Annotated in this window: 50 protein-coding genes (2 of these 50 running past the window's edge); 16 read left to right on the top strand and 34 right to left on the bottom strand. The window is 66.7% G+C overall.

What is annotated here, in order from left to right; all coding sequences use genetic code 11:
- From IB258_RS18855 to IB258_RS18845, 3 genes are all read right to left on the bottom strand, one after another.
- A protein-coding gene (locus tag IB258_RS18855; protein ID WP_370539840.1) for a phytanoyl-CoA dioxygenase family protein crosses the window boundary here: on the bottom strand, positions 1-286 show its start. It extends 485 nt beyond the left edge of the window; 286 of the gene's 771 nt are visible here — the first part of the coding sequence; its start codon is at positions 284-286; its stop codon lies beyond the left edge, outside the window.
- A gap of 5 nt (positions 287-291) precedes the next feature.
- On the bottom strand, positions 292-1392 hold the full coding sequence (locus tag IB258_RS18850) for an AI-2E family transporter (protein ID WP_054458797.1): 1101 nt from the start codon (positions 1390-1392) through the stop codon (positions 292-294).
- Positions 1393-1542: 150 nt separating this feature from the next.
- Positions 1543-2610 carry a LysR family transcriptional regulator gene (locus IB258_RS18845; protein WP_054458795.1) on the bottom strand — a complete coding sequence of 356 codons (1068 nt, stop codon included), beginning with the start codon at positions 2608-2610 and terminating at the stop codon, positions 1543-1545.
- A gap of 384 nt (positions 2611-2994) precedes the next feature.
- Between IB258_RS18845 and IB258_RS18840 the strand changes: the two genes are divergently transcribed.
- The 3 genes from IB258_RS18840 to IB258_RS18830 all read left to right on the top strand — a co-directional run bounded on the left by IB258_RS18840 (position 2995) and on the right by IB258_RS18830 (position 8984).
- Complete coding sequence (locus tag IB258_RS18840; protein ID WP_054458793.1) at positions 2995-4191, top strand: efflux RND transporter periplasmic adaptor subunit; 1197 nt, start codon at positions 2995-2997, stop codon at positions 4189-4191.
- Between the two features lie 25 nt (positions 4192-4216).
- Entirely contained in the window at positions 4217-7432 is a 3216-nt protein-coding gene (locus IB258_RS18835) for an efflux RND transporter permease subunit (RefSeq protein WP_054458791.1), read from the top strand.
- 73 nt (positions 7433-7505) lie between these two features.
- Positions 7506-8984, top strand: a complete 1479-nt coding sequence (locus IB258_RS18830; RefSeq protein ID WP_054458788.1) for an efflux transporter outer membrane subunit — start codon at positions 7506-7508, stop codon at positions 8982-8984.
- Between the two features lie 500 nt (positions 8985-9484).
- Here the strand turns inward: IB258_RS18830 and IB258_RS18825 are convergent, their stop codons facing one another.
- The 10 genes from IB258_RS18825 to IB258_RS18780 all read right to left on the bottom strand — a co-directional run bounded on the left by IB258_RS18825 (position 9485) and on the right by IB258_RS18780 (position 20889).
- Positions 9485-12061 (bottom strand): EAL domain-containing protein, encoded by a 2577-nt coding sequence (locus IB258_RS18825; protein ID WP_054459221.1) that lies wholly within the window; start codon positions 12059-12061, stop codon positions 9485-9487.
- Between the two features lie 35 nt (positions 12062-12096).
- Complete coding sequence (siaD, locus tag IB258_RS18820) at positions 12097-12897, bottom strand: biofilm regulation diguanylate cyclase SiaD (RefSeq protein ID WP_054459223.1); 801 nt, start codon at positions 12895-12897, stop codon at positions 12097-12099.
- Positions 12894-13271, bottom strand: coding sequence for a biofilm regulation phosphoprotein SiaC (gene siaC, locus IB258_RS18815; RefSeq protein ID WP_054459225.1), 378 nt, complete (start codon positions 13269-13271; stop codon positions 12894-12896). Before siaC ends, siaD begins: the two co-directional genes overlap by 4 nt.
- A gap of 36 nt (positions 13272-13307) precedes the next feature.
- Positions 13308-13847 carry a biofilm regulation protein kinase SiaB gene (gene siaB / locus IB258_RS18810; RefSeq protein ID WP_054459227.1) on the bottom strand — a complete coding sequence of 180 codons (540 nt, stop codon included), beginning with the start codon at positions 13845-13847 and terminating at the stop codon, positions 13308-13310.
- A 23-nt stretch (positions 13848-13870) separates the two neighbouring features.
- Positions 13871-15853 carry a biofilm regulation protein phosphatase SiaA gene (gene siaA / locus IB258_RS18805; protein WP_199728345.1) on the bottom strand — a complete coding sequence of 661 codons (1983 nt, stop codon included), beginning with the start codon at positions 15851-15853 and terminating at the stop codon, positions 13871-13873.
- Between the two features lie 308 nt (positions 15854-16161).
- On the bottom strand, positions 16162-16866 hold the full coding sequence (locus tag IB258_RS18800) for an ABC transporter ATP-binding protein (RefSeq protein WP_175159935.1): 705 nt from the start codon (positions 16864-16866) through the stop codon (positions 16162-16164).
- Positions 16866-17633: an ABC transporter ATP-binding protein gene (locus tag IB258_RS18795; RefSeq protein ID WP_054459230.1), complete on the bottom strand. Its 768-nt coding sequence runs from the start codon at positions 17631-17633 to the stop codon at positions 16866-16868. The genes IB258_RS18800 and IB258_RS18795 overlap by 1 nt, the downstream gene beginning before the upstream one ends.
- Complete coding sequence (locus tag IB258_RS18790) at positions 17630-18595, bottom strand: branched-chain amino acid ABC transporter permease (protein WP_192353002.1); 966 nt, start codon at positions 18593-18595, stop codon at positions 17630-17632. Before IB258_RS18790 ends, IB258_RS18795 begins: the two co-directional genes overlap by 4 nt.
- A 2-nt stretch (positions 18596-18597) precedes the next feature.
- Positions 18598-19518: a branched-chain amino acid ABC transporter permease gene (locus tag IB258_RS18785; RefSeq protein ID WP_013391329.1), complete on the bottom strand. Its 921-nt coding sequence runs from the start codon at positions 19516-19518 to the stop codon at positions 18598-18600.
- Positions 19519-19725: 207 nt separating this feature from the next.
- The gene (locus IB258_RS18780; protein WP_054459234.1) at positions 19726-20889 is read right to left on the bottom strand and encodes an ABC transporter substrate-binding protein; all 1164 of its coding nucleotides are present in this window, start codon (positions 20887-20889) and stop codon (positions 19726-19728) included.
- A 359-nt stretch (positions 20890-21248) separates the two neighbouring features.
- Between IB258_RS18780 and IB258_RS18775 the strand changes: the two genes are divergently transcribed.
- The 5 genes from IB258_RS18775 (at position 21249) to IB258_RS18755 (ending at position 25988) form a co-directional block, all read left to right on the top strand.
- Positions 21249-21743 (top strand): MarR family winged helix-turn-helix transcriptional regulator, encoded by a 495-nt coding sequence (locus IB258_RS18775; RefSeq protein WP_054459239.1) that lies wholly within the window; start codon positions 21249-21251, stop codon positions 21741-21743.
- Positions 21744-21793: 50 nt separating this feature from the next.
- Positions 21794-22816 carry a hypothetical protein gene (locus tag IB258_RS18770; protein ID WP_054459241.1) on the top strand — a complete coding sequence of 341 codons (1023 nt, stop codon included), beginning with the start codon at positions 21794-21796 and terminating at the stop codon, positions 22814-22816.
- Between the two features lie 99 nt (positions 22817-22915).
- Entirely contained in the window at positions 22916-24142 is a 1227-nt protein-coding gene (gene argJ, locus IB258_RS18765) for a bifunctional glutamate N-acetyltransferase/amino-acid acetyltransferase ArgJ (RefSeq protein WP_175180460.1), read from the top strand.
- Between the two features lie 24 nt (positions 24143-24166).
- Positions 24167-25033, top strand: coding sequence for an ATP-binding protein (locus IB258_RS18760; RefSeq protein ID WP_054459246.1), 867 nt, complete (start codon positions 24167-24169; stop codon positions 25031-25033).
- Positions 25026-25988 (top strand): Nudix family hydrolase, encoded by a 963-nt coding sequence (locus tag IB258_RS18755; RefSeq protein ID WP_175159722.1) that lies wholly within the window; start codon positions 25026-25028, stop codon positions 25986-25988. The genes IB258_RS18760 and IB258_RS18755 overlap by 8 nt, the downstream gene beginning before the upstream one ends.
- Before the next feature lie 98 nt (positions 25989-26086).
- On the opposite strand, the gene IB258_RS18750 is transcribed toward IB258_RS18755, so the two are convergent.
- Positions 26087-27280, bottom strand: coding sequence for a low temperature requirement protein A (locus IB258_RS18750; protein WP_054459250.1), 1194 nt, complete (start codon positions 27278-27280; stop codon positions 26087-26089).
- A 502-nt stretch (positions 27281-27782) separates the two neighbouring features.
- On the opposite strand from IB258_RS18750, the gene vapC reads away from it, so the two are divergent.
- A complete protein-coding gene (gene vapC / locus IB258_RS18745) occupies positions 27783-28193 on the top strand; it encodes a tRNA(fMet)-specific endonuclease VapC (protein ID WP_192353001.1) in 411 nt (136 codons plus the stop codon).
- 135 nt (positions 28194-28328) lie between these two features.
- On the opposite strand, the gene IB258_RS18740 is transcribed toward vapC, so the two are convergent.
- The 5 genes from IB258_RS18740 to IB258_RS18720 all read right to left on the bottom strand — a co-directional run bounded on the left by IB258_RS18740 (position 28329) and on the right by IB258_RS18720 (position 32650).
- Positions 28329-29069 carry an ABC transporter ATP-binding protein gene (locus IB258_RS18740; RefSeq protein ID WP_054459254.1) on the bottom strand — a complete coding sequence of 247 codons (741 nt, stop codon included), beginning with the start codon at positions 29067-29069 and terminating at the stop codon, positions 28329-28331.
- A 1-nt stretch (position 29070) separates the two neighbouring features.
- On the bottom strand, positions 29071-29778 hold the full coding sequence (locus tag IB258_RS18735; protein ID WP_054459256.1) for an ABC transporter ATP-binding protein: 708 nt from the start codon (positions 29776-29778) through the stop codon (positions 29071-29073).
- A gap of 14 nt (positions 29779-29792) precedes the next feature.
- Positions 29793-30674, bottom strand: coding sequence for a branched-chain amino acid ABC transporter permease (locus IB258_RS18730; protein WP_054459258.1), 882 nt, complete (start codon positions 30672-30674; stop codon positions 29793-29795).
- A 9-nt stretch (positions 30675-30683) separates the two neighbouring features.
- Complete coding sequence (locus tag IB258_RS18725; RefSeq protein WP_175180458.1) at positions 30684-31676, bottom strand: branched-chain amino acid ABC transporter permease; 993 nt, start codon at positions 31674-31676, stop codon at positions 30684-30686.
- 89 nt (positions 31677-31765) lie between these two features.
- A complete protein-coding gene (locus IB258_RS18720) occupies positions 31766-32650 on the bottom strand; it encodes a LysR family transcriptional regulator (protein WP_192353055.1) in 885 nt (294 codons plus the stop codon).
- Between the two features lie 161 nt (positions 32651-32811).
- On the opposite strand from IB258_RS18720, the gene IB258_RS18715 reads away from it, so the two are divergent.
- Positions 32812-34044: an amino acid ABC transporter substrate-binding protein gene (locus IB258_RS18715; protein ID WP_054459264.1), complete on the top strand. Its 1233-nt coding sequence runs from the start codon at positions 32812-32814 to the stop codon at positions 34042-34044.
- A 64-nt stretch (positions 34045-34108) separates the two neighbouring features.
- Complete coding sequence (locus IB258_RS18710; RefSeq protein ID WP_054459266.1) at positions 34109-35527, top strand: amidase; 1419 nt, start codon at positions 34109-34111, stop codon at positions 35525-35527.
- A 69-nt stretch (positions 35528-35596) separates the two neighbouring features.
- Here the strand turns inward: IB258_RS18710 and IB258_RS18705 are convergent, their stop codons facing one another.
- Positions 35597-36505: a LysR family transcriptional regulator gene (locus IB258_RS18705; RefSeq protein ID WP_192329601.1), complete on the bottom strand. Its 909-nt coding sequence runs from the start codon at positions 36503-36505 to the stop codon at positions 35597-35599.
- Positions 36506-36652: 147 nt separating this feature from the next.
- Between IB258_RS18705 and IB258_RS18700 the strand changes: the two genes are divergently transcribed.
- Both IB258_RS18700 and IB258_RS18695 read left to right on the top strand, forming a co-directional pair.
- Entirely contained in the window at positions 36653-37426 is a 774-nt protein-coding gene (locus IB258_RS18700) for an SDR family oxidoreductase (RefSeq protein ID WP_054459269.1), read from the top strand.
- Positions 37427-37436: 10 nt separating this feature from the next.
- Complete coding sequence (locus IB258_RS18695) at positions 37437-37706, top strand: hypothetical protein (protein ID WP_054459270.1); 270 nt, start codon at positions 37437-37439, stop codon at positions 37704-37706.
- A gap of 53 nt (positions 37707-37759) precedes the next feature.
- Here the strand turns inward: IB258_RS18695 and IB258_RS18690 are convergent, their stop codons facing one another.
- The 7 genes from IB258_RS18690 to IB258_RS18660 all read right to left on the bottom strand — a co-directional run bounded on the left by IB258_RS18690 (position 37760) and on the right by IB258_RS18660 (position 49330).
- Entirely contained in the window at positions 37760-39280 is a 1521-nt protein-coding gene (locus IB258_RS18690; RefSeq protein WP_175180457.1) for an efflux transporter outer membrane subunit, read from the bottom strand.
- The gene (locus IB258_RS18685) at positions 39277-42390 is read right to left on the bottom strand and encodes a multidrug efflux RND transporter permease subunit (protein WP_054459275.1); all 3114 of its coding nucleotides are present in this window, start codon (positions 42388-42390) and stop codon (positions 39277-39279) included. Before IB258_RS18685 ends, IB258_RS18690 begins: the two co-directional genes overlap by 4 nt.
- Positions 42387-45485: an MdtB/MuxB family multidrug efflux RND transporter permease subunit gene (locus IB258_RS18680; RefSeq protein ID WP_119451854.1), complete on the bottom strand. Its 3099-nt coding sequence runs from the start codon at positions 45483-45485 to the stop codon at positions 42387-42389. Before IB258_RS18680 ends, IB258_RS18685 begins: the two co-directional genes overlap by 4 nt.
- Positions 45486-45498: 13 nt before the next feature.
- The gene (locus IB258_RS18675; protein ID WP_192353000.1) at positions 45499-46773 is read right to left on the bottom strand and encodes an MdtA/MuxA family multidrug efflux RND transporter periplasmic adaptor subunit; all 1275 of its coding nucleotides are present in this window, start codon (positions 46771-46773) and stop codon (positions 45499-45501) included.
- A gap of 233 nt (positions 46774-47006) precedes the next feature.
- Positions 47007-47759, bottom strand: coding sequence for a cell division protein ZapD (zapD, locus tag IB258_RS18670; RefSeq protein WP_054459281.1), 753 nt, complete (start codon positions 47757-47759; stop codon positions 47007-47009).
- 61 nt (positions 47760-47820) lie between these two features.
- Complete coding sequence (gene coaE / locus IB258_RS18665) at positions 47821-48450, bottom strand: dephospho-CoA kinase (RefSeq protein WP_119451856.1); 630 nt, start codon at positions 48448-48450, stop codon at positions 47821-47823.
- 31 nt (positions 48451-48481) lie between these two features.
- Complete coding sequence (locus IB258_RS18660) at positions 48482-49330, bottom strand: A24 family peptidase (RefSeq protein WP_192352999.1); 849 nt, start codon at positions 49328-49330, stop codon at positions 48482-48484.
- Positions 49331-49533: 203 nt separating this feature from the next.
- Here IB258_RS18660 and IB258_RS18655 point away from each other — a divergent pair, with 203 nt between their 5' ends.
- Positions 49534-50322: a copper resistance protein NlpE N-terminal domain-containing protein gene (locus IB258_RS18655; protein WP_119451858.1), complete on the top strand. Its 789-nt coding sequence runs from the start codon at positions 49534-49536 to the stop codon at positions 50320-50322.
- Between the two features lie 91 nt (positions 50323-50413).
- Here IB258_RS18655 and IB258_RS30510 read toward each other — a convergent pair whose 3' ends face one another.
- The 4 genes from IB258_RS30510 to IB258_RS18635 all read right to left on the bottom strand — a co-directional run bounded on the left by IB258_RS30510 (position 50414) and on the right by IB258_RS18635 (position 52933).
- On the bottom strand, positions 50414-50830 hold the full coding sequence (locus IB258_RS30510; RefSeq protein WP_192352998.1) for a response regulator transcription factor: 417 nt from the start codon (positions 50828-50830) through the stop codon (positions 50414-50416).
- Between the two features lie 116 nt (positions 50831-50946).
- The gene (gene panC / locus IB258_RS18645; RefSeq protein WP_192352997.1) at positions 50947-51801 is read right to left on the bottom strand and encodes a pantoate--beta-alanine ligase; all 855 of its coding nucleotides are present in this window, start codon (positions 51799-51801) and stop codon (positions 50947-50949) included.
- Positions 51802-51837: 36 nt separating this feature from the next.
- Positions 51838-52728, bottom strand: a complete 891-nt coding sequence (locus tag IB258_RS18640) for a ScpA family protein (protein WP_054459290.1) — start codon at positions 52726-52728, stop codon at positions 51838-51840.
- A gap of 16 nt (positions 52729-52744) precedes the next feature.
- On the bottom strand, positions 52745-52933 hold the full coding sequence (locus IB258_RS18635; RefSeq protein WP_042796240.1) for a DUF3460 family protein: 189 nt from the start codon (positions 52931-52933) through the stop codon (positions 52745-52747).
- A 98-nt stretch (positions 52934-53031) separates the two neighbouring features.
- On the opposite strand from IB258_RS18635, the gene IB258_RS18630 reads away from it, so the two are divergent.
- On the top strand, positions 53032-54486 hold the full coding sequence (locus IB258_RS18630; protein WP_192352996.1) for a DHA2 family efflux MFS transporter permease subunit: 1455 nt from the start codon (positions 53032-53034) through the stop codon (positions 54484-54486).
- Complete coding sequence (glpK, locus tag IB258_RS18625; protein ID WP_054459293.1) at positions 54473-55999, top strand: glycerol kinase GlpK; 1527 nt, start codon at positions 54473-54475, stop codon at positions 55997-55999. The genes IB258_RS18630 and glpK overlap by 14 nt, the downstream gene beginning before the upstream one ends.
- 327 nt (positions 56000-56326) lie before the next feature.
- On the opposite strand, the gene IB258_RS18620 is transcribed toward glpK, so the two are convergent.
- The 3 genes from IB258_RS18620 to IB258_RS18610 form a co-directional block, all read right to left on the bottom strand.
- The gene (locus IB258_RS18620; RefSeq protein WP_125472753.1) at positions 56327-56557 is read right to left on the bottom strand and encodes a hypothetical protein; all 231 of its coding nucleotides are present in this window, start codon (positions 56555-56557) and stop codon (positions 56327-56329) included.
- 71 nt (positions 56558-56628) lie between these two features.
- Positions 56629-57369 (bottom strand): 1-acyl-sn-glycerol-3-phosphate acyltransferase, encoded by a 741-nt coding sequence (locus IB258_RS18615; RefSeq protein ID WP_054459385.1) that lies wholly within the window; start codon positions 57367-57369, stop codon positions 56629-56631.
- Positions 57366-57671: the end of a dihydroorotase gene (locus IB258_RS18610; protein WP_192352995.1), read on the bottom strand. The gene runs 984 nt beyond the window's last position; 306 of the gene's 1290 nt are visible here — the last part of the coding sequence; its start codon lies beyond the right edge, outside the window — the gene reads right to left on this strand; it ends in the stop codon at positions 57366-57368. Before IB258_RS18610 ends, IB258_RS18615 begins: the two co-directional genes overlap by 4 nt.

Here is a 57671-nt window from a genome sequence, read left to right as displayed (position 1 = left end):
CCAGCCACTGGCCGATGCGGGAATCGGCGGCCCATTGCGCGAACAAGGGGTCGCGGCCATAGGCGCCGAGCAGGCGCCGCACGGTCAGCCCGCCTTCGGCCGCGCGCGACTCGGGCGCGCCGGGATAGCGCAGGTCGGCTTCGTATTCGATGGGCGCGACGTGGTCGCGCAAATGGCGTTCGGCAACGGCGCGCAGCGCCGCCACCTGTTCCGGGCTGGCGAACTGGCGCGCCACCACGAAGCCCTGCTCGCGCAGGACGGCTATCTGGTCATCAGGCAACAACATGGCATTCAAGCAGCAGGGGGTTGGGCGGGAGGATTGATGCGGGCGGCATCGCGTTCCTGCACCTCATGGTGCACCCATTCGCGCCACACCGCCACCAGCAGGGCCATCAGCACGGGGCCGACGAACAGCCCGACGATGCCCATCGTCTTCACGCCCCCCACCAACCCGAAGAAGGTCGGCAGGAAAGGCAGCTTGACCGGCCCGCCCACCAGCCGCGGACGCAGGGTCTTGTCGACGATGAAGAGTTCCACGCTGCCCCACACCATCAGCGCGATGCCCGCCACCAGATGGCCCGAGCCGACCAGATAGAGCGACACCAGCGTGAACGACAGCGGCGCGCCGCCGGGTATCAGCGCCATGAAGCCGGTGACCACGCCCAGCAGCACGGGCGACGGCACGCCCGCCACCCAGTAGGCGATGCCCAGCACCACGCCCTCGCCCAGGGCGATCAGGCCCATGCCGGTGACGGTGGAGTTGATGGTGGCCGGCACCACGCGCGAAAAGCGCTGCCAGCGGGCAGGCAGGATGCGTTCGCCCAGCACGTCCAGCTGGGCCACCATGCGGATGCCGTCCTTGTAGACGAAGAACAGCGTGATCAGCATGAACAGCACGGTCAGCAGCAACTGGAACACATTGCCCGTGGCCGCCAGGACCATGCGGTAGATATTGCCCAGATGCTCGCCGCTGACGGCCTCGACCAGGGCGCCCAGCGCATGGGGCTGGCCGATATAGGATTCCCAGTACTGGCTCAGGCGCTCGCCCACCACGGGCATGGAGGTGATCCAGTTGGGCACGGCCACGCCATGGCGGTTGGCGGCGATGGCCCAGGCGAAGAAGGTACTGGCTTCCTTGATGGCGTAGGACAGCGCGAACGACATCGGCACGATCAGCACGACGATCACCACCAGCAGCGCCAGCGAGGCTGCCAGCGCGTTGCGGCCGCCGCAGCGCGCGACCAGCCGCTGGTACAAGGGCCAGCTGGCCAGGCCGATGATGAGTGCGGCGAGCGCGGGGACCAGGAAACCGCTGAGGAAGTACACCCCCGCCAACAGCACGAGCAACAAAAGCCAACGGGCGATCAGGTAAGCGGGTAGTACAGGCTGCATGGAGCGGATCGACAGTAAGGACGTTGTAGGCTTTGACTGTCGGACTATACAGACGTTTCATGCAATTCGAGGGACGCAAGGTCTGTATTTACTACGGGGTTTCCCGTGATTCCCCAGGTGGAGGGCGGATCCGCCCCCCACGCCATGCGCTTACAACGCGTACTCCGCGGCCTCTTCGCGCGCGGTACGGCGGCGCGGCGGCAGGTATTCCTCCAGTGCAGGCCTGGGCGCGGCGGACGGCGCGGCGTTCGCCTGGCCAGCCCCGCGGGCGTAGACGCTGCAGCTGGCCGCGGCCGGATCGGTCTCGTCGCGGCCGCTCAGTAGCGGGCAACTGGCGAACAATTCAGCGGCCCAGTCGGTGAAGGCGCGCACCTTGGGCGACAGCTGGCGGCTTTGCGGATACAGCACCGAAATCGCGGTGGGGCTGGGCTTCCATTGCGGCAGCACTTCGATGAGTTCGCCCGATTGCAGGTGCGGCAGCGCCATGTAACGCGGTGTCTGGATCAAGCCGAAGCCCTTGAGCCCGCAATCCAGGTAGGCGCCGGATTCGTTCACCGACACCACGCCCTTCATTTCGACTTCCTGGTGCTTGCCGTCGACCCGGAAATCCCAGGCGCAATTGCGGCCGGTACGGCTGGAGAAATAGTGCACGGCGTGATGGTCGCGCAGTTCGTCGATGCTCTGCGGCAAGCCATGGCGCGCCACATAGGTGGGCGAGGCGCAGGTCACGCTCTGCAGCGTGCCGATGCGGCGCGCGACCAGGCTGGAATCCTCCAGGTCGCCGGCGCGGATCACGCAATCCACGGCCTCCTGCACCATGTCGACCGGGCGGTCGCCCAGGCCCAGCACCAGCTCCACGTCGGGGTATTTGTCGTGGAAATCACACAATGAGGGGATCAGGATCAGCCGCCCGATGCAGGTTGGGGCATCGATGCGCAGCCTGCCCTTCAGGCGCAGGGCCGCTTCCTGGAAGCAGGCCTCGGTTTCCTCGACGTCGGCCAGAATGCGCACGCAGTGCTGGTAATAGCCCGCGCCGTCGGGCGTCAGGCCGATACGGCGCGTGGTGCGGTTGAGCAGGCGCACGCCCAAGAGGCGTTCGAGGTTCTGGATGATGGTGGTGACGGTGGTGCGCGGAAGCGAGAGGCTGTCGGCCGCCCGGGTGAAGCTATTGGCGTCCACGACGCGCACAAACACCTGCATAGCCTGAAAACGGTCCATGGCGACGGTGTCCTTTAGGGGAAATAGTCGGTGTGGACGGAGCATAACCCGATTTCGGCGTTGATTAGTCGATCCTTACGACTAGTGTTGCCGAAACATCAGGGTTTATCCGACCCCCTAAACCGCTCAGAATGCAAACCATCTTGAAGTGCCCTTGCCGCCAGGCGCCATCAAAGGGCAAGCCTATCCTCAGATTCCGGCACCCGCAAAGACCCGCCCCGATCAGGCGCCTTTGCCTGGGATGCGCAGCAGCATTGCATGTTGCATTGCAGCATTTCCGCCGGATCCCGAGGACAGGCCTGCCCCAGGCCGCCGCAGCCGCCTCCGCCCCCAGGCTCATCCAGGCAAGCGCGCTTTCGCCCCATCATCTCTCAAGGAAACACCATGGTTTCGCGCAATCGTATTGCTGTGCTCGCCGTCTTTGCCGCCATCGTCGCCGCTGGCGGTGGTTATGCCCTCTTCCGCGCTCCCGCTGGCGCCAATGCGGCGCAGGCGCAGACTGCCCCCACGGCGCCGCCAGTCGAAGTGGCCGAGGTCCTGAACAAGACCATCGTGGACTGGCAGCGCTACTCCGGCCGCCTGGAAGCCATCGACCGCGTCGACATCCGTCCCCTGGTGTCGGGCACCCTGACCGCCGTGCACTTCCAGGACGGCAGCATCGTCAAGAAGGGCGACGTGCTCTTCACCATCGACCCGCGTCCCTACGCGGCCGAGGTGGACCGCGCCGCCGCCGCCCTGACCGCCGCGAAGGCCCGCGCCTCGTATACCGCCAGCGAACTGGCCCGCGGCCAGCGCCTGCTGACAGACAACGCCATCGCCCGCCGCGATTTCGAGGAAAAGCAGAACGCCGCACGCGAAGCCGCCGCCAACCTGCAAGGCGCCCAGGCGGCGCTGGACTATGCCAAGCTGAACCTCGGCTACACCCGCATCGAAGCCCCGGTGGACGGCCGCGTGTCGCGCGCCGAGGTCACCGTGGGCAACGTGGTGGCGGCTGGCGCCGGCTCCGTGCCGCTGACCCGCCTGGTGTCGGTGTCCAAGATGTACGCATCGTTCGACGTGGATGAACAAACCTTCCTGCGCTATGTGAACCCTGCGCGCGGCGGCCGCGCCGGCGCCGTGCCGGTGGAGCTGGGCCTGGCCAACGAGGAAGGCTATTCGCGCACCGGCGTCGTGCAGTCCGTGGACAACCGCCTGGACACCACCTCCGGCACGATCCGCGTGCGCGCCGAGTTCGACAACGCCGACGGCCAGCTGCTGCCCGGCCTGTACGCCCGCGTCCGCCTGGGCGGCAGCGAACCGCGCCAGGCCGTGCTGATCGACGAAAAGGCCATCGGCACCGACCAGGACAAGCGCTACGTGCTGGTGCTGGACGACAAGAACCATGCCGTCTACCGCCAGGTCAAGCTGGGCGCCAACCAGGAAGGCCTGCGCGTGGTCGATTCGGGCCTGGCCGCCGGCGAACGCATCGTCGTCAACGGCCTGCAACGCATCCGTCCCGGCGATGCCGTGACTCCCACCGTCGTCCCCATGGTTGCGGCCCAACGCAACCCGGTCAAGACCGCCTCGGCCACCCTGAACTGAGCCGGCGCGTCTAACGAGAACGTCCATGAATATCTCGAAATTCTTCATCGACCGGCCGATCTTCGCCGGCGTGCTGTCGGTCCTGGTGCTGCTGGCGGGCCTGCTGGCCATGTTCCAGCTGCCCATCTCCGAGTATCCGGAAGTGGTGCCGCCGTCCGTGGTCGTGCGCGCGCAGTATCCAGGCGCCAACCCCAAGGTCATCGCCGAAACCGTGGCCTCGCCGCTGGAGGAATCCATCAACGGCGTCGAGGACATGCTGTACATGCAGTCGCAGGCCAACAGCGACGGCAACCTGACCCTGACGGTCAACTTCAAGCTGGGCGTGGACCCGGACAAGGCGCAGCAGCTGGTGCAGAACCGCGTGTCGCAAGCGCTGCCGCGCCTGCCGCCGGACGTGCAGCGCCTGGGCGTGACCACGGCCAAGAGCTCGCCCACGCTGACGCTGGTGGTGCACCTGATCTCGCCCAATGACCGCTACGACATCACCTACCTGCGCAACTACGCGATCCTGAACGTCAAGGACCGCCTCGCCCGCATCACCGGCGTGGGCGAAGTGACGGTGTGGGGCTCGGGCAACTATTCCATGCGCGTCTGGCTGGACCCGCAGAAAGTCGCCCAGCGCGGCATGACCGCGAGCGAAGTTGTCGCCGCCATCCGCGAACAGAACGTGCAGGTCGCCGCCGGCGTCATCGGCGCGTCCCCCACGCTGGGCGACGTGCCGCTGCAACTGAACGTGAATGCCCGCGGCCGCCTGCAGACCGAAGAGGAATTCCGCGACATCATCCTGAAGACCTCGCCCGATGGCGCGGTGACCTACCTGTCGGACGTGGCCCGCGTGGAACTGGACGCGCAGGAATACGGCTTGCGGTCGCTGCTGGACAACAAGCAGGCGGTGGGCATGGGCATCATGCAGTCGCCCGGCGCCAACGCGCTGGACGTGTCCAGCCAGGTGCGCGCCGCCATGGCCGAGCTGTCGCAAGACTTCCCGCCGGGCGTGGAATACCGCATCGAATACGACCCCACCCAATTCGTGCGCGCCAGCATCAAAGCCGTGGTGACCACGCTGCTGGAAGCGATCGCCCTGGTGGTGCTGGTGGTGATCCTGTTCCTGCAGACCTGGCGCGCGTCCATCATCCCGCTGCTGGCGGTGCCCGTGTCCATCGTGGGGACCTTCGCCCTGCTGCTGATGTTCGGCTATTCCATCAACGCGCTGTCGCTGTTCGGCATGGTGCTGGCCATCGGCATCGTGGTGGACGACGCCATCGTGGTGGTGGAAAACGTGGAGCGCAACATCGCCGCAGGCCTGAGTCCGCGCGATGCGACCTATCGCGCCATGCGTGAGGTCAGCGGCCCCATCATCGCCATTGCGCTGACGCTGTGCGCGGTGTTCGTGCCACTGGCCTTCATGACGGGCCTGACCGGCCAGTTCTACAAGCAGTTCGCCATGACCATCGCCATCTCGACGGTGATCTCGGCCTTCAACTCGCTGACCCTGTCGCCCGCGCTGTCGGCCATCCTGCTCAAGAGCCACCACGACAAGCCCGACTGGCTGACCCGTGGCATGAACCGCGTCTTCGGCCGCTTCTTCAACTGGTTCAACAATATGTTCGGCCGCGCGTCCGAGTCGTACGGCACGGGCGTCACCAAAGTGATCCGCCGCAAGGCCAGCGCCATGGGCGTGTACGCCGTGCTGGTGGCCGCCACCGTCGGCGTCTCCTATCTGGTGCCCGGCGGCTTCGTGCCCGCGCAGGACAAGCAGTACCTGATCGCCTTCACGCAGCTGCCCAACGGCGCCTCGCTGGACCGCACGGACGCGGTGATCCGCCGCATGAGCGACATCGCCCTGAAGGAACCCGGCGTACAGAGCACCATCGCCTTCCCCGGCCTGTCGATCAACGGCTTCACCAATAGTTCGAGCGCCGGCATCGTGTTCGTCATGCTCAAGCCCTTCGAAGAGCGCAAGAACGCCGCGCTGTCGGGCGACGCCATCGCGGGCTCGCTCAACCAGAAGTTCGCGGCCATCCAGGACTCGTTCATCGCCGTGTTCCCGCCCCCGCCCGTGATGGGCCTGGGCACGCTGGGCGGTTTCAAGTTCCAGATCGAAGACCGCAGCGCCGCCGGCTACGCCGCACTGGACAAGGCCAAGCAAGCCTTCCTGGAAAAGGCGCGCCAGACGCCGGAACTGGGCCCCGCCTTCTCCAGTTACGAGATCAACGTGCCGCAGCTGGACGTGGACCTGGACCGCGTCAAGGCCAAGCAACTGGGCGTGCCGGTGACGGAAGTCTTCGACACCATGCAGATCTACCTGGGCTCGATGTATGTCAACGACTTCAACCGTTTCGGCCGCGTCTTCCAGGTGCGGGCGCAAGCCGACGCGCAATTCCGCGCGCACGCCGACGACATCCTGCAACTGAAGACCCGCAACGTCGCCGGCGAAATGGTGCCGCTGTCCTCGCTCGTCACCGTCAACCAGACCTTCGGCCCGGAAATGGTGGTGCGCTACAACGGCTACACCGCCGCCGACATCAACGGCGGTCCGGCGCCCGGCTACTCGTCCGACCAGGCCCAGGCCGCGGCCGAGCGCATCGCCGCCGAGACCCTGCCGCGCGGCATGAAGATGGAGTGGACCGACCTGACCTACCAGCAGATCCTGGCGGGCAACGCGGGCCTGTGGGTGTTCCCGATCAGCGTGCTGCTGGTGTTCCTGGTGCTGGCCGCGTTGTACGAAAGCCTGACCCTGCCGCTGGCCGTGATCCTGATCGTGCCGATGAGCATCCTGGCCGCGCTGACGGGCGTCTACCTGACCGGCAACGACAACAACATCTTCACGCAGATCGGCCTGATGGTGCTGGTGGGCCTGTCGGCGAAGAACGCGATCCTGATCGTGGAGTTCGCCCGCGAACTGGAAATGAACGGCCGCAGTCCGCTGGACGCCGCCATCGAGGCCAGCCGCCTGCGCCTGCGCCCCATCCTGATGACGTCCATCGCGTTCATCATGGGCGTGGTGCCGCTGGTGCTGTCCTCGGGCGCGGGTTCTGAAATGCGCCAGGCCATGGGCATCGCGGTGTTCTTCGGCATGCTGGGCGTGACCCTGTTCGGCCTGTTCCTGACCCCCGTGTTCTACGTGCTGCTGCGCACGCTGGGCGGCAAGACGCTGCACTCCGCCGCGCCGCACGAGGCTCCCGTGTGCGTCCCGCACGTGGCCCCGAACGCGCAACCCGCCCAGCAACATCACGCCTGAGCCGGCTCACCACAGTAGCTAGACAGCGCCTTCCGCCCCCTAGGCGGAAGGCGCCCACAAGAGAATAGTCATCATGATCAAAAGACTGACCCGCGGTTCCGCCCTGCTTGCCGTCCTGCTCGTGCTGGCCGGCTGCGCGGTGGGCCCCACCTACGAACGCCCCTCGGCCGCGGTGCCCGCGGCCTTCAAGGAAGCCGCCCTGCCCGCATCCGAGGCCGGCACCTGGAAGACCGCCGAACCGTCGGAAGACGCGCTGCGCGGCGCCTGGTGGAAAGTGTTCGGCGACGAAGGGCTGAACCAGCTGCAGGAAGAAGCCCAAAAGGCCAACCAGAACCTGCAGGCCGCCGCCGCCCGCCTGACCCAATCGCGCGCGCTGCAACGCGAAGCCCGCGCCGGCTTCTTCCCCAACCTGGACGCCGCCTTCGGCCCCAACCGCCAGCGCCCCTCGGCCGTGTCGCAGGGCCTGCCCGACGGCACCTCGACCAGCCCGGTCACGACTTGGCGCGCCCAAGGCGCCGTTTCCTACGAAGCCGACCTGTTCGGCCGCGTCGCCTCCACCTACGACGCCGCCAGCGCCGACGCCCAGCAAAGCGAGGCCCTGTACCGTTCCGTGCTCCTGGCCCTGCAGGCCGACGTCGCCACCACCTACTTCCTGGTGCGCGAACAGGACGCCGAATCGCAGCTCTACCGCCAGACGGTCAAGCTGCGCACCGACACCCTGCAACTGATCCAGCGCCGCTACGACGCCGGCGACATCAGCGAACTGGACCTGGCCCGCGCCAAGGCCGAACTTGCCAGCGCGCAATCCGAAGCCCTGGGCATCGACCGCCGCCGCGCCGCCTCCGAGCACGCGCTGGCCGTGCTGCTGGGGCGCGCCCCGTCAGACTTCGCCATGCCCGAGCAGCCCATCCAGAAGGTCGCGCTGTCGATCCCCGCCGGCCTGCCATCCACGCTGCTGGAACGCCGCCCCGACATCGCCGCCGCCGAACGCGCCATGGCCGCCGCCAACGCCCGCATCGGCGCGGCCAAGTCCGCGTTCTTCCCGCGCCTGGACATCACCGGCGCCTTCGGCTACGAGTCCTCGGACCTGGGCAACCTGTTCCAGTGGTCCAGCCGCACCTTCCTGCTGGGCCCGCTGGTCGGCGCCGCGCTGTCCATGCCCATCTTCGACGGCGGCCGCCGCCAGGCCGGCCTGGACCGCGCCCGCGCCGTCTACGAGGAAGACGTCGCCGTCTACCGCCAGACCGTACTGAACGCGTTCCGCGAAGTGGAAGACAACCTGGCCAACCTGCGCATCCTGGCCGACCAGACCAAGGCGCAAGACGCAGCCGTCGACGCAGCCGCCCGCGCCGCCAAGCTCTCGCACACGCAGTACCGCGAAGGCTCCATCAGCTACCTGGACGTCATCGAAGCCGATCGCAGCGTCCTGCTGCAGCAACGCGTCGCCGTGCAGCTCAGCGGTGAACAAGCGCGCTCGGCCGTAGGCCTGATCCGCGCAATTGGCGGCGGCTGGGAGAACCCGGTGCCGCCGGAAACGGTGGCATCGAAGTAAGAGGCAGGCGCGCCACGGGCAAGACACGGCGGCCCGTTGGCACCAGTTCGGAGCGCCCACGGCAGCAACCGCAATCGCTGTCGGTGTCACGGGCGCAGTAGCAGTAGCAGTAGCAGTAGCAAGACCAAGCGTAAGCCCCAGATCGGCCGCCCGCGCGGCCGATCTGGGGCGGGCCCCGCAAGATCTTCCGCCAACCGCTACCGGCGCCAAGAACGCCAAGCAAACCACCCGCCCCAGCGCCCGTAAAGATCCAACCAGCCGAGCCAGTCGCGTCGGGGGCCGGCGGGGCGCGGGGCGTCGATAAGCCCGACGGAATCCGAAGGAACCGCCGCAGGCGGTGACGAGGATGAGGATGGGGAAGTCCGGAGCGAACGCTCCGGACCGCAATCGTTGCCCCGCGTCCCGCCGGCCCCCGACGCGACTGGCGTCTTAAGAACCAACAGAAGCCACAGAAGCAGCAGCAGCAGCAGCAGCAGCAGCAGCAAAAGCAACCAGAAAACCTACGGCCGCCCCCGCAGCCACTCCTCAAGATCAGCAGCCGGCAACGGCGGCGAAAACAAAAACCCCTGCCCCGCCGCACACCCCTGCTCAATCAAAAACCGCCGCTGCTCTTCGTTCTCGACGCCTTCAGCCACCACAGGCAGGCTCAGGCTCTCGCCGATACGAATCACAGCGCTGGTCAACGCCCGAGCCGCGTCATCGCTCTCCAGCCCCTGCACGAAACTGCGATCCAGCTTCAGTTCATCCACGATCAGTCGCCGCAAATGCCCCAGGCTGGAATAGCCAGTCCCGAAATCGTCCATCGACAACCGCACCCCCAAGCGATGCAGCTCCGCGATCGTCCGCAACGTACCCGCCGTCGCATCCAGCACCACGCCTTCTGTGATCTCCAGCATCAGATCCGCCGCCGCCAGCCCGAACTCGGCCAGCGTCGCCTCGATCAACCGCGGCAGATTCAGATTGTGGAAATTCGTCGCAGACAGGTTCACCGACACCGACGGCACCCGCAGGCCCTTCGCCCGCCAGACCGCCAACTGCGAACAAGCCTCGTGCACCGCCCAGTCGCCCAGGTCTCCGATCAACCCGCATTCCTCGGCCAGCGGCACAAAGCGCGCCGGCGAGATATCGCCCAGCGTCGGATGACGCCAGCGCGCCAGCGCCTCGACCCCGTACAGCTGACCGTTCTTCAACCCCACCTGCGGTTGATAGTGCAACCGCAAAGCCTTCGCCTCCAGCGCATCGCGCAAGGCGGCCTCCAGCGCCAGGCGCTCCTGCGCCTGCCGGTTCATTTCGGCGCTGAAGAAAGAGATGCGGTTGCGCCCCGCCGTCTTGGCCTGATACATCGCCATGTCGGCATGGCGCAGCAGCGTATCCATGTCGCGTCCGTTCTCGGGGAACACGCTGATGCCGATGCTGACCGAGGGATTGAGCGTGATGCCGCCCACCGAGAACGGCTGAGCCAAGGCGACCAGCACATGCTCCGCCGCCGTCGTCAGTCGACCGTGTTCAAAGTCCGGCATCAGCATCACGAACTCGTCGCCCGACAAGCGGCCCACGATGTCGGTCGCGCGCGCCAGGCGGCGCAAGCGCTGCGCCACGTCGCGCAGCAACGCATCGCCTATGGGATGGCCCAGCGTATCGTTGACCTGTTTGAAGCGATCCAGGTCCAGGAACAGAATGGCGACACGCTTGCGCTCGGGTTCAGCGCGCGCGATGGCCTGCTCGGCCTGCGCCAGCAGCAGGTTGCGGTTGGGCAAGCCGGTCAGTTCGTCATAGAACGCCAACTGGCGGATACGCGCGCGGGCCTCCTCGCGCTCCAGCGCCAGCGCGCACAAGTACACGCACACGTCCACCAGCCGGTGATGGAAATCGTCGGGCAGACGCCGCTCGCGGAAATAAAAACCGAAGGTGCCTATGACCCGGCCATCGCTGGACTTGATCGGCGACGACCAGCAGGCCTTCACGTCGTCCGGCAGCGGCAGGTGGCGATAGTCGTCCCACAGTGGATCGGTGGAGATGTCCGGCACGATCACCGGCCGGCCCAGGAAGGCAGAGGTGCCGCAAGCGCCCGCCTGCGGCCCGATGGCCACGCCGTCCAAGGCGTCGGTGTAGGCTTGCGGCAGGCTGGGCGCGGCCAGCGGCCGCAGCAGCCCGGCATCGTCCACCCGCAGGACGCTGGCCGCGACTTCGGGCGCCAGACGTTCGACCTCGCGGCACACCATGTTCATGACCTCGACCACCGAGGCCTCATTGACCATGGCTTGCAGCACGCGGCGCTGCAAGACTTCGTGCACCTTGGTGGGCGTGATGTCCGTCAGCACGTCCACGATATTGACCAGGGCGCCGCGTTCGTCGAACACGGAGTTGGCCATCACCGACACCCACAGCGGGCGGCCGGCGCGATCGTAGACCAGCACGTCCTTGTGGTAGCCCTCGCGGCAGGCGATGCGGCGGCCCAGCTCTTCGCGCGTGCCGCCGTCCGGCCTGCCTCCGGCCAGCAGTTCGCCCAGCTCCTGGTTGACGGCGTCGCCGCGGGAAAAGCCCAGCATGCGCTGGAAGCCGTCGTTCACGTAGAGGATGCGGCCGTCCTTGCCCGACACCGCAACGGCATTGCCGGTTTCGTTGATGCCCAGCAACAGGAGCCGGATCTCTTCCTGGCGGTCGGCATCCGCGATGGATTTGCGGGAGATGACGGAAATGCGTACGACATCGCCGGCTTCGCCGGCGATGGGCATGTAGGTGGCTTCGATCCAGACGAAGCCGCCGTCCTTCTTGCGATAGCGGCAGGTGCCGGTGAAGTGCTTGCCGCCCAGCAGCCTGGCCCAGACCTGCTCGCCGCCGACGATGCCCTTGCCTTCGTCCATGCTGTCGCAAAGCATGTCATGGCGCAGCTCCAGGGCCTCTTCGCGGGCATGGCCGACCAGGGCGAGAAAATTCGCGTTGGCGTTCAACAAGGAGCCAGCCGGATCAAAATCGAACAGCAGCAGCGCCCGATCCATGGACGCCAGATAGGTGGCGGAGTGCCACGCGGCGCCTTGAGGGCGCTCGTCGGTAACGCCTGGATAAGAATCAAGCATATGGGGCTCCATGCCGGATAACAGCTGATCCGGTTTCATCTGCGCTTCGGAAACCCGAGTTCGACGCGGTCGCGTCCGTCCTGCTTGGCCAGGTACAAGGCCTGGTCCGCACGGCTGAGCGTTTCAGAGAAGGTTTCTCCCAACTGGTGATATGCCATGCCTATGCTGACCGTCAATCTCAACACGCCATCCCCCACCGTGATTGCCAAGGCGCGCACCGCGCCCACCAGCCGGTCCATGACGCGCTGGGCGTCCTCGGGCTGGGTGCTGGGCAGCAGCACCAGGAATTCCTCGCCGCCCCAGCGGCCGCATAGATCGTATTCACGCAAGTTGTCGCCCAACGCGCCGGCCAGCTCGACCAGCGCGCGGTCGCCTGTTTCATGGCCATAGCGGTCGTTGACCGACTTGAAATGATCCACGTCCAGCATCGCCACCACGAAGGTCGATCCGCCGCGAGACACGCGCAAGACCTCCTGCTTGATCATTTCCATCAAGGCGCGCCGGTTCAAGAGGCCGGTCAAGGGGTCGCGGTTGGAGGTTTCCTGCAATGCGGAGTTCAGGTCCCGCATCATGTTCTGGTAGTGGTCCGAGATGCGCGCGATGCGGGTCAGCCGGCGCAGTTGCCGGTCGAAACGGTCGCACAGGCCCAGCTCGCGTTCGTGCGCCATGCTCTGGTAGGCGTCCGACAGTTGGGTCACGCGCTCGATGCGCGCCATCTGTTCGGCCGTATGCCGCCAGAGCGCGTCCAGCGCTTCATGCAACGGATGGCCCTGATAGACCGGATCCGCCAGCAATTCGGCGATGCGCTTGTCCAGCTGGGCGGCGTCGGATTTCATTGGCGGCCGACAACGGAAAAGGGAAACGTGCAGTCTTCCTTGAATTCCTCGGCCAGTTCGCCGACGCGCTCATTGCGCATGTCGTAGAACCAGGTGACGCTGACCTCGCGGCCCTTGTTGTGGGCAGCCTCCAGCAGATCGAAGATGTCCATGACGGACTTGATGCTGCTGGTGTTCAGGTAGAGCAGTTCCAGCTCCAGCTTCAGGGGCGCGGCGCTGCTCAGCAGATAGGCTTCGACCCATTCGATGACGGGACCGAACAGCTCGAAGGAATTCTCGGGATAGGAGTCGCCGCGCATCGCCAGCACGCCGGCAGCGGTGTCGGCGGTGATGGCGGGCGTGGACTGGGTCCCGGGAATGTTCAAATCGTTCATTAGTTGCTCCAAATATATTCTTGGCCCGGCACGCCTTCAGATCACGACGCTCAGGCTGAAGAAGGCCTGCCCGGGCGCTGCGGCGGGCGTCAGGCTGGCCTCCAGCGGCGCGCCAGCGCGGCGGGCGATATCGATCAGCCCCAGGCCGGCGCCCGAGGCGACGCCCTGGGCGCGCGGCTTGTGCAGCTGCGCCTTGTACTCGGCCTTCAGCGCCGCCTTGTCCAGCGCGGCCAGTTCCTGGATGCGGGCGACCAGCGCCTCGCCGTCTTCCGCCTTGACCAGGTTGCCCGCCGACACCACGTAGCGGCTTTCATCGCGGCGGCCGATCACCACGGTGGCCGAGGCGTCCAGGTCGTCATGCAGCGCGGCGTACTGGCGGATGTTCTGGATCATCTCGATGTAGACGGAGAAAACGTCCATGGCCTCGGCCGGCCGCGCGTGCTCCGCGTTCAGATAGTTCTTGAGCGCATTGCCGATTTCCTCGATCAGGCTGCGGGAAGTCGGTCCGTTGAAGCACAACAGAGTGCGATTCTGGTTGAACCGTTCGCCCAATGCGTAAAGATCGGAGGCATTCATGGGGGTAACCGCCCTGATAACGTTTATTCGAAACGGAACGACAGCAAGGTGATGTCATCACGCTGCGGCCGCCCGCCTTGGTACTCTGCCAGCGCCTGGGTAAAGGCGGCCGCCTGTTCGGTTAACGGCCGGCGCGCGTGCGTCTTGAGCATTTCCGCGAACCGGGTATTGCCAAAGCCAAAGCCGTGTTCGCCTCCCGCCTGGTCCAGGAACCCGTCCGTGACCAGGTAGTAGGTCCAGCCGGACTCCATCCGCAGTTCGATGTTTTCGTAGGTCTCGGTGCGCTTGTCGCCCAGCGCCCGCTTGCCGCCGGGCACCTCGCGCAGTTCCTCGCCGTTGCTCGCGTACAGGCTGATCTTGGCGCCCGCATAGCGCAACCGGCCGCCCTGGCGGTCAATATAAACCAGGGCCGCATCCGTGTTCGTGGCCAGCGCACGGGGCAATTGCGCGTCGGCAAGCATGGCGCGGATGGCGTTGTCGGTGCGGGTCAGGATGGCGGCGGGGTCGGCCGGGCCGGCCTCGGTGATCGCCAGATCTATGGCGGCGCGGGCCAGCATGGTCATCAATGCGCCGGGCACGCCGTGGCCGGCGCAATCCATGATGCCCAACAGGCAGTTGGCGCCGTCGGAGCGGAATACGTAGAAGTCGCCGCCCACCACGTCGCGCGGCTTCCACAGCACGAAATGGTGCGCGCCCAGGGACTGGGTAAGCTGGCGATCCGGCAGGATGGCGCGCTGGATCAGGCTGGCGTAATCGATGGAGTCGTCGATTTTCTTGTGCGCGGCGGCCATGGCGCGATTGGCGTCCTCGAGTTCGGAGGTGCGCTCGCGCACCTTGGTTTCGAGTTCAGCCGTGTGCTGGCGCACCTTGTCCGCCATCACGCCGAAGGCGCGGCTGAGGTCGCCGATTTCGTCCTGGCCGCCCGGAGGCAGGCGCACGTCGTAGCTGCCGTCGGCGATGGCGCGCGCCGACTGCTGCAGGCGGCGCAAGGGGCGCAGCATCAGGCGCTCGATGGCGTAGCCGAAGCACAGCAACATGGCCGCGAACAGCACCACCAGGCCGATCGCCGCGGGCCAGAGCCAATCCGTGTCCAGTACCCGGGCCGCGCCCAGGTCCACCACCGTCAGCACGTGCCAATGCAGTTCCGGCATGTAGGCTACGGACACCAGCTGCCGGATGCCGTCCATCTTGACCCAGGCGGATTGCACCGACTGCGGGTCGGTCCGCGCCGCCTTCATGGCCGCGGCCAGCTCGGCGCGGCCCTCGCCGCCGTCCAGCAGGTTGAACACCGTGCCACGGGCAGCGCCGCCCGCGCCCGAGTTGTAGGCAATGAGCGAGGCGTCCATGTGGGCCTGGATCGCGCCTTCTTCGTCGACGATGATCGGCGTGACCCCGGGCTGGCCGCTGTTGACGAATTCACGCAGGAATCCGCCTACGTCCAGACCGGAACCGGTCAGGCCGATGACCCGGTCGCCGTCGCGCACCTGGACGTTGATCCAGACCTTGGTGGTCTTGAGCTTCAGGTCCGGGTTGACGTTGATGTTGTATTTGGCGGGAGACGCCAGCGTCAGGTAGAACCAGGCGTCGTCGGCCGCGCTTTTGCTCAGCGTGTAGCGCGGCGTCTCGGACAGGGGCTGGTCGTCGTTGAAGTAATAATTGCCCGAGGCGGCGCTGGCGATGAAGTAGGCGCGTCCCAGCAGATCGCGGCGGTAGCCGTCGGCTTCGCGAAAGAACAGCTCGCGCGCGGCCGGATCGCTTTCGTGCCGCAGCCAGCGGCGAGTGACCTCGCTATCCGCCAACCGCTGCGACAGGGCCAGTTCACGGGACACGGGCGCCAGGATGCGCTGGCGGTTCAATTGCGTGAAGTTGTCGGAGAAAGCCCGTCCGAAGTGCTCCCTGACCCCGTCCAGCACCTGCCAGCCGATCAGGGCCGCCGGCGCCAGGGCAACCAGGCACGCCAGCAACAGCGCCATCAACGATTTTCTGCGCAAACCCCATTTCGCCATGCAAAGTCTTCCTTACTGCCTGATAAGACGTAACGTGCGTGAAGGGGACGCATGGGCAGACTTTCGTTGTGTAACGATGTTTCGCCGCGCGCTTGCCCCGCTTGTCCAGCCATGAGCCTGTTGCAGGCGTACCCTCGAGGCACGTCCGGCGCGACAAGTGTAGAGAACAGTGGATCCAATTGAAACAGGAGCAAACGCTTGTAAGACGCTCGGGCGTCCTAAGTTGCACTACTGCAATGTAAATGTCGATTTATTGCTTTTTATTTCACGACTGACAGCGTTTGCCTGTTTACATTGCAGCTTTCTTGCTACACGCCCAGATAGCGCTCCCAGAGGCCGCGATCCGCGTCCAGGGCCTGGGAGTCCCCGGTCCAGACGACCTTGCCGCGCTCCAGGATCACGTGGCGGTCCGCCAGACTCAGCAGCCGTTCGACGTATTTGTCGATGACCAGGATGGTTTGCCCGGCCTGGCGCAGGCGCGCCAGGCAATTCCAGATTTCCTCGCGGATCTTGGGCGCCAGACCTTCGGTGGCCTCGTCCAGGATCAGCAGCCGCGGATTGGTGACCAGCGCCCGGCCGATGGCCAGCATCTGCTGCTCGCCGCCCGAGAGCTGGTTGCCCATGTTGCGGGCGCGTTCGTGCAGGCGCGGAAACAATTCAAAGACGCGCTCGGGCGTCCAGGGTTCGCCGATGTCCGGGTTGCGGGAGGCGACGAAGGCTGTCAGGTGTTCGCGCACCGTCAGATTCGGGAAGCACTGCCGCCCTTCCGGCACGATGGCCATGCCGACCCGCGCGATGCGGTCCGGACTCCAGCCGCTGATGTCCTGGCCCGCGAACTGGATCTTGCCGCCGCGCAGGGGCAACTGGCCGAACAAGGTGCGCAGCAGCGTGGTCTTGCCCATGCCATTGCGGCCCAGCAAGGTCACGACCTGGCCCGCGCCGATTTGCAGGTCCACGCCGAACAGCACCTGGCTGGCGCCATAACCGCTCTTGGCGGATTCGATGGTCAGCATCATGCGGTCTCCTCGTCGCCCAGGTAGGCTTGCCGCACTTCCGGGTTGGCGCGGATTTCGTCGGGGGTGCCGGTCGCGATGACGCGGCCGTAGACCAGCACCGACAGGCGGTCGGCCAGGCGGAACACCGCCTGCATGTCGTGTTCGACCAGCAGCATGGCGGCTCGGCCCCGCATCGATTCGATCAATTCGGTCAGGCGCACGGTTTCGTCGGGCCCCATGCCCGCCATGGGTTCGTCCAGCAGCAGGACGGCAGGCCGTGCGGCCAGGGCCAGCGCGAATTCGACCTTGCGCTGTTCGCCGTGCGGCAGGGTGCCGGCCGGGCGTTCCAGCAGGCTGGCGTCGATGGCGCATTCCCGGGCCAGCTCGCGCGCCTGCTCGTACAGGGCCGATTCGGCGGCGCGCGGCTTCCAGAAGCGGAAGCTGCTGCCGGCATGCGCCTGCACCGCCAGCACCAGGTTGTCCAGCACGGAGGATTGCTTGAAGATGTTGGTGATCTGGTACGACCGCGACAGCCCGGCAGCCACTCGCTGATGGGCGTTCATGCTGGTGACGTCGCGTCCGCCTACCGTCAGCTTGCCCGAGTCAGCCGTCAACGTGCCGGACAGCAGATGGATCAGCGTCGACTTGCCCGCGCCATTGGGGCCGATGAGGGCATGGATCTCGCCCGGGTTCAGGGACAGCGACACATTGTCGGTGGCGACCAGCGCGCCGAAGCGGCGCACCAGTCCCGTGGCCTGCAGGGCCGGCGTTACAGCTGCGTTCATGATCCCGCCTTGCCGGATTGGGTGGCAGCGGCGCGGCCGCTGAACAAGGGGCCGAACAGCCCGACCAGACCGCGCGGCGCGCCGAACACCACGCACAGCAGCAGCACGCCCAGGGGCAGGTGCCAATATTCGGTCCACAGGCGCAGCACTTCCTCCAGGGTCAGCATGACCACGGCGCCCGCCACGCCGCCATAGCGCAGGCCGATGCCGCCCACCAGCACCATGATCAGCAGGTTGGCCGACTGGGTCCAGTGCATCAGGCTGGGCGAGATGAAGAGATTATGGTTGGCCAGCAACGCGCCGGCCAGGCCGGCCACCGCGCCGCTCAGCGTGAAGGCCATCAGCTTGATGCGATAGACCGGATAACCCATGGATTCCATGCGCGATTCGTTTTCGCGTATGCCTTGCAGGGCGGTGCCAAAGCGCGAGGTCACCACGCGGCCGAACACCCACATGATCAGCGCGAACACCGCCAGCACCAGGTAATAGAAGCTGACGTCATTGGCCAGGTCGATGCCCGGCAGGCTGGAGTAGCCCGGCAGGTTCAGCCCGTCCTCGCCGCCGTACTGCCGCAGCGAGATGAAGATGTAGAACAGCATCTGCGCGAAGGCCAGCGTGATCATGATGAAGTACACGCCGCGGGTGCGCAGCGAAATCGCCCCCGTGATGCAGGCCAGCACCGCCGCCAGCAGCATGGCCACGGGCCAGACGATCAGGGCGGACGTCACGCCCGACATGGCCAGGATGCCGACCGCGTACGCGCCCGCGCCGAAGAACGCCGCGTGTCCCAGCGCCACCATGCCGCCATAGCCCAGGATCAGGTTCAGGCTGGTCGCGGCCAGCGCATAGATCAGCACGCGCCGCACGAAGGAAATGTAAAAGTCCAGGCCCAACGCCGGCGCGACCAGGGGGAATACGGCCAGCGCGGCCAGCAGGACCACGGTCCAGATCATGGATTTCATGCTCAACCCCGCGCCGGAAACAAGCCGGAGGGCCGGAACACCAGCACTGCCGCCATCAATACATAAATGGCGATGGCGGCCAGCGTCGGTCCGACGCTGGAGGCCACGGCCGGGGAAAAGACCTGGCGCAGCAGCATGGGCAGGAAGGCCCGCCCCGCCGTATCCACCATGCCCACCAACAGCGCGCCGACAAAGGCGCCGCGAATCGATCCGATGCCGCCGATCACGATGCATACCAGCACCAGGATCAGGATTTCCTCGCCCATGCCCACCTGTACCGACGTGATCGGGCCGAGCAAGGCGCCGGCCACGGCGGCCAGCATGGCGCCCAGCACGAACACGCCCAGGAACAGCAGCGGCACGCGCACGCCCATCAGGGTGGCCATCTGGCGGTTGGACGCCCCTGCCCGCACCAGCACGCCCGCACGGGTGCGCGTCACGAACCAGTACAGGCCCGCGGCGGCGGCCACACCGAACACGATGATCATCAGGCGGTAGGCGGGATAGAGCAGATCGGGCAGCAGCCGGACCGGGCCGGACAGCGCGGCCGGCATGTTCAGCATGACGGGGGCCGGCCCCCAGATCATCTTGACCAGATCGTTGGCGATGAGGATGACGGCATAGGTGCCCAGCACCTGGGCCAGGTGGTCGCGCAGCGCCAGGCGGCGGATCAGCGTGAGTTCCAGCACCACGCCGACGATGCCGGTGGCGACTGCCGCCACCAGGACGGCAGCGGTGAATGAACCTGTGCGCTGCATGGTTTCGGCGGCGACATAGGCGCCGGCCATGTAGAGCGAGCCGTGAGCCAGATTCATGATGTCCATGATGCCGAACACCAGGGTCAGCCCGGCCGCGATCAGAAACAACATCAACCCAAACTGCAGACCGTTCAGCAATTGCTCGACGATCAGCGTAAACGTCATGAAGACTTCCCCCTGCCGCGAAGTGCCGATGGCCTGGTTCGCGGCCTAATCAATAGAGCCATCTGATTGCGCATCGCGTCCGCGCACCAGGCACGGCGCATGCAGCGGTGTCACCCGACCCGGATGCCGCGGAGCCGGCTTCGCCGGTCCGCAGGCATGCCCCCTTGAGGGGGAAGCGCGCAGCGCTTCGGGGGTGGGTCTTTCCCTCTACAGCTTACATTCGCCGACGTAGACGTCCTGGTACTTGTCGAACACCTTGCCCACCAGCTTGTTGGTAATGCGGCCGCTGCCGTCCTTGTCGACGACACGCAGGTAATAAGACTGGATGGGATAGTGGTTCTTGCCGTAAGTGAAGCTGCCGCGCACCGAGGGGTAGTCGGCTTTTTCAAGCGCGCGCACGATGGCTTCGCGGTCGGAGGCCTTGCCGCCGGCCTGCTTGACGGCAGCGTCCATGGCCATGATCACGTCGTAGGCCTGGGCAGCGTACACCGAGGGGTAGCGGCCGTTGTATTCCTTGCGGAAGGCTTCGACGAAGGCCTTGTTCTGCGGCACGTCCAGGTCATGCGCCCACTGCGCCGTGTTGTACATGCCCAGCATGGGTTCGCCCACGGCCTGGATCACGTCCTCGTCGGCCGAGAAGCCCGGGCCGATCAGCTTGACGCTTTGCGACAGGCCGGTCGAGACGAACTGCTTGACGAAGTTGATGCCCATGCCGCCCGGCAGGAAGATATAGACGGCGTCCGGCTTGGCGGCGCGGATCTGCGCCAACTCTGCGGCGTAGTCGATCTGGCCGAGCTTGGTGTAGACCTCGTCGCCCGGGGCGGTCTTGTAGCCGCGCTTGAAGCCGTTGAGCGCATCCTTGCCGGCCGGATAGTCCGGGGCCATGATGAACATCTTCTTGAAGCCGCGATCCGCCGCAACCTTGCCGGCCGCTTCGTGGAAGGCGTCGTTCTGGTAGGACGTGCCGAACCAGTACGCATTGCACTGCGCGCCGGCGAACTGGCTGGGGCCGGGGTTGTTCGACAGGTACGGCACCTTGGCCGCGAACAGCGCGGGGCCCACGGCCAGCGCCACGTTCGAGCCGATGGGGCCGGTGAAGAAATCGACCTTGTCGCGCTGGATGTAGCGCGTCACCAGTTGGCGGGCCTGGTCGGGGTTGCCGCCCATGTCGGTCTGCACGAATTCGGCGGGCTGCCCGCCCAGCTTGCTGCCCAGTTGCTTGATGGCCAGGTTGAAGCCGTCGCGGGCTTCGGCGCCCAGGGCGGAGAACGGACCGGAGATGTCGTTGGCGATGCCGACCTTGATGGTGTCGGCGCCGGCCAGTGCCGGCACCAGGGCGGCGGCGGCCAGAAGGGAAGTGATCAAACGCATGGTGGTGTGCTCCGTGCGCGAGCCCGCGCAGAGGGTGTTCTTTTTTGAAATCGCGATTCGAAAAACTTCGTGCAGCACAGCCAAGGCTGGCGTGCTTCATAGTTTAGGTTTAAAGTATTCGGCAAAACAAGTCTAGGGTTTTTACCAAAGGGTTTTTACTAATAAGCTACCGCCATGGTTACCCTCCACCCAAACTATGAACGCGCCGTGCCGGATACCCGGCGCGACGTTCGCGCGACAGTACCCGACATCCCGCCGATACTCAAGAAGCGCGCCGCCGGCAACGCCGCGGCCCGCCTGACGATCCTCGATCGACAGCATCTGGCGCCCGCCCCTCATTCCCGGTAATTTCCATAGCCATGACCGACACCCCCGACCTGGAATCCCGCGCAGCGCCCGACGATCACCATGCGCTGCGCCTGTGGCTGCGCATGCTGACCTGCGCCAATCTCGTCGAGAGCGAGATCCGCAGCCGCCTGCGCAATGAGTTCGACACGACCTTGCCGCGCTTTGACCTGATGGCGCAATTGCAGCGCGCGCCCAAGGGCATGAAGATGGGCGAACTGTCGCGCCACATGATGGTCACCAACGGCAATATCACCGGCATCACCGACCAGCTCGAAAAAGAAGGCCTGGTGGTGCGCACCAAGGTCGAATCCGACCGCCGCAGCTCGCTCATCAAACTTACGCCGCTGGGCAAGAAGAGCTTCTCCCGCATGGCCCGCGCCCACGAATCCTGGGTCAAGTCCATGTTCGGCGACCTGCCCGAAAGCACCCGCAACGCGCTGTTCCAGGCCCTGGGCGAACTCAAGCTGCAAGTGGTGGCGACCCGCTCCGAATCCGCCAAGAACTGAACGCCCGCAGGCGCCCATGTCCGCCTGCGGATTGGCGCATAATTGCCGCCATGATTCCGGTTTCTCTTCCTGGCGGTAATTTCTACGTGCTGATGGCAGCTTCGCTGGCCTGCCTGGCCACGCTGCTGACCTGGCTGGCCGTGCTGGCCACCACCTCCAGCGCCCGGGAATGGCTTGGCGGCCACCGGCGTGGCGGCGCCGTCCTGATGGCCCTGCTTGCCATCGTCGGCGCCATCTTTCCCTATCAGCAGTTCAGCCTGTGGTTTTCGGCCCGGCAAAGCGCCCAGGCCGACGCCGACCGCAAGACCGTGCTGGCCCAGTCCACCCAGTTGGCGGGCGTGGAGATGCCGGCCGGCACCGTGCTCAGCCTGGCCAAGCCAGGCGATCTGGCATCGTTCGATCTCGCCGTCTTCCCCGAAAGCCACCCCGCCTCCATCCAGGGCGTCGCGGCCACGCGCATGTTCCGCTACCCGGCCAGCAGCAAGCAGGCTGAGACCCTGTCGGTGGAGATCGCGCGCGACCAGGCGCAGGACGGCTGGCTGTGCGCGCATGGGCACCGCCTTGAATTCGTGCTGCACGATGGCCGTCCGCGCTTTGCCAGTTGCCATCTGGCCATCGGCAATACCCTGAACCAGCAGCCCGTGCCGCCCGGCGCCTGGCTGAAGGTCATCAATGGCGGCAGCGCCGCCGACGCGCCGCGCTGGCTGCTGCGCACCGAAGGCAGCGAGGCGCTGGAGGTGGGGCGCATGCCCATGCTGAAGGTGGACATGCAGCTGGACAGCCAGCGCCGCATGCTGGATTTCGAAGGCCTGCTGGCGCGCGAGACCGTACTGGGCGACATGACCTACCAGCCCGGCACCCGGGTGCTGGCCGCCAACCCCCGCCTGCCCGGCGCCCAGCCCGGCGACCTGCTGTTCTCGCCGTCGCGCGGACGTTCGGCGCGGCGCGCGGGCGGCGAGGACGTGCCGGCGGGCAAGTCGGTGCTGCAGTCCCCGGACGGCGCCGTGCGCAGCGTGCTGGGCAACCGCGAGGCCGGCGTGCTGGACGTCGCGGCCATGCGGATCGGCCCCTGACCGGACGCTGTCCCAATCCGGTGGGATAATACGAAGCTTTCCCCCGCGCGCCGCCTCGCCTGGCGGCGATTCCGTCCTGCTCATACATGAGACGAAGTCATGGCCGTTAATCTGCAGATCCCCTCCGAGTCCGAAATTTTTCCTGTTGCCGGCGTTGAAATCGGCGTTACCGAGGCCGGCATCCGCAAAGCCAACCGACGCGATCTGACCGTGTTCCGCTTCGCGCAGGGCACCAGCGTGGCCGGCGTGTTCACGCGCAACCGCTTCTGCGCCGCGCCGGTGCAGGTCTGCCAGGCCCACCTGGCCGCCGGCGGCCCGATCAGCGCGCTGGTCATCAACACCGGCAACGCCAACGCCGGCACCGGCGAAGAAGGCCTGCAAAAAGCCAAGGACACCTGCGCCGCGCTCGGCCAGCTGCTGGGCGTGCCCGCCGCCGAAGTCCTGCCCTTCTCCACCGGCGTCATCCTGGAGCCGCTGCCGCTGGACCGCCTGGTGGCCGGCCTGCCCGCCGCCATCGCCGACCTGGGCGCCGACCACTGGTTCAGCGCCGCCCACGGCATCATGACGACCGACACCCTGCCGAAGATCTCGTCCGCCAAGGTGCAGATCGACGGCAAGACCGTCACCTTCACCGGTATCAGCAAGGGCGCCGGCATGATCCGGCCCAACATGGCCACCATGCTGAGCTTCCTGGCGACCGACGCCGGCATCGCCCAGCCGCTGCTGTCCAAGCTGGCCGGCGAAATCGCCGACGCCTCGTTCAACCGCATCACGGTCGACGGCGACACATCCACCAACGACTCCTTCATCATCGCCGCCACCGGCAAGTCGGGCGTCGAAGTGAACGCCGAATCCGATCCGGCCTACGCCGCCGTGCGCGCAGCCCTGACGGCCGCCGCGCTGGAACTGGCGACCAAGATCGTGCGCGACGCCGAAGGCGCCACCAAGTTCATGACCATCCGCGTCGAAGAGGCCGGCACCACCGAGGAAGCGCTGAAGGTGGCGTACGCCGTCGCCCACTCGCCGCTGGTCAAGACCGCCTTCTTCGCCTCGGACCCCAACCTGGGCCGCATCCTGGCCGCAGTGGGCTACGCCGGGATCGACGACCTGGACGTGTCCAACATCCGCCTGTGGCTGGACGATGTGCTGGTGGCCAAGGACGGCGGCCGTAACCCCGCCTACCAGGAAGCCGACGGCCAGCGCGTGATGAAGCAGGCCGAGATCCAGGTGCGCATCGCCCTGGGCCGCGGCCAGGTCAGCGACACGGTCTACACCTGCGACTTCTCGCACGAATACGTGTCGATCAACGCCGACTACCGCTCCTGATCCGAAACTTCCGGGACTTCAGACGTGACCGCAACCGAGTTCTCCACCCTTATCCAGCGCGCCGAGCGCGTGCTGGCGCAGCTGGAAGCCTGGCTTCCGCCCGCAACGCCCGAAATCGACTGGACCGCCCACGCCTACCGCTGGCGCAAGCGCGGCGCGCGCGGTTGGCTGGACGCCGTACGCCACGTCGCGCGCATCGACATGGCGGACCTGCAGCACATCGAGCGCCAGAAGGGCATCATCGATCGCAACACCCTGCAGTTCCTGGAAAAGAAGCCGGCCAACAACGTGCTCATGACCGGCGCCCGCGGCACTGGCAAGAGTTCGCTGGTCAAGGCCATGCTGGCCGCCTATGGCGACCGCGGACTGCGCCTGATCGAAGTGGACAAGTCCGACCTCGGCGACCTGGCCGACATCGTCGAGCTGGTCGCCTCCCGTCCCGAGCGCTTTATTGTGTTCTGCGACGACCTGTCGTTCGAGGAAGGCGAGGCCGGCTACAAGGCGCTGAAGTCGGTGCTGGACGGGTCGGTGTCGGCCTCGGGCGACAACGTGCTGATCTATGCAACGTCCAACCGGCGCCACCTGATGCCGGAATACATGAGCGAGAACCTGGCGGCCAAGCATCAGCCCGACGGCGAGATCCACCCCGGCGAAACCGTCGAGGAAAAGATCTCGCTGTCCGAACGCTTCGGCCTGTGGCTGTCGTTCTACCCCTTCAAGCAGGACGACTACCTGGACATCGTCTACCACTGGCTGCGCGAGCTGGGCTGCCCGGAAGCGCAGATCGAACCCTCGCGCACCGAGGCGCTGCAATGGACGATCGAGCGCGGCTCGCGTTCTGGCCGCGTGGCGTACCAGTTCGCGCGCGACTGGGCAGCCCGTCATGTCTGAAAAGATCGTCGACGTCGCCGCCGGCCTGATCCTGCGTCCGGACGGCATGCTGCTACTGGGACAGCGCCCCGAAGGCAAGCCCTGGGCGGGCTGGTGGGAGCTGCCCGGCGGCAAGCTCGAACCCGGCGAAACCGTGCTGGAAGCCCTGGCGCGCGAACTGCAGGAAGAAATCGGCATCCGCGTCACGCAGTCGCGCCCCTGGGTCACCTACGTGCATGCCTACCCCCACACCACGGTGCGCCTGGCGTTCTGCCACGTCACCGGCTGGGAGGGCGAACCGCGCAGCCTGGAAAACCAGCGCCTGGAATGGGTCGCCCCTGCGCAGGCCGCATCGGTGGGAGATCTGTTGCCCGCCACCCTGCCCCCGCTGCGCTGGCTGCAGTTGCCCACGTCCTACGGCATCAGCTCCGTGGGTTCGCGTGCCGGCGTGGCCGCTTTCCTGGGCCGTCTGGAAGCGGCTCTGGCGCGCGGCGTCAAGCTGGTGCAGTTGCGCGAACCGCAATGGCCGGACGGAGTGGCCTCGCCTTCGCTGCATGAAGTGCTGCAACAGGTGCAGAAGCGCTGCCGCGCCGCGGGCGCCCGGCTGCTGGTCAACAGCGTCCATCCCGCCGCCTGGTGGCGCGAGGCCGATGGCGTGCATCTGCGCGCGGCCGATGCCGCCAAGCTCACGGCGCGCCCTGAACTCCCCGCGGGCGCGCTGGTCGGCGTGTCGGCCCACGACAATGCCCAGGTCGTCCACGCACGCGAACTCGGCGCCGACTTCGCGGTACTGGGTCCCGTGCTGGACACGCCCAGCCACCCCGGCGCGGCGACGCTGGGTTGGGAAGGCTTCGTCGCGGGCAATCGCGACGCCGGCATCCCGGTGTTCGCGCTGGGCGGCCAGTCCACCCAGACCGTATCGCAGGCGCTGCGCCACGGCGCACACGGCATTGCAGGGATACGCGGCCTGATCTGAGCCGCGCGGCGGCTTTGCTGAAAGCCGCCGCCTGCCAGCTCCACGGGGGCATCCAACGGATCCCTCTGGGGCAGCCTCCGGCCCTCACGGGATTGACGCTACTCCGCGATTCCTTGCGGAACGCCGGCATGCGCCCTGCGCCGCGACACGCTCTCCCACGCCGCCACCAGAATCATGATCAAGGTGGTCAAACCGCCCACCATGAGGTTGTCGGTCACAAAGGCCACGGGCGCCAGCACGGCCAGCAGCACCAGCCCCACTACGTGCGACAGCGGGAAGCGGCCGTAGACCACTGTCTTGTAAATGCCGTTGCCCGCCAGGTATAGCGCCGGGCCACCGATCAGCGCGGCGGCCGCCGGCATGGCGATGCGCCCGTCCGGATGCAATATGACGAGTTCGTTGGCCACGGCGGACACGATCACGCCGGCGATCAGGATGACGTGCACATAGTGGAACCAGGCGCCGATGCGGCCTGGATCGTCGCTATGCACGATGGCCTCGCTGCCGTCACGGCTGCTGGTGTCGAAGTACACCCACCACATGGCGGCCGTGCCCAGAAAAGCCGCCAGCAACGCGATCAGCGCGGGCGCGTTCCAGCGCTCCAGGCCTGCCAGCGTGGCGCCGGTGATGAGCAGGGTTTCGCCCAGCGCCACGATGACGAACAGCTGGCAGCGCTCGGCCAGGTGGCCGCCCTCGATCGTCCATTCGCTGGTCGCGGAACGCCCCAGGCCGGGAAACCGAAAGCCGATCATGGGCGACAGATACTCGCAGGCCACCGCCAGCGCCCACAGCGCCAGCCGCGTGCCGTCCTGGGACAGTCCGCCCGCAATCCACAAGACCGCCGACACGCACAGCCACGCCAGCATGCGGCGGAAGTTGGGCGCCAGCGGATGCGCAGGCCCCAGGTGCAGCACGATGAATAGCGTGCGTCCCACCTGGATCAGTGCGTAGCTGACGGCGAACACCAGCCCCGTGGCGCCGAACGCGCCCGGCAGGGCGGCGCCAAAGACCAGGCCGGCCAGCATCACGGCGAACAGCATGATGCGCATGGGCACGGCGTCGGGATCGAACCAATTCGTGACCCAGCAGGTGTATTGCCAACCCAGCCAGACGGCGAACCACAGCACCAGGGAGTGGAGCGCGCCCAACAAGGTCAGATCATGCAGCAGACCGTGGGAGATCTGGGTGACCGCGAAGACGTACACCAGATCGAAGAACAGCTCGACGAAAGTGACGCGGGCTTCGTGCCCGTCGCGGCGGCGCAGCAGGTTGGCGCTTGCGAGAAAGGTCATGGCGTGGGCCTCGCCTTGGGGATGATGGCGCCGCCAGATTAGCGCAAGGCGGGTCGTGCCGGATCGTCAAAAAATGCAAAGCCCGGCGGGCGTGGCGGCGATGCCACGGGCCGGATCTGCGCGGCCTTGCCGCCACCCGCAACAGCACGGAACCCAGCCGAAGCCGCACTAGGCTCGCAGCGACCTGCGGTAAGCCGTCATAGGCGGGAGACATGCGGCGCGCTATAAAAGGCGGGCGCCATACATCAGTCGAGGAGAGCGCCATGAAATCAGAATCCATCTATAAAACTTCCCATGGCCGCCCAGCAGGCCGGCGCAAAACCGCCGCCCGGCCAGCCAGTCCGGCACTGGGGTACATCGTCGCCATCAACCAACGGCAAACGCCGGCGCCGGCGCCCGCACCCGCCGACAGGTCCTGGGACTCCTGGTTCGCAGGCGAGTCCGTCACTGCCGACTTTCTCAACGACCGCGATCAACCCGTGGACAGGGCAGGAGGCCGCTCATGCCGCTGAAGCTCGTGCTGGACACGAATACCTGCATCTTTGCCATCAAGAACAAGCCCGACGCAGTGCAGCAGGCGTTCAACCGACGGCAGGGCCAGTTATGTATCAGCGCGATCACCGCCATGGAGCTCGCTTATGGCGCGGAAAAGTCCGCCGCCCCCACCCGCAATCACGCCGTGGTCGACGGCTTCCTGAAGCGCCTGGAAGTGCTCGACTATGACCATGACGCGGCAGCAGACTCCGGTCAGCTTCGCGCGGAACTGGCGCGCGCCGGAACGCCCATCGGCCCCTACGACGCCATGATCGCCGGCCACACCCGCTCGCGCGGCCTGGTACTTGTTACGAACAACACGCGTGAATTTTCCCGCGTGCCCGGGTTGCGGCTGGACGATTGGACGCTGAAACACTGAGCCTGGGTGTCCGTCGCCCCGCTGTCGTGCCCCTGTCGTATCGCTGCGCCGTCCTATCGGCTACCTTGGTGACTCCGAACCAATGGAAAAAGCGCCAGGTCGAAAAGCGGCTGGGGCGACCGCTCTGACCCGCAGTCAATCAATCTTGTAATCCATCCAGGACGCAACCATCTCGCGCAACCCGCCGCCGTCGTCGAAGGCTTCGCGCCCGCCCTCGGCCTTGTTGCGGCCCAGTTCCAGGATGTACATATAGTCGGACACCTCGGCGCAGCGGCGCACGTTCTGGTCCACCAGCACCACCGTCATGCCCTCGTCGGCAAAGCCGCGGATCAGCGTGTAGATCTCCTTGGAGATCTTGGGCGCCAGCATGGCGGTGGGCTCGTCCAGCAGGATGACGGACGGCTCGATCAACAAGGCCCGCCCGAACTCCACGAAACGCTGCTGTCCGCCGCTCATGCTGGAGACGGGGTCGTCGCGCTTCTGCGCCAGGATCGGGAAGCGGTCATAGACGGAGTCGATGCGCTGGCGCACGCGAGCCTTGTCCTTGCGGAACGGCCAGCAGCCCAGCAGCAGGTTGTCGTGCACCGACAATTCGCCAAACAGGCTGCGGTGCTGCGGCACGAAGGCCACGCCGTTGCTGGCGCGCTCGTGCGAGGGCTGGGCGCTGATGTCCGCGCCGCGCAGCGTGATGCGGCCGGTGCGCGGCGGCAGGAAGCCGAACATGGTCTTCAACACCGTGGACTTGCCGGCGCCATTGGGGCCGATGACGCCCGTCACCTTGCCCGCGCGCGCCTGGATGTTGACGTGGTTCAGGATGGTGATGTCGCCGTGGTAGGCCACGGTCACGTCTTCCAGCGCGAGTATCGACGTGCTCATGTCAGGCTCCCAGATAGGCTTCGACCACGCGGGGGTCGGCGCGCACTTGCTCGGCGTTGCCCTGGCTCAGGATGGCGCCTTCGTTCATGACGATGATGTGGTGGGACAGCTGGTAGATCGAGGTCAGGTCGTGCGACACCAGCACCACCGAGCAGTCGTGCTCGCCCGGCAGTTCGCGGATGACCGAGATCAGCAGTTGCGCCAGCGCCGGATTGACGCCCGCGAAAGGCTCGTCCAGCAACACCACCTTGGGTCGCGCCACCATGATGCGCGCCAGTTCCACCAGCTTCTGCTGTCCGCCGGACAGCTCCTCGGCGTAGTTGTGGCGCAGCCGGTGCAGCTCTACCTTGTGCAGCCAGTATTCGGATTGGGCGTAACGCTCGTCGGCGCTGCGGCCGGTCTGCTGCTGCGCGACCTCCAGATTGTCCAGCAGGGTCAGCTGCCGGAAGATGCGCGGCACCTGGAAGGTGCGGCCCACGCCCAGCCGCGCGACTTCGTGGATCTGCTTGCCGGCGATGTTCTGGCCGTCGAGCTCGATACGGCCCTCGTCCGGCGTGTAGATGCCGTTGATGCAGTTGAGCATGGTGGTCTTGCCTGACCCGTTCATGCCGATGACGCCCAGGATGGAGCCGCGCGGCACGTCCAGGTCCACGCCCTGCAAGGCGACCAGCCCGCCGAAGCGCTTCTTGAGATTGCTGACTTTCAACATGTGTCCGGCTCCTGTTAGCGCAGCGCCTGGCGGCCGAAGAGTCCGCTGGGCCGGATGAAGATGGTGGCGACCATGAGCGCAAAGCCGCAGATGGTGGCAATGGAAGGATTGAAGAACACCACCGAGACCTGCTCCGTGACGCCGAACAGCAGCGCGCCGACCAGGGCGCCCACCGGATGGCCCAGCCCGCCCAGCACGATGACGATGAAGCCGATCAGCGTGTAGTCGTTGCCCATGAACGGCGAGAACGCTGGAAACACCATCGCCACCAGCACGCCGCTGGCGGCGGCCAGGCCGATGCCCAGGCCGAAGGCCACGGCCGACAGGCGTTCGGCGTTGATGCCCACGATGCGCACCGCGTCGCGGTTCATGATGATGGCGCGCAGCGCCTTGCCCAGCTGGCTGCGGTACAGGAACACCGTCAGCGCGCCGATGATGGCCAGGGCGATCACCAGCGCCAGGAGGCGCACGGTCGGGATCAGCACCGGCCCGAATTTCAGGAACACGGGCTCGATCTCATAGGGCAACGAACGCGCGTCGGCGTCGAACACCAGCAGCATGATGGCGCCCAGCATGATGGACACGCCGAACATCAGCAGCAGCGAGCTGATCTCGGGATCGTCCGCCTTGGACAAGCGCGGAATCAGCACGAAGTACAGCAAGTAGCCCGCCAGGAAGAATGCGGCGAAGGCCAGCGGCAGCGCCACCAGCGGATTGATGCCGGCGTACTCCATCAGATAGAAGGCGAAGTACGCGCCCAGCACCAGGAATTCGCCGTGCGCGAAGTTGACCACGCGCAGCACGCCGAAGATCACGTTCAGCCCCACGCCGATCAGGCCGTAGATGGCGCCCAGGATCAGGCCGTTGATCAGCCCTTGGATAATCAGTCCGGTCATGGCGGTTCCTCAGGCGATGTAGCGGCGCAATTGCGGCTTGCGTTTGATCAGGCTGCCGACGATGCCGCGCGGCAGGAACAGCATCAGCAGCACGATGATCAGGCCCAGCAGCAGCAGGTTCACCACCGGGAATTTCTGCCAGATCATGTGGTCGATGCCCAGTAGCGCCAGCGTGCCGACGACTGGTCCGAGGATGGTGCCGAAGCCGCCCGCCATCGCGTAGATGATGCTCTTGGCGGTGATCAGCACGTGGAAGGCGTACTCCGGATCCACCACGTTCGTGTACCAGGCCTCGATGCCGCCAGCCAGCGCCGGGAACAGCGCGGCCAGCAGCCAGGCCTTGAGGCGGGTGTTGGGCACGTGGATGCCGACGCAGGCGGCCGCGCCGTCGTCGTCGCGAATGGCCTTGAGCGCGCGGCCCAGGCTGGACACCGACAGCCAGGTGACGGTGGCAAGGGTGGCGCCCATCACCGCCAGCATGGCGTAGTAGCTATGCGTGGGGTTGTTGGCATTGGACAGGATGATGCCCATGCTGCCGCCGGTGAAGGACTGCGGCAGGTTGGAGATGATCAGCTTGACGATGGTGGCCAGCGCCAGGCTCACGATGCCGAAGTACACCCCGCGCAAGCGCAGCGTGGGCGCCAGCAGCAGCGCGATCGCCACGCCCACGCCGCCCGCCGCCAGCAGCGACGGCAGGATGGGCCAGCCCAGGATCTTGTAGCAAATGCCGGTGGCGTACGAACCCACGCCATAGAACACCACGTAGCCGAACGGCAGATAGCCGGTGAAGCCGACGCAGATGTTCATGGCGCTGGCCATGGTGATCCACAACATCAGGTAGAACGCGAACGAGATGTTCGACGTGGCCATCGGAATCAGAGCCAGGCCCGCGGCCAGGCCGGCAAAGACGATGATGGCGATGCGGGTGCGCAACCGCACTGCGCGCTGATCCTGCGCGCGATGCGAGGCGGCGCCCGCCGCCAGGACGGGACTGCTGCTCATATGTCTTCCTCCGGGCCGTTTCCGGGTTGGACGGCCGCTTTATTTGGAGGCGATTATGAACAGTTCAAACCATAACTGCAAGTTAAGGACTAACCCTTATTTTCGGCAGGAAAGGCCTCGACAAGCACCCCGCGCAGCTCCTTGATGAACTCCAGGGCGATGGCCGAGGGCTCGCGGTTGCTGGCATAGACGGCCGAGATATTCAGGGGAATGCGCTCGGCCAGCGGCACGATGACCACGTCCGGCATGGTGTTCTGCATGACCGTGAACTCATCCACGATGGCAATGCCCACCCCGGCATTCACCAGGGCGCAGGCCAGCTGGCTCCATGGCACGTCGGCGCACATGCGGCACGGCAGGCCCGCCTGCTCGAAGGCGCCCAGCACCAGCATGCCGAAGGGCATGCGCGTCCCCACCACGATGTGCGGATGCGGCGACAGATCGGCCAGGCTCACCTCGGCACGAGCTGCCAGCGGATGCGCCCTGGGTATGGCGGCCACCATCTTCCCCACATGCAACGGCTGGGACGTCAGGAAAGGGTGGTCTGCCTGCATCACCACCAAGCCCAGCTCGGCCTCGCCCTGCAACACGTCGGTGATCAGCGTGGGCAGCGCCGTCGTGTTCAGGCGCAACAGCAGCTCGGGATGGCGCTGCTGGAAACGCGCCACGGCGCGCGGCACCAGGAACTGAGCCAGGCTGGGAATGGAGGCCAACCGCAGCACCCCCGTGCCGTGCTCCGCCAGCGCGTCGGCCAGATCGTTGACGCGCTGCATCATGCGCTGCGTTTTCTCGATTTCCTCAAACAGGCTCTGCACTTGCGAGGTCGGCCTGAGCTTGCCGCGAACCCGCTCGAAGAGCGTCACCCCCATGGCTTTTTCCGTATGCGCCAGCATCCGGCTGACCGCCGGCTGGGAAATATTCAGCAGCCGCGCGGCGCCGCTGATGGACCCGGCCATGACGATGGCCCACAACATTTCGGTCTGTCGGTAATTCAATTTATTCAAGGCGTGCGCTCCATGCCTATTTGTTATACGCTATCTCGCATGTTGAGCAAACATTGCTCAACATATGGCCTGTGTCCGATGGTCCGCCACGGAACGCGGGGCCGCATACCAAAAACGATAGGAGACCTCCCATGCACGCTAGACCCTGGCTGTCCCGCATACCGGCGCTGGCCCTCGCCGTCGCCGCCCTGACCCCTGCCCTGGGCGCCGCCCAGACCTCGGACAAGATCCGCGTCGGCATGACCGTATCGTCGACCGGCAGTTTCGCGCTCGCCTCGCAGTCGGGCGTGCGCGGCGTCGAACTGTGGGTCGACGACGTCAACCGCCGCGGCGGCATCGAAGTCAAAGGCAAGAAATACCCCGTCGAGCTGGTCAAGCTGGACGACCGCAGCGACAAGCAGATGGTGACCCGCGTTTACGAACGCCTGATTGTCGATGAAAAAGTGGATCTGGTGTTCGCGCCCTTCGGCTCCACCCTGACCGCCGCGGCCGCCACGGTGACCGAACGCCTGGGCAAGTACATGATGGTCTGGTCCGCCGCCAGCGACGACCTGTACAAGCAAGGCTTCAAGAACATGGTGTCGGGTACGCAGATGCCGGTGTCGGCGATGCTGCGCGCGAACATGGAACTGGCCGCCAAGCAGGGCGTGAAGAAAGTCGCGCTGCTGTATTCGGACGAACCGTTCCCGGCGGGCCTGGCCGAAGGCGGCAAGGAGCAGGCCGCCAAGAACGGCATGGAAGTGGTGCTGTTCGAGAAGTACCCCAAGGGCCAGAAGGACTTCAGCACGATCCTGCAGAAGGCCCGTGCGGCCGGAGCCGAGGCGCTGGTGCCGACCTCCTACGAGGGCGATCTGATCAGCATGACGCGCCAGATGAAGCAGCTGGATATCAACTTCCCGTATGTCTTCATGGTGTATGCGTCGACGCCGCAATTCCAGGCCATCGGCGCGGACTCCAACTACATCTACAGCCACACCAACTACCACCCCGCGATCAACTGGAAGGTCAACGCCGGCCTGACGCGCGAGCAGTTCGCCGCCGCCTATGACCAGCGCTTCCCCAAGGCCGAGTTCCCGCCCGATTTCCAGACTGCTCTGGCCTATGGCGCGGGCGCGCTGACCGAGGAGATCGTCAAGCAAGCCGGCAGCACCGACGCCGCCGCGCTGAAGAAGGCATCGCTGGACCTGTCGGGCAAGCTCACCGTCATGGCCGGCCCCTACGCCATCGACGAGACGGGCAAGCAGCTCTTGATGCCCTTCCCCGTGGTGCAGCTGCTGCCGGGCAAGGGCATGGTCCCGGTCTGGCCGGCCGACGTGGCCACGCAAAAACCCGTCTACCCCGCCCCCGACTGGAACAAGCGCTGATCGCGCAAGCAGGAAGGCGGCGCGCGGCAGCCCGCGCGCCGCGCTGACATCACCCGAGGAAAACATGTCTGACATTGCATTTGCCACGCTCGGCGAACTTGCGCAGGGCCTGGCCGAAGGCCGCTACAGTTCGGTGGAGCTGGCGCGGCATTACCTGGACCGCATCGACCGCGCCAACCCGGCGCTGGGCGCCTACGTCAGCGTCGACCGCGAGGGCGCGCTGCGCCTGGCCGAAGCCGCCGACGCGCGCCGCCGCGCCGGCTATGGCCTGCTCGGTCCGCTGGACGGCCTGCCCGTCGCGGTCAAGGATCTGTGCGACATCGAAGGCCAGGTCACCACCGCCGGCTCGCAAGCCTGGCGCGAGCGCCGCAGCGCCACCACCGCCACCGCCGTGACCCGCCTGATCGACGCCGGCATGGTGGTGCTGGGCAAGACCCACATGGTCGAATTCGCCTTCGGCGGCTGGGGCACCAACCCCGTCATGGGCACGCCGCGCAACCCCTGGGACCTGGTGCGCGCCCGCATTCCCGGCGGTTCGTCCAGCGGCTCGGGCGTGGCGGTGGCCGCGGGCCTGGCGCCCGCCGCGCTGGGTTCGGACACAGGCGGCTCGGTACGCATTCCCGCCGCGCTCAACGGCATCACCGGCCTGAAAACCACGCGCGGCCTCATCAGCCTGTACGGCGCGGTGGCGCTGTCCCACACACTGGATTCCATCGGCCCGCTGACCCGCGACACCCGCGACTCGCTACTGCTGACCGCAGCCATGTCCGGACCCGACCCGCGCGATCCCGTGACGCGAGGCATACCCGCCTACCGCTACCGCGATCTGCGCGCGGGCGCGAAGCCGCTGGCCGGCACGCGCATCGCCGTCATGCCGCAGGCGCAGTACCCGATTGCCATCGACGCGGCGGTGCAAGGCGCGCTGGACGACACGCGGCGCGCGCTGACCGACCTGGGCGCGGAATGCGTGGAAGCCCCCTTCCCCTTCGATTTCCACGACATGATGCTGCGCAACGGCCTGATCATCGCCGCTGAAGCCTACGCCCAGCACCGCGACTACATCGAGGACGACAGCCTGCCGCTGGGCCGCTACGTGCGCGCCCGCGTGCTGGGCGGCAAGCAGACCAGCGCCGCCGACTACGTGCTGGCGCTGCAAGCCCACGCCCGCGCCTGCCAGGCCTGGCTGGACTGGATGCGCGACTACGACGCGGTCCTCGCGCCCTGCCTGCCGTTTGCCGCCTGCCCGCTGGAAGACGTGGACGAGGCCGCCACGCCGCTGGCCGCCTTCACCCGTCCCGGCAATTACGTCAATGCCTCGGGCCTGGCGCTGCCCGCCGGCTTTGCCGCGGACGGCATGCCCATCGGCGTGCAGCTGCTGGGCAAGCCCAATGGCGAAGACGCGCTGGGCCGCATCGGCATGGCATTCCAGGCGGCCACCGACTGGCACCTGCGGCGTCCGGATCTGTCTGCGATCCAGTTGTAGACCGACGGTTGTAGACCCCAGGCCACCAAGGCCGGCCCCTCAGCAAGACGGGCCGGCCTTTTTTTGCGTTCAACCCAGTCCGCAAGCCGGCCGCAGCAGCGCCTCCAGCCAGTCCGCAAACACCTGCACCCGCCGCGATGGAGATCGCCGCTGCGGATAAAGCAGCGTCATCGGCATAGGCGCGGGGCGGTGGTCGGGCATGACTTCGACCAGCTCGCCCGCGGCGATCTGCGGCTGCACGTCGTAGGCCGGAATCTGGATCAGACCCAGACCCGCGACGCAGCTGGCGATATAGGCTTCGGCGCTATTGACCGTGACCCGCCCACGCAGAGGCGCGGTCCGGGACACGCCGCCATCCAGCCATTCCCAGGGCGCAAGCCGGCCGCTGGACGGCGAAGCGTAGTTCACGCAAGCATGCCCCGCCGCCAGATCGTCCGGCGTCAACGGCACGCCATGGCGCGCCAGGTAGGCCGGGCTGGCGACGTTGATCAAGCCCAGCATGCCTATCGGCCGCGCCACCAGGCCCGAATCCGGCAACACGCCGACTCGCAACACGCAATCCACGCCCTCTTCGATCAGGTTCACGGCACGGTCCGTCACGCCCAGCGTGACGTCGATCTGCGGATAGGCCTCCAGAAAAGACGGCAACGCTGGCGCCACGATGAGGCGGCCCACGCGTCCGGGCACGTCCACGCGCAGCATGCCGCTGGGACCCACCGAACTGTGGCGAAAGAGGTTCTCGGCCTCTTCCATGTCGGCCACCAGGCGCAGACAGCGCTCATAGAAGGCCGCGCCTTCCTGCGTGGGCGCCACCTGCCGCGTGGTGCGGTTCAGCAGCCGCGCGCCCAGCCGGCCCTCCAATTCCTGCACGGCGGCAGACACCGTGGAGCGCGGCAGGCCCAGCGTGTCCGCCGCGCGCGAGAAGTTCGCGCATTCGACGACGCGGGCGTAAACCCGGAACAGATCTATGCGGTCCATGGGGCGGATGGCTCCTGCGAGGCCTGGCCTCACTGTTCGTGATTTCTGGATAGAGATACCAGAAATATCAGTTTTGTGCGGATTTTTTGGAATATATCATCGTCGGCACAAGGGCTCGCATTCGGCAGCCCGATAGCGGAGAGGACCATGGCAGACCACGGAATCAAAGGCAAAACCGTCATCATCGCGGGCGGCGCGAAGAACCTGGGCGGCTTGATCGCGCGGGACCTGGCGCAGCAAGGCGCGCGCGCGGTGGCGGTGCATTACAACAGCGCGGCCACCAAGGCCGACGCCGACGCGACGGTCGCCGCCGTCAAGGCCGCCGGCGCGCAGGCCGTCGCCTTGCAGGCCGACCTGAGTTCGGCCGGCGCAATGGAAAAGTTGTTCGCCGACGCGGTGGCCGCGGTAGGCCGGCCGGACATTGCGATCAATACCGTCGGCAAAGTGCTGAAGAAGCCCTTCACCGAAATCACGGAAGCGGAATACGACGAGATGGCTGCGGTGAACTCGAAGTCCGCCTTCTTCTTCCTGAAGGAAGCCGGCCGCCACGTCAATGACAACGGCAAGATCTGCACGCTGGTGACCTCGCTGTTGGGCGCCTACACGCCCTTTTACGCGGCCTACGCCGGCACCAAGGCGCCGGTGGAGCACTACACCCGCGCCGCGTCCAAGGAGTACGGCGCACGCGGCATTTCCGTGACGGCGGTAGGCCCCGGTCCCATGGACACGCCGTTCTTCTATCCGGCCGAAGGCGCCGACGCGGTGGCGTACCATAAGACCGCGGCCGCCTTGTCGCCGTTCTCGAAAACCGGGCTGACCGATATCGAGGACGTGGTGCCCTTCATCCGCTTCCTGGTGTCGGACGGCTGGTGGATCACCGGCCAGACGGTGCTGATCAACGGCGGCTACACCACCAAATAGGAGCGGCGCCATGCACGTACTGTTGACCATCGTCGGAGGCCTGCTGCTGCTGGCCGTGTTCGCGCTGTTCGGCAAGCAATGGGGCGGCGACGCCGCAGGCTCGATCGCCGCGGCCAAACTGTTCCTGCCCGCGTGGCTGCTGATGGCTATCGTCAACATGTGGGTCGGCGTCACGCGCGCCGGCTACACGGTGCGCGAAGAACTGCCCATCCTGCTGCTGGTGTTCGCGGTACCCGCCGCGGCGGCCTGGCTGGTCATCGCCTTCCTGCCGCGCGGGTGAAACGCTGGCATTGACCGCGCCAGCGCTCCATTCCGCATCCGCGCGGCCCGACCTCAGGGCTGCGCGGGAGCCGCCGCAGGCGCGACGGGATTGTCCGCGCGCGCTTGCGCCCCCGCGGCAGGCAGTCCTTCCCATCCGCCGCCCAGCGCCACGATCAGATTGACGCTGGCCGCGAAGCGATTACCCAGCAGGCTCAGCGCATTGCGTTCGCTGTTGAGCGCGGTGGCGTCCACCACCGCCACGCTCAGGTAATCGACCAGACCCGCCTTGTACTGGTTCTGCGTCAGGCGCAGCGATTCACGCGCCGCTTCGAGCGCGCGGCGCTGCACCACCTGTTCGTTCTCCATGACGCGCAACTGGATCAGGTAGTCCTCGACCTCGCGCAATCCGGTCAGCGCCGTCTGACGGTAGGCGGCCGCTTGCGCGTCATAGGACGCGCGCGCCTGTTCCACCTGCGCCTCGCGCGCGCCGCCATCGAATATCGTCAGCGCCAGCGCCGGTCCCAGCGACCAGAAACGCGCCGGCGCCGTCAACAGTTCCGCGAACTGGCCGTTGCGAAAACCGCCATCGGCCGACAGCGTCAGGCTGGGGAACCACGCGGCCTGCGCCACGCCGATCTGCGCATTGGCGGCGGCGGCGCGGCGTTCGGCCGCCGCCACGTCAGGACGGCGTTCCAGCAGCTCGGAAGGCAGGCCCACCGGGATCTGCGGCAGTTGCAGCGCGAACACCGTGGGCGGCAGGCTGAATTGCGACGGCGCCTGGCCCATCAGTACGGCGATGGCGTGTTCGAGCTGGCCGCGCTGCCAATCCAGGTCGATGGATTGCGCGCGCGTGCTTTCCACCTGCGTGCGCGCCACGGCCACGTCGGCCTGCCCCGCCACGCCCACGGCGTAGCGGTTCTGCGTCAGCTGCAGGGATTTTTCATAGGCCGCCACGGTGGCGTCCAGCAGGCGTTTCTGTTCATCCAGCACGCGCAATTGCAGATAGGCCTGCACCAGCGCGGCCTGCGCGCTCAGGCGCGTGGCGCCCAGGTCGGCCAGGCTGGCCGCGGCGCTGGCCTCCGAGGATTCCACGCTGCGCCGCACGCGGCCCCACAGGTCCACTTCCCAGCTGACGCTGCCGGTCAGTGAATACTGGTTCGAAACATTGCTGCCGGACGAAGTCGAAGAACCATTCTGCCCGCCGCCGCTGCCCGAGCGCGTCATGCCCGCGCCCGCGCCCACCGTGGGGAAGAAGCCGGCGCGCGCGCCGCGCACCAGGCCCAGCGCCTGCCGGTAGTTGGCCTCGGCCTGGGCCACGGTCTGGTTGGACGCGTTCAGGCGCTCCACCAGGCCGTTCAAGGTCGCATCGTCGTAGACCTGCCACCATGCGCCGCGCTCGGCCTGGTCCAGCGGCCGGGCGGGCTTCCAGCCTTCGACCTGGTCCTGCCCTTCCTTGTAGGCCGTGCCCACGTCCAGCGCCGGGCGCTGGTAATCGGGGCCGACCGCGCAAGCGCCCAGCAGCGCGCACAGCGCGGCCGCGGCGATGCTGCGGGGAAAGAACAGGTTGGGAACAGACTTGGCGTTGCGCATCATGTGGGTTCTATGGAAGCGGAGGACCCGTTCCTGGAAGCGCGCTTGCGCGCGGCCCAGAGACGGAAGCGGTCCAGGTAAAGATAGACCACGGGCGTGGTGTACAGCGTGAGGATCTGGCTCAGGACCAGGCCGCCGACGATGGTAATGCCCAGCGGCTGGCGCATTTCCACCCCGGCGCCAGTGGCGAGCACCAGCGGCAGCGCGCCGAAGATGGCGGCCATGGTTGTCATCATGATGGGGCGAAAGCGCGTCAGGCACGCCTGGAAAATGGCCTCGCGCGGATTCATCCCCTGGGTGCGCTCGGCGTCCAGGGCGAAGTCCACCATCATGATGGCGTTCTTCTTGACGATGCCGATCAGCAGGAACACCCCGATCAGCGCAATCAGCGTGAAGTCATAGCGCACCAGCAGCAGTGCCAGCAGCGCGCCCAAACCGGCCGACGGCAGGGTCGACAGGATGGTCAGGGGATGCACGAAGCTTTCATACAGGATGCCCAGCACGATGTACATGGTGACCAGCGCCGCCAGGATCAGCCAGGGCTGCTGCGCCAGCGTCTGCTGCAGGGCCGCGGCGGTGCCCTGGAAGCCGGCCTGGATCTGGTCTGACGGCAGCCCGATGCGCGCCACCGCCGCATCGATGGCGCTGGTGGCCTGGCCCAGCGACACGCCGGGCGCCAGGCTGAACGAGATGGTATCGGCCACGAACAGCCCCTGATGCTGCACGCTGAGCGGCGCGTTGGCGTTTTCCAGGCGGGTGAAGGCCGACAGCGGCACCCGCGCGCCGGCCGTGGTGATGACTTCGACCTGCCTGAGCGATTCGATGTCCTGCGCGAACTTCGGGTCCACGCCCAGCACCACGTGGTACTGGTTCAAGGGCCCGTACATCACCGACACCTGGCGCTGGCTGAAGGAGTTGTTCAGCACCGTGGAAATGGTGGACATGCTGACGCCCAGGCGGGTCGCGGCCTCGCGGTCGATCACCAGGTTGATCTGGCGGCCCTTGTCCTCGACGTCGGTGTCCACATCGGTGATTTCGGGAATCTGCGCCATGGCCTGCTGCACCTTGGGCATCCAGGTGCGCAGCAATTGCAGGTCGCCGGCCATCAACGTGTAGTCGTAAGAGCCCTGGCTCTGGCGCCCGCCGATGCGTATGTCCTGCTGCGACACCAGGAACATGCGCGCGCCGGGCATGTTCTGCAGCTTGCCGCGCAGCCGGTTGATGACCACGTCCGCCGAGACCTTGCGCTCTTCCAGGGGCTTTAACTGGATCTGCATGAAGCTGCTGTTGCTGCCGCCGCGTCCGCCCGCGTAACCCGTCATGCTCTGCACCGCCGGATCCGCCAGCACCACCTTGCGCAGCGCTTCCAGCTTGGGCAGCGTGGCCTGGAACGAGGTGCCCTGGTCGACCCGGAAAAAGCCCAGCAGCTGGCCCGTGTCCTGCTGTGGGAAGAAACCCTTGGGCACCACGGTGTACAGATAGACGTTCAGGCCCACGGCCACCGCCAGGATCAGCATCATCAGGCGGCTGTGCGTCAGCGCCCAGCGCAGGCTGCGGCGGTAGCCGTCCAGCATGGCGTCGAAGCCACGCTCCGACCAGCGCGCGAGCCGGCCAGGCGGCTTCTCTTCCGGGGCTTCCTGACGCAACAGGCGCGCGCACATCATCGGCGTCAAGGTCAGCGACACCACCAGCGACACCATGATGGCGGCCGACAGCGTCACCGCGAACTCGCGGAACAGCCGCCCGACCACGCCGCCCATCAGCAGGATGGGGATGAACACCGCCACCAGCGACAGGCTCATCGACAGCACCGTGAAGCCCACTTCGCGCGAACCGCGCAGCGCCGCACGCATGGGCGACATGCCTCGTTCCACGTGGCGCATGATGTTCTCCAGCACCACGATGGCGTCATCCACCACGAAGCCGGTCGCCACGATCAGCGCCATCAGCGAAATGGTGTTCAGCGTGAAGCCGCTGAGGTACATGATGCAGAAGGTGCCGATCAGCGACACCGGCACCGCCACGCTGGGAATGATGGCCGCGCGCCAGCGCCGCAGGAACAGCAGCACCACCAGCACCACCAGGCCCACCGCGATGATCAGGGTCAGCTCGGCCTCGTGCAGCGAGGCGCGGATGCTGGGCGTGCGGTCCTGCGCCACCGTCATGTGCGCGTCCGCCGGCATCAGGGCCTGCAGGATGGGCAACTGGGCGCGCACCGCGTCCACGGTTTCGATGATGTTGGCGTCGGCCTGGCGCCGCACGATCATCAGGATGGCCTTGCGTTCATTGAAGAAGCCGGTCTGGTACAGGTCTTCGACCGAGTCTTCCACGCGGGCCACGTCGGACACGCGCACCGGCGCGCCGTCCTTCCAGGCGACGATCAGCGGCCGGTATTGCTCGGCGCGGCTGAGCTGGTCGCTGGCCATGATCTGCCAGTGGTAGCGGTCATTCTCCAGCACGCCCTTGGGACGGTTGGCGTTGGCATTGGCCAGCGTGGTGCGCAGCTGGTCCAGCGACACGCCGCGGTTGGCCAGCGCGCCCGGCAGCACGGTGACTCGCACCGCCGGCAGCGAACTGCCGCCCACCGTCACCTCGCCCACGCCGTCCACCTGCGACAGCTTCTGCGCCACGATGGTCGAGGCGATGTCGTAGAGCTGGCCCTGGCTGAGCGTGTCGGACGTCAACGCCAGGGTCATGATGGGCGCGTCGGACGGATTGGACTTATGGTACGTGGGATTGCTGCGCAAGCCGGTCGGCAAGAGCGAGCGCGCCGCGTTGATGGCGGCCTGCACGTCGCGGGCCGCGCCATTGATGTCGCGCGACAGATCGAATTGCAGCGTGATGCGGGTCGAGCCCTGCGAGCTGCTGGAAGTCATCTCGGTCACGCCGGCGATGCTGCCCAGCGAGCGCTCCAGCGGCGTGGCCACGCTGGACGCCATGGTCTCCGGGCTGGCGCCCGGCAGGCTGGCCGACACCGAAATGGTAGGGATATCCACCTGCGGCAGCGGCGCCACCGGCAAGAGGAAGAATGACAGCAAGCCCGCCAGCACGACCGCCAGGCTCAGCAGCGTGGTCGCCACCGGCCGGACGATGAAGGGTGCCGACAGGATCATGACGCATCCCCCGCCGGCGCCTGATCCACGCCGCGCCAGCGGCGCGACATGCGGTCGAACATCAGATAGATGACCGGCGTGGTGAACAGCGTCAGCACCTGCGACAGCAGCAGCCCGCCCACCATCACCAGGCCCAGCGGCTGGCGCAGCTCCGCGCCCGTGCCGGTCGACAGCATCAGCGGCAGCGCGCCGAACAGCGCGGCCAGCGTGGTCATCAGGATGGGCCGAAAGCGCAGCAGCGCCGCTTCATGGATGGCCGCGCGCGGACTCAGCCCGCGCTTGCGCTCCGCGTCCAGCGCGAAGTCGATCATCATGATGGCGTTCTTCTTGACGATGCCGATCAGCAGGATGATGCCGATGATGCCTATCATGTCCAGCTCGGTGCCGCTGATCAGGAGCGCCAGCAGCGCCCCCACGCCGGCCGAAGGCAAGGTCGACAGGATGGTGATGGGGTGGATATAGCTTTCGTACAGCACGCCCAGCACGATGTACATCGTCACGATGGCGGCCAGGATCAGCCACAGGGTGCTGGACAGCGAATTCTGGAACGCCAGCGCCGCGCCCTGGAAGCGCGTCTCGACGCCGGTGGGCAGGCCGATATCGGCCTCGGCCGCAATGATGTCCTCCACCGCGCCCGACAAGGAAGCGCCCGGCGCCAGGTTGAAGGACACCGTCACCATGGGGAACTGGTCCAGCCGGTTGACGGCCAGCACCGTCTTGCCCTCGCTGATGTGCGCCACCGATGACAGCGGCACCTGCGCGCCGGTCGAGGTCGGCACGTGGATCTGGCCCAGCGAGGCCGGCGTCACCTGGAACTGCGGTTCGACCTCCAGCACCACGCGGTACTGGTTGGATTGCGTGAAGATGGTGGAAATCAGCCGCTGGCCGAAGGCGTTGTAGAGCGCCTCGTCGATCACCGCCGCCGTGATGCCCAGCCGCGACGCGGCGTCGCGGTCGATCTCGACCCAGGTCTGCAGGCCGTCGTCCTGCAGGTCGTCGGTCACGTCCTTCAGGCCGGGCACCTGCCGCAGGCGGTTCACCAGCTTGGGCGTCCATTCGCTCAACACCTTCAGGTCGGGATTGGACAGCGTCATCTGGTACTGCGTGCGGCTCACGCGGTCCTCGATGGTCAGGTCCTGCACCGGCTGCATGTAGACGGTCAGGCCATCCTGCTTGGCCAGCGCCTGCTCCAGGCGTCCCATCACCGTGCGCAGGTCGCCGTTGCGCTCGGCTTGCGGCTTGAGCGCGATCTGCATGCGTCCGGCGCTGAGCGTGGCGTTGCTGCCGTCCACGCCGATGAAGGACGATACGGCCTGCACGTCGGGATCTTCCAGCACCAGGCGCGCGGCCTCGCGCTGACGCTCCGCCATGGCGGGGAAGGAAATCGATTGCGGCGCCTGGGTGATGGCCTGGATCAGCCCGGTGTCCTGCTGCGGGAAGAAGCCCTTGGGGATCACCAGGTACAGCAGCACGGTCAGCGCGAAGGTTGCCAGCGCCACCAGCAGCGTCAGCGGCTGATGCCGCAGCACGACCTGCAGCCAGCGGTCGTAGCCGGCGATCACGCGGTCGATGAAGGCGCCCGTAACCTGATGGAAGCGGCCGTGCTTCTGCTCGGATTCGGCGCGCAAGAGGCGCGCGCACATCATGGGCGTCAGCGTCAGCGACACCACCAGCGATATCAGGATGGAAACGGCCAGCGTGATGGCGAACTCGCGGAACAGCCGCCCCACCACTTCGGTCATGAAGAGCAGCGGGATCAGCACGGCGATCAGCGAAAAGGTCAGCGAGATCAGCGTGAAGCCGATCTGCGAGGCGCCCTTGAGCGCGGCTTGCAGCGGCGTCTCGCCTTCCTCGATGTGGCGGGCGATGTTCTCGATCATGACGATGGCGTCGTCCACCACGAAGCCGGTGGCTATGGTCAGCGCCATCAAGGTCAGGTTGTTGATGGAGAAGCCGGCCAGGTACATGATGCCGAAGGTACCCACCAGAGACAGCGGCACCACCACGCTGGGGATCAGCGTCGCCGTCAGGCTGCGCAGGAACACGAAGGTCACCATGACCACCAGGGCCACGGCCAGCATCATCTCGAACTGCACGTCGGCCACCGAATCGCGGATGGTCTGGGTGCGGTCGGACACCACGCTCACGTCCAGGGTCGCGGGCAAGGCGGCGCGCAGCTGGGGCAGCAGCGCCTGGATCCGGTTGACCACGTCGATCACGTTGGCGCCCGGCTGGCGCTGGATGTTCAGGAGGATGGCGGGCTTGTCGCCGGCCCAGGCCGCCTGGCGCGTGTCCTCGGCGCCTTCGACGGCGCGCGCCACGTCGGACAGGCGCAGCGGCGCATTGTTCTTGTACGCGATGATCAGGTCGTTGTAGTCGGTGGGCGTCTTGAGCTGATCGTTGGCGTTGATGGTGGTGGACCGCTGCGGTCCGTCCAGATTGCCCTTCGGCTGGTTGACGTTGGCGCCAACGATGGCCGTGCGCAGGTCCGACAGCGACAGGCCGTTGGCCGCCAGCGCCTGCGGATTGACCTGTACCCGCACCGCCGGACGCTGGCCGCCCGCCACGCTGACCAGGCCCACGCCGGGAATCTGCGACAGCTTCTGCGCCACCCGGGTATCCACCAGGTCGCGCACCTGCGGCAAGGGCATGGTGGGGGACGTGATCGCCAGCGTCAGCACCGCCGCATCCGCCGGGTTCACCTTGTTGTAGGTCGGCGGCACCGGCAGGTCGCTGGGCAGCAGGTTCGAAGCGGCGTTGATCGCCGCCTGCACCTGCTGTTCAGCCACGTCCAGCGGCAGGGTCAGGTTGAACTGCAGCGTGATGACCGAGGCGCCGCCCGAACTGGTGGACGACATCTGATTCAGGCCCGGCATCTGGCCGAACTGCCGCTCCAGTGGCGACGTCACCAGCGAAGTCATCACATCGGGACTGGCGCCGGGGTACAGCGTCACCACCTGGATCGTCGGATAGTCCACTTCCGGCAGGGCCGAAACGGGCAGCAGCCGGTAGGCGATGAAACCGGCGATCAGGATCGCCACCATCGACAGCGTGGTGGCTACCGGACGCAGGATGAACAGGCGCGACGGGCTCACGATGTTTCCCGGCTTACTTCGACGGCGGCGTGGTGCCGGCCGGCGCGCCCGCGCCCAGGGTCTTGTCGCGAGCGGCGGGGATCACGTCCGAGCCCCCAGCCACTTCCACCTTGGCGCCGGCGCGCAGGCGGTCGGTGCCTTCGACCACCACCCGGTCGCCCGGCTGCAAGCCTTCGTTGACGGCCACCATGCCGTTGTTGACCGCGCCCAGCTTCAGCTGGCGCACCTGCACCGTGTTGTCCTGCTGCACCAGGAACACGAAGGCGCCGGCCGAACCCTGCTGGATGGCGGCGGTCGGGATCGCGGTCACGTCCTTGCGCGTGAGCACGTGCAGGCGCACGTTGACGAACTGGTTGGGAAAGAGCGCGTCGTCGGCGTTTTCAAAACGCGCCTTCAGCTTCAGGGTGCCGGTGGTGACGTCGATCTGGTTGTCCATCGTTTCCAGCTGGCCCGTGGCGATGCGCCGGGTGTCGGCGCGGTCATAGGCATCCACCGCCAGCGTCTTGCCGGCGGCGATCTCGGCGCGCACTTCGGGCAGCTGGGTCTCGGGCAGCGTGAACACCACGGAAATCGGCTGGGTCTGGGTGATCACCACCAGTCCGTTGGTGTCCGAGCTGGACACCAGATTGCCGCGGTCCACCTGGCGCAAGCCCAAACGGCCGCTGATGGGCGCGGTGATACGCGCGTATTCCAGTTGCAGGCGGGCGTTGTCCACGTTGGCCTGGTCGCTCTTGACGGTGCCTTCGTACTGCCGCACCAGGGCGGCCTGCGTGTCGACCTGCTGCTTGGCGATCGAGTCCTGCTTGTACAGCGCCTGATAACGCTGCAGGTCGCGCCGGGCGTTCTCCAGCTGGGCCAGGTTCTGCATCTGCGTGCCGCGCGCCTGGTCCAGGGCCACCTGGAACGCCCGCGGGTCCACCTGCGCCAACAGGTCGCCGGCCTTCACTTGCTGGCCCTCCTGGAAGGCCACTTCCACCAGTTCGCCGCTGACCCGGCTGCGCACGGTAACGGTGTTGTAGGCGGTGACCGTGCCCAGCGACTTCAGGAAGATATCGATGTCCTGCTTGGCGGCCGTGGCGATGCGCACCGGCACCGCGGGGGTCATCATGGCGCCCGCTGGCGGCCGGCCGCCGGGACGCCCCCCCGGGGCGCCCGCCCCGCCCGGCTTGGCCGCGGGCCGCAGCACCAGCCAGGCTATGCCCGCCACAACGAGCAATACCAGCGCCAGCCCAAGCAGGCGGCGGCGGGTCCAACGGGTGGGCGGAGATACGGGACGGCTATCAGGCATGGAACAGTTCCGGCACGGGCGGAGGAAAGCCGTATTGTGTACCAGACCGTCCCGGTTTCCAGCGCCGCGATCCCTGGTTGAAACTGGGAGCAACAGGAATCTGGGCGGAAGGCAAAGTGGGCCGCCTGGCCCCGCAGGCTTGGTCCGCCTTGCCCCATTCAAGCGCTGCTTGGTGGGTTACGCGCGTCGGACAACGGGCGGAGTTGCGCGAGGATGCTCGCGCTCCACCCATCCTATGAGGTGCAGAGCGTCATCTGGAAGGGGACGTCGCGGGCGACCTGCTGGGGCTTGAATTCGCCGTCCTGGGTGGAAAAACGTATCCAGATCATGTACTTATTGGCACTGATCTCGGGAAACACGCCCTGGGCGGGGTCCAGCCAGACCCGCAGCAGCTGGAACTGCTTGCCGCCCAGCATCTGCTGGTAGGCGCCCTGCTCGCCCACGATGTCCGACTTGCGGCCCGATTCGCGCAGCAGGCGCAGGGCCAGGGTCAGGCCGTCATACAAAGGAATGAAGGGTGCCACCCAGGCCTGCAGGTCGGCGCAGCGGGCGGCCTCGGATTTGTTCTGCCAGGCGAAATACGAGGGCATGTCGACCTGCGTGGCGCTGCCCGGCACCGACAGGCGTCCGCGCAGGCTGGTCAGCCATTCGTTTTCGCGCAGGGACTGGCCGGTCTTGCCAGGCGCGGCCAGCGCCGTGGTCACCTTTTCCATTTCGCGCAGCATGGCTTCAAGCGCATCCTGTGCAACGCCGGGATGATCGCGCAGCCCGACCAGCGCCATGCGCTGGCGTTCCAGGTCTTGCAGGACCGCGCCTTTTACATCGGTGCGTTCGCAGGCGTCGAGCAGGTCGAACAGGGAGGTGACGGCGACCTGATGCAGGCGCGAGTCCCCCTCGCGGGCAAAGAAGAACAGCCTGTCGAACAGGTATTCCAGCCGCAGATAAGCGCGGATGCGCTCATTGAAGGGGTATTCGTAAACGATCACGCTTCTTTACAGGCCCATCTGTGTTTGGCCGGCTGGGCCAATGTTATTCAGGGGTGCCGGCCTAGCGCGGAGCTTGCCGGCCCGTCGTGCTCGCCAGCGCCAGCCAGCGGTCATGCAGGATCTTCGCCTGCGCGCGCAGTTGTTCCGGCGTAGTGCCTGCGTCATTGACGATGACGTCGTCGGCGACTTCCAGACGGCTTGCCCGCGCAGCCTGTGCCGCCATGATACGCCGTATGGCAGGCTCCGTCAGCCCGCTGCGTTGGCGCACCCGCGCCACCTGCGTCTCCGGGTCGCAATCCACCACGCAGATGCGGTCCAGGCGCGAGCGCCAACGCGGCAACGATTCAACCAGCAGCGGCACCACGAAGACCAGATACGCACCGGTCGCAGCCGCGGCCTGGCGCTCGGTCTCCTGCCCGATGGCGGGATGCAGCACGGCCTCCAGCCGCAAGCGCACCTGCGGATCCGAGAACGCCTGATCCCGCATCCACGCGCGATCCAGCGCCCCGTCCGGCGTCAATGCCCGCGGGCCGAACTCGCGTTCTATCGCAGGCATGGCCGCACCGCCCGCGGCGGTCAGCTCACGCGCGATCTCGTCGGTATCGACCAGCGTCGCCCCCCACTCTGCAAGCATGTCCGCCACCCGGGTCTTGCCCGATCCGATGCCGCCCGTCAGACCTATCTTCAACATACCGCCCATCCCATGGAGGACATGAACCGCCCTATTGCAAAAACCGTCCCAAGCCGTGCTCGCCGCCCACCAGCAGCGTCACGACGCCCGCCAGCGCAAGATAGGGACCAAAGGGCAATGGCTGCCCGCGGCTGGCGCGGCCGCTCAAGGTCAGCGCGCCGCCGATCAGCACGCCCAGCAACGATGCGCTCAGCAGCAGCGTCGGCAGGGCTTCCACGCCAAACCATGCGCCCAGCGCGGCGAGCAGTTTGAAATCACCATAGCCCATGCCCTCGCGCCCCGTCAGCAGGCGGAACACATGAAAGATAACCCACAGGAAGACGTAGCCCGCCACCGCCCCCACCACCGCCATCTGCAGGCTGGCATAGGCATCGAACAGATTGACCAGCAGCCCGGCCCAGAGCAGCGGCTGGGTCAATGCGTCGGGCAGCAGTGTGGACTCGAAGTCGATCCAGGCCAGCGCCACCAGCATGGCCGACAAGCCCATGGCGGACAGCGCCAGCGGCGTGGCGCCGAACCGCCAGGCGCATGCAGCGAACAGCGCGCAGGTCAGCAGTTCGATGGCCGGGTAGCGCCACCCGATGGCCACGCCGCAAGCGCCGCAGCGACCCCGCAACAGCAGCCAACCCAGCAGCGGCAGCCGCCGCCAGCCCGCCACGGGGGTGTCGCAGGCGGGGCAGTGCGAGGCCGGCGACCACAGGCCATAGCGCCCCGCCGCGAGCGGCTTGCCCGAGGCTTCCTGGCAGTGCGCCTGCCATTCCTGCTCCATCATGCGCGGCAGCCGGTGGGTCAGCACCGTCAGCCAGTTGCCGACGAACAAACCCGCCAGCGCCGCCAGGCCGATGAACAGGCCCAGAGGCAGATCGAAGACATGCCGCATCGCCGTCATCCACACGCGCGGCACTGGGCCGCAACGGCGCCACGCCAGGAGCTGGCGATAGTGCGCGGGGCAGGCTGGCGGCGGCCGTGTCGTAAATAGTGCATAAAGTGTTGAGGATGCCCAAGTGCGGCTAAGGGGAACGTATCGAATCTTCGCATAAGTGCGTAAAATCGGAGACAGACTCACCACACGGATAAGCTGCCATGACCGCGCGCGTAGAAATCGGTACCCGCTCCCGCAAACTCAGCGTCATGGGGCTGCTGCTCGCAGGCACCGCATTGGGCGCAGCTGGCTGTGCCCAACAGAAAACCGAAGGCTACTACGACCCTCCCGCCGAAAGCACCGTGACCGACGCCCAGTACCAGGGGTCGGGCGCGGGATATCGCAGCGTCATCCGTGCGCCGTCGCAAGTGCAGATCGCGCTCAAGCCGGATGCCCCCCGCAAGAACCAGAATCAGGCCGCCCAGGCCGCCGCCGGCGGTCAGACCACGGAAGACGGCCAGGCAGTCCCGGCAGACACCGAACACACCACCTCGGCATCCGCCGCAAGCGCGCCGGCCGCCGCCAGCCCGGCAAATCCCAGCGCGCCCAATCCGGCCGTGCAGAGCCTGGTGCCGCAGCCGCAGACCTACATGGGCACCCTGCCGTGCTTCTCGCCCGCCATGCAGTGCACCGCACAGCGCGTGACGCTTACGCTGGCGCCCAATGGCCGTTGGCGCGGCCGCGTGGCCTACCTGGAAAACGATCCCAAGAAAGGCCCGCCGGTTACCGAGCAAGGCTGCTGGGATGCCACCGACGAGCGCCCGCCGCGCGTCATCCTGATGGACAGCAAGGGCAATGGCCGCGCGGAATTCGTAGTGGCTGCCAACAACGTGCTGCGCGTGCGCTCCATTGACGGCCAGACGCCCAACCTGAACTACAACCTGACCCGCCAGCCTGATCTGGACCCGATCGACGAATTGGCCAAGGCGGCCGCGCCCCAGTGTCCTTGAGGCCCTCCGGCGGCTATTGAGTACGCCGCCTGCGCAGCCTTCCTACCCGGGCCCGACGAACATCACGTTCGCCGGGCCCGGTGCTTTTGGACTACCCGGCCTGGCTGTCTGGGTCGGCGCCAAGATCGGAGCGGCGTGCAGCGGGACTTGCCAGGCATGGGCTGTACGCTGGCGTCGGCGGCTCATGCAGCACATAGCTCGGACTGACGCTGCCGGGCGGGGGCATGGAAACCAGCGCATGCCGGTGGTCCGGCCCAGCCGCCCCAGGCACGGGCGAGGCGCCGGAACGGCCGTGCTCGCACAGCCGGCACGCCAGTTGCATGGCGTTGCGCACTTGCAGCTTGGTGAAGATGCGGGAGCGGTGGGCCTCGACCGTGCGCAGCGAAATGCCCAGGTCTATGGCGATGACTTTATTGGGGCGGCCGGCGGCCACATAGGTGACGATTTGCCGTTCGCGGGGAGTGAGGGAAGAAAGAACGGCTTCCAGATCGGGACGGGGAGCTTGCATGGGGCGGCTCGCTTGCAATGTAGGATTGCACCGAGTCTGACCCGCCTCCCGCCACCACGTAAGCTGGTAGTTCTTTCAGGGGTGGACATGGACGCCACCCCCGCGGCCTTGCCGTCTCAGGCCGTGTAGGTCAGTTCCAGATTGTCGATCAGGCGGGTCGTGCCCAGCTTGGCGGCCGCCAGCGCCACCAATGGTTCGCCGGCCTGCAGGTCGGCGGCTTCGGGACGCTTGAGGTCGCGTTGGCGGCGCAGAGCCACGTAGTCCACCTGCCAGCCGCGCCGGGTCAGGGTCTCGACGGCTTCGCGCTCCAGGGCGGCGGCATCGCGTTCGCCCTGGGCCAGGCGCTCGTTGGCGTGCCGCAACGCGGCATACAACGCAGGCGCCTCGGCGCGGTCGGCGTCGCTGAGGTAACGGTTGCGCGAGGACAAGGCCAGGCCATCTTCGGCGCGCACGGTCTCGTGCGCCAACACTTCGACGGGCAATTGGAATTGGCGACACATGTTGCGCACCACCATCAGCTGCTGGTAGTCCTTCTTGCCGAACACCGCCACGCGCGGCTGCACGCAGGAGAACAGCTTCAGCACCACGGTGCTGACGCCTTCGAAGAAGCCGGGGCGGAACTCGCCTTCCAGGATATCACCCAGGTCGTCCGGGGGCTGCACACGGAAGTTCTGCGGCTCCGGATACATCTCGCGCTCGTTCGGCGCGAACAGCACGTAGACGTCGCGCTCGCGCTCGAGCTTCTCGATGTCGGCGGCGAGCGTGCGGGGATACTGGTCGAAGTCTTCGTTGGGACCGAACTGCAGGCGGTTCACGAAGATGCTGGCCACCACCGGATCGCCATGCTGGCGCGCCAGCTTCATCAGGGACAGGTGGCCTTCGTGCAGATTGCCCATCGTGGGCACGAAGGACACGCGATTCTGGCCGCGCAGGTGATCGCGCAATTCCTGGATGGTGTGTACGACTTTCAAGGAGTTTCTCCGGGGTTGGGGGCAGCCCGGTGAGGATCAGGCCGCGACCGCCGACACGCTGGTGTAGGCCAGGCGCACGTAGATGGGAGCATAGGGCTCGGCCTGCGTAATTTCCAGCAGGGACTCGCGCGCCAGCTCCAGCATGGCGATGAAATGCACGACGACCACCGCCGCGGGCGCGCCTTCGCGGACGCGCTCCATGAACAGGTCGCCGAATTCCATGAAGCGCACGTCGTTCAGGCGCCGCAGGATATGCGTCATGTGATCGCGCACGGACAACTGTTCGCGCGTGATGTGGTGATGCTGGTTCAGCTTGGCCCGCTTCATGATGTCGGCCCACGCCGCGCGCAAGTCGTCCACGCTGACCTCGGGCAGCATGCGCTCGACGCTCAGGTCGGCCACCGCCTGGCTGCTGACGAAGTCGCGGCCCAGCTGCGGCATCGCGTCCAGCTTCTGGGCGGCCAGCTTCATCTGCTCGTATTCGAGCAGGCGGCGCACGAGTTCGGCGCGTGGATCTTCCGGCTCTTCGCCGGTGTCGGTCTTCTTGACCGGCAGCAGCATGCGCGACTTGATCTCGATGAGCATCGCCGCCATCAGCAGGTACTCTGCGGCCAGCTCCAGGTTGTGGATGCGGATCTGCTCCACATACGACAGATACTGCCGCGTGACATCCGCCATGGGGATGTCCAGCACATTGAAGTTCTGCTTGCGGATCAGGTAGAGCAGCAGGTCGAGCGGCCCTTCAAACGCTTCCAGAAACACTTCCAGCGCATCCGGCGGGATGTACAGGTCCGTGGGCATCTGGAACAGCGGCTCGCCATACAGGCGCGCGAACGCCACGCTGTCGATCGTGTCAGGGGTGCTGTCGACGGGCGGTTCCACTAGCGCGGCCAGGGCGTCGCCCGGGACGGAAGCGTTTTGGGCCATGATTGCCGCAATGGGCTCAGTCGGCCTGGTAGACGTACGGCTTTTGCGGCACGCGGGCCGCGCGGAAGCCTTCCAGCAGCTCCGAGTCCTGCGGTTTGTCCCAAAGGCGGGCGCGGCCCTCGCGCTGGCGCTCTTCGGTGCCAGGATGCGATTTCTTGTAGTCCTTCAGGAAAAGGGTGATCTCGGATTCGTAGTTGGTCGCCATGGCACCAATTTCAATGGGTTTCGGATGTAGGGAGTTTACTTCACGGCGGCCCACCCCCCGGCGTTACAATCTCGCGGCACCCATCGCCCCCGCCCGCCATGTCCGCAGAAACCGCAGCAGCAGCCCGCCCCGCTCCTCTTTCCAGTGAGCAAGCCGCGCGCGCGGCGCGCATGATTCCCTTCATCGTGGGCTGTGCGCTGTTCATGCAGATGCTGGACGCCACCGTGGTGGCCACTGCCCTGCCAGCCATGGCCCACGCCCTGGGTTCGACCCCGGTACGGCTGAACGTGGCCATTACTTCCTACCTACTGTCGGTGGCGGTATTCGTGCCCGTCAGCGGCTGGGCGGCCGACCGCTACGGCGCGCGGCGGGTGTTCGTGGCGGCGATCGGCCTATTCACGCTCAGCTCGGTGGCCTGTGCGCTGTCCCAGGATCTGCCGCAACTGGTCCTGGCCCGCATCGTCCAGGGGATGGCGGGCGCAATGATGGTGCCGGTGGGGCGCATCATCCTGCTGCGCACCGTGCCCAAGCAGGACTTGCTGAAGGCCATGTCCTTCCTTTCCATTCCGGCCCTGCTGGGCCCCGTGATCGGACCGCCGTTGGGCGGCTTCATGGTCACCTACATGTCCTGGCACTGGATCTTCCTGATCAATATCCCTATCGGTATCCTGGGAATTTTCCTGGTGCTGCGCTACGTCGCGGAAATCCGCGAGGAAGCCGCCCCGCGCCTGGACTGGCCGGGCTTCCTGCTCAGCGCGATCTGCCTGGCGACCCTGGTCAGCGGTTTCGAGGCCATCGGCCGCGATGTCATGCCGCCGTCCGTGCTGCTGGGGCTGATCGCGGTCGGCACGATCTGCGGCCTGCTCTATGGCTGGCATGCCAAGCGCACCGAACACCCCATCATCGACCTGTCGCTGATGCGGATCCCCACCTTCGCCATCTCCACGCTGGGCGGCAACCTGTGCCGTTTCGCCGTGGGCGCCACGCCCTTCCTGCTGGCCATGCTGCTGCAGGTGGGTTTTGGCCTCACGCCGTTCGCGGCCGGCCTGATCACCTTCGCCAGCGCCGCGGGCGCGCTACTGATGAAGTTCGTGGCCACCCCCATCGTCAAGCACTTCGGCTTTCGCCGGGTCCTGACCGTGAACGCCGTGCTGGCGGGCGCGTTCATCGTGGTCTGCGGCGCCTTCACGCCCACCACGCCGGTGTGGCTGATGATCGCGATCCTGCTGGTCGGCGGCTTTTTCCGTTCGCTGCAGTTCACCGGGGTAAATACGCTAACCTATGCCGACATCCCCCCGTCCAAGATGAGCCGCGCCAGCAGTTTCGCCGCGATGGCGCAGCAGCTGGGCATCAGCCTGGGCGTGGGCGTGGCCGCGGTGACGCTGAACGTCAGCATGTCCCTGCGCGGCGCGGAAACGCTGGCGATCCGCGATGTCGTCGCGGGCTTCATCGTCGTCGGCGTGCTGTGCATGGCTTCGACCTTCTCCTTTAGACGCCTCGACCCTCTGGCCGGGGCACACCTGAACGGCGCCAAACAAAGTGACGACGAATGAATTTGTCCTAGCCCTGGACCAGGGCACGACCAGCTCCCGCGCAATCGTGTTCGACCGTGAGGGCGTGGTGCGCGGCGTGGGCCAGCGCGAATTCCGCCAGCACTATCCGCGGCCGGGCTGGGTCGAGCACGACGCCAGCGAGATCTGGCATAGCCAGCTGGATGTGGCGCGCGAAGCCCTGCGCAATGCCGGCGCGACCGCCGCCGACATCGCCGCCATCGGCATCACCAATCAGCGCGAAACCACCCTGATCTGGGAACGCGCCACCGGCCGCCCGCTGGCGCGCGCCATCGTCTGGCAGGACCGCCGCACGGCGCCCATGTGCGACCAGCTGCGCCAGGACGGCCACGCCGATTTCCTGCAATCGCGCACCGGCCTGGTGCTGGACGCCTATTTTTCCGGCACCAAGCTCGCCTGGCTGCTGGATCACGTGCCGGGCGCACGCCAGATGGCCGATCGCGGCGAACTGGCCTTTGGCACGGTGGACACCTGGCTGATCTGGCAACTGACGGGCGGCGCGGTGCACAGCACCGACCCGAGCAATGCCTCGCGCACCATGCTGTTCGACCTGCACACGCAGGACTGGAACGACGAGATCCTGGCGCTGCTGAAGATCCCGCGCAGCGTGCTGCCCACCATCGCGCCCAGCAGCGCGGTGGTGGGTGAAGCCCTGCCCGAATGGTTGGGCGGTTCGATCCCGATTGCCGGCAACGCCGGCGACCAGCAGGCGGCCACCTTCGGTCAGGCCTGCTTCACGCCGGGCATGGCAAAGAACACCTACGGCACCGGCTGCTTCATGCTGATGAACGTGGGCGAAAAGCCTGTGCAGTCCCACAACAACCTGCTGTCCACGGTAGGCTGGGGCCTGCCGCAGGCCGGCAACAGCGGCTGGCGCCCGACCTACATGCTGGAAGGCGGCGTGTTCGTGGCCGGCGCGGCGGTGCAATGGCTGCGCGACGGCCTGGGCATCATCCAGCGTTCGGAAGAAATCGAATCCCTGGCCGCCAGCGTGGCCGACACCGACGACGTATTCATGGTCCCGGCCTTCGCCGGCCTGGGCGCGCCGCACTGGGATCCGTATGCGCGCGGCACGCTGGTGGGCCTGACCCGCGGCACCACCCGCGCCCACATCGCCCGCGCCACGCTGGAATCCATCGCTCTGCAAAGCGCCGAACTGCTGACCTGCATGAACGGCGACAGCGGCATCGCGCTGACCGAGCTGCGCGTGGACGGCGGCGCCGCCCGCAACGACCTGCTGATGCAGATGCAGGCGGATTTGCTGGGCGTCCCGGTGGTCCGCCCGCGCGTATCGGAATCGACGGCGCTGGGGGCCGCGGGGTTAGCGGGGCTGGCGGTAGGGTTCTGGTCGGAGCTGGAGGAGTTTGCCTCGAAGTGGCAGGCTGAGCGGACGTTCGAACCGACTTGGCCGGAGTCCGTGCGGGCTGCGCGGATGAAGCGGTGGCGGCAGGCTGTGGAGTTGTCCAAGGGGTGGTCGGATAGTGCTGGGAAGTAGGCGGGCTTTGTCGCTTCTGGCGATGTTGCTTCGTGGTATTGAGCTCGGCCGAGGCTGCGTTTGCATGGTTTCGAGGCGCCGTTCCAGTGCTTCGTAGGCCGCCCATCGGCGCGGGCGCCTGAGTGGCGGGCGCCCACGATTGCGGTCCGGAGCCTTCGCTCCGGACTGCCCCGTCGTCATCTTCGTCCAGGCCTTCGGCCTTCCCTTCAGATTCCCTCGGGCGCATCGAGGTTGCCCGCCACTCAGGCGCCCGCGCCGATGGGCTACTTGAATCTTGGACTGATGCGCTGCTAGAGCTGTGGTCAGGGACGATTCTTGGGCTGCCCGTCATTCTCGGCCGCGCGGGCGGCCGAGAATGACATACGTGATTTCTTGAATTTCGATTGTGTTCGCTTGCGCGAATGCGGCGAGTGGTTTGCTAATGGTCGCCAGCTCATGGGGGATGGGCGGTGATGGATGGCGCGCGGTGGCGAACTGCTTGCGCATGCTGACCGTCACGCGCGCCACCCATCCGGCACCCGCGTTAGGTCGACGACGGCCCGCGCGCAGCGTCATCATGCGACGCAAGACACCGAGTAAGCCCCAAAAGGCCGCCCGCGACGACGGACGACCTACGAAGCGCTTATGCGCTACAGCACACTCGAAATCGCATCCCGCGCCTGATGAGACAACTCCAGCCGCGTAGGCAAACTCCCGTCCGGATGCCGCGCCGCCAACGGCGGCAGGAACACCACTTCGACGGCCAGTCCGGTCACCCCCAGCACCCGCCAGAGATTCGCAACCAAGGACTCTTCCCCCACGAACGCCGCGTAACCGCTGCGCTTGCCATGCTGCAGGAAGCGCAAGGCCACGGGCTGGATCTCGACGGCGGCCGAACGCGCCGGTTCGAACAGGCTGGCGTGGAAGGGCAATAACTCGAAACCCTCGCTCGTCGTGCCTTCGGGGAACAGCCCCACCGCGTCGCCCTGCTTGAAGCGGGCTTGCATGGATTCACCCATGGCGTGCACCGCGTGGCGCTGGCCGCGTTCGATGAAGAGCGTACCGGCGCCGGCCACCAGCCAGCCGATGATCGGCCAACTGCGGATTTCGCTTTTGGCGACGAAGGACGTGGCGCGCGCCGAGTTCAGCACGAAGATGTCGATCCAGGACACGTGGTTGGCCACCAGCAGCACCGGACCGGTCAGGCGCGGCTCGCCCTTGAGGACGACCCGCAGGCCACAGAAAGCCATCAGGCAGCGCGACCAGCGGCGGTTCAGCCAGGCACGTGATTTGGGGCCGATCAGGGGATATACCAGGCCTACACACAAGAGGCCGAAGAGAATCCAGGGCACCACGAGGAACAGCCTAAGGACAAAGCGCAGCAGCTTCAAACCGGAGTCTCCCAGGCCAGGCTGCCACCTACCACGGTGGCGCGTACGCGGCCGGGCAGCATCATACCCGCGAACGGGGTATGGCCGCTGCGGCTTTGCAGCGCGCCGGGCATCACCAGCCATTCGGCTTCCAGATCGGCCAGGCACAGGTCCGCTGACGCTCCCACGCCCAGATGGCCGGCGGATGCGGCCAGCGGAGAAACGCTGGCCAGCACCGCGGCGGGGCCGCAAGTGACCCGCGCCAGTGCTTCGGGCAGAGGTCGGCGGTGGTCGCGCGCCCACTTCAGGGCCAGGGACAGCAG

It is taken from the genome of Achromobacter sp. ACM02 (genome assembly GCF_014851605.1).
Classification (GTDB): Bacteria; Pseudomonadota; Gammaproteobacteria; order Burkholderiales; family Burkholderiaceae_B; genus Achromobacter; species Achromobacter aegrifaciens.
This window is presented reverse-complemented; position numbering and strand designations above follow the sequence as displayed.

Bases quoted from the DNA above. Each gene is read 5' to 3' on its own strand.
- IB258_RS18640 (WP_054459290.1), bottom strand. From the start codon at position 52,728: ATGGCCCAAAACGCTTCCGTCCCGGGCGACGCCCTGGCCGCGCTAGTG.
- IB258_RS18690 (WP_175180457.1), bottom strand. From the start codon at position 39,280: ATGATGCGCAACGCCAAGTCTGTTCCCAACCTGTTCTTTCCCCGCAGC.
- IB258_RS18850 (WP_054458797.1), bottom strand. From the start codon at position 1,392: ATGCAGCCTGTACTACCCGCTTACCTGATCGCCCGTTGGCTTTTGTTG.
- IB258_RS18725 (WP_175180458.1), bottom strand. From the start codon at position 31,676: ATGAGCAGCAGTCCCGTCCTGGCGGCGGGCGCCGCCTCGCATCGCGCG.
- IB258_RS18830 (WP_054458788.1), top strand. From the start codon at position 7,506: ATGATCAAAAGACTGACCCGCGGTTCCGCCCTGCTTGCCGTCCTGCTC.
- IB258_RS18660 (WP_192352999.1), bottom strand. From the start codon at position 49,330: ATGCGGCATGTCTTCGATCTGCCTCTGGGCCTGTTCATCGGCCTGGCG.
- IB258_RS18840 (WP_054458793.1), top strand. From the start codon at position 2,995: ATGGTTTCGCGCAATCGTATTGCTGTGCTCGCCGTCTTTGCCGCCATC.
- IB258_RS18755 (WP_175159722.1), top strand. From the start codon at position 25,026: ATGTCTGAAAAGATCGTCGACGTCGCCGCCGGCCTGATCCTGCGTCCG.
- argJ (WP_175180460.1), top strand. From the start codon at position 22,916: ATGGCCGTTAATCTGCAGATCCCCTCCGAGTCCGAAATTTTTCCTGTT.
- siaB (WP_054459227.1), bottom strand. From the start codon at position 13,847: ATGAATGCCTCCGATCTTTACGCATTGGGCGAACGGTTCAACCAGAAT.
- IB258_RS18720 (WP_192353055.1), bottom strand. From the start codon at position 32,650: ATGTTGTGGGCCATCGTCATGGCCGGGTCCATCAGCGGCGCCGCGCGG.
- coaE (WP_119451856.1), bottom strand. From the start codon at position 48,450: ATGTTGAAGATAGGTCTGACGGGCGGCATCGGATCGGGCAAGACCCGG.
- IB258_RS18775 (WP_054459239.1), top strand. From the start codon at position 21,249: ATGACCGACACCCCCGACCTGGAATCCCGCGCAGCGCCCGACGATCAC.
- siaD (WP_054459223.1), bottom strand. From the start codon at position 12,897: ATGAAATCCGACGCCGCCCAGCTGGACAAGCGCATCGCCGAATTGCTG.
- IB258_RS18675 (WP_192353000.1), bottom strand. From the start codon at position 46,773: ATGCCTGATAGCCGTCCCGTATCTCCGCCCACCCGTTGGACCCGCCGC.
- IB258_RS18705 (WP_192329601.1), bottom strand. From the start codon at position 36,505: ATGGACCGCATAGATCTGTTCCGGGTTTACGCCCGCGTCGTCGAATGC.
- IB258_RS18740 (WP_054459254.1), bottom strand. From the start codon at position 29,069: ATGAGCACGTCGATACTCGCGCTGGAAGACGTGACCGTGGCCTACCAC.
- IB258_RS18715 (WP_054459264.1), top strand. From the start codon at position 32,812: ATGCACGCTAGACCCTGGCTGTCCCGCATACCGGCGCTGGCCCTCGCC.
- IB258_RS18770 (WP_054459241.1), top strand. From the start codon at position 21,794: ATGATTCCGGTTTCTCTTCCTGGCGGTAATTTCTACGTGCTGATGGCA.
- IB258_RS18795 (WP_054459230.1), bottom strand. From the start codon at position 17,633: ATGAACGCAGCTGTAACGCCGGCCCTGCAGGCCACGGGACTGGTGCGC.
- IB258_RS18735 (WP_054459256.1), bottom strand. From the start codon at position 29,778: ATGTTGAAAGTCAGCAATCTCAAGAAGCGCTTCGGCGGGCTGGTCGCC.
- IB258_RS18700 (WP_054459269.1), top strand. From the start codon at position 36,653: ATGGCAGACCACGGAATCAAAGGCAAAACCGTCATCATCGCGGGCGGC.
- IB258_RS18620 (WP_125472753.1), bottom strand. From the start codon at position 56,557: ATGATGACGCTGCGCGCGGGCCGTCGTCGACCTAACGCGGGTGCCGGA.
- siaC (WP_054459225.1), bottom strand. From the start codon at position 13,271: ATGAACGATTTGAACATTCCCGGGACCCAGTCCACGCCCGCCATCACC.
- IB258_RS18685 (WP_054459275.1), bottom strand. From the start codon at position 42,390: ATGATCCTGTCGGCACCCTTCATCGTCCGGCCGGTGGCGACCACGCTG.
- IB258_RS18730 (WP_054459258.1), bottom strand. From the start codon at position 30,674: ATGACCGGACTGATTATCCAAGGGCTGATCAACGGCCTGATCCTGGGC.
- IB258_RS18835 (WP_054458791.1), top strand. From the start codon at position 4,217: ATGAATATCTCGAAATTCTTCATCGACCGGCCGATCTTCGCCGGCGTG.
- IB258_RS18845 (WP_054458795.1), bottom strand. From the start codon at position 2,610: ATGGACCGTTTTCAGGCTATGCAGGTGTTTGTGCGCGTCGTGGACGCC.
- IB258_RS18790 (WP_192353002.1), bottom strand. From the start codon at position 18,595: ATGAAATCCATGATCTGGACCGTGGTCCTGCTGGCCGCGCTGGCCGTA.
- vapC (WP_192353001.1), top strand. From the start codon at position 27,783: ATGCCGCTGAAGCTCGTGCTGGACACGAATACCTGCATCTTTGCCATC.
- IB258_RS18655 (WP_119451858.1), top strand. From the start codon at position 49,534: ATGACCGCGCGCGTAGAAATCGGTACCCGCTCCCGCAAACTCAGCGTC.
- IB258_RS18630 (WP_192352996.1), top strand. From the start codon at position 53,032: ATGTCCGCAGAAACCGCAGCAGCAGCCCGCCCCGCTCCTCTTTCCAGT.
- IB258_RS18710 (WP_054459266.1), top strand. From the start codon at position 34,109: ATGTCTGACATTGCATTTGCCACGCTCGGCGAACTTGCGCAGGGCCTG.
- IB258_RS18785 (WP_013391329.1), bottom strand. From the start codon at position 19,518: ATGACGTTTACGCTGATCGTCGAGCAATTGCTGAACGGTCTGCAGTTT.
- IB258_RS18695 (WP_054459270.1), top strand. From the start codon at position 37,437: ATGCACGTACTGTTGACCATCGTCGGAGGCCTGCTGCTGCTGGCCGTG.
- IB258_RS18635 (WP_042796240.1), bottom strand. From the start codon at position 52,933: ATGGCGACCAACTACGAATCCGAGATCACCCTTTTCCTGAAGGACTAC.
- IB258_RS18800 (WP_175159935.1), bottom strand. From the start codon at position 16,866: ATGCTGACCATCGAATCCGCCAAGAGCGGTTATGGCGCCAGCCAGGTG.
- IB258_RS18780 (WP_054459234.1), bottom strand. From the start codon at position 20,889: ATGCGTTTGATCACTTCCCTTCTGGCCGCCGCCGCCCTGGTGCCGGCA.
- IB258_RS30510 (WP_192352998.1), bottom strand. From the start codon at position 50,830: ATGCAAGCTCCCCGTCCCGATCTGGAAGCCGTTCTTTCTTCCCTCACT.
- siaA (WP_199728345.1), bottom strand. From the start codon at position 15,853: ATGGCGAAATGGGGTTTGCGCAGAAAATCGTTGATGGCGCTGTTGCTG.
- IB258_RS18825 (WP_054459221.1), bottom strand. From the start codon at position 12,061: ATGCTTGATTCTTATCCAGGCGTTACCGACGAGCGCCCTCAAGGCGCC.
- IB258_RS18750 (WP_054459250.1), bottom strand. From the start codon at position 27,280: ATGACCTTTCTCGCAAGCGCCAACCTGCTGCGCCGCCGCGACGGGCAC.